Genomic DNA, 55,844 nt, shown 5'->3' with positions numbered 1-55,844 from the left:
CCCGAAATCTGTGACAATCCTAAGCCTTAGACTGAGCTGCGTAGCCGCAGGTGTCTCAGCCCCGAAGACAAGAGGTCAAAATGGCGTACAAATCTCTTCTCACAGTCGTAACCGACTCGGAACAATCACAATCGGCGTTGGCGCAAATGGCCGCGCTGGCAAATGCACTGGATGCGCATGCCGAAGCACTGTGCCTTGGCGTAGATCGAAGCCAGGCGGGCTATTACTATGCAGGCGCCAATGCGCTGGTCCTGCAAGAAACGCTGAGCCGGGCCAACGCAGACGCCGAAGAACTGCTGACGCACACACAGGAATATCTAGGGAAATCCGGTATTCGCTGGTCTGCCGAAAGTGGGGTCGCTCAGATCGCCGATATCGGTCGCCACGTGGCGCATCGTGCCAGGTTCTCGGATCTGGTCGTCCTGCCGCAACCCTATGGCAAAGACCGCAGCGCCGAGGCTGAGCCGATTGTCGAAGCCGCCATGTTCGAGGGTCACGCACCCATTCTGGTCACGCCGGATAACACAACGCCATTTGAGCGACCCGGCACCATCATGATCGGATGGAATGAAAGTGTCGAAGCCATGCGCGCCATCCGATGCGCCCTGCCCTTTCTGACGCAAGCCGATCTGGTTCGGATTGTTGTCATCGACCCGCCGCGCCACGGTCCTGACCGCTCTGATCCCGGCGGGCTGTTGTCTCAGATGCTGGCTCGGCACGGGACCAAGTGTGAGATCGACGTACTCAGCAAAACCATGACCCGTGTGTCAGACATCCTGAACAGGCACGCCGCCGACAGCGAAGCGGACATGATCGTCATGGGCGCTTACGGCCATTCAAGGTTCCGCGAAGCCATCCTGGGCGGGGCAACCCGAAACATGCTGGAACAAGCCTCGGTACCAGTGTTTCTGGCACACTGACTGCAAGTGTTTCCGATTCGGGGGGGCCATCCGTTCGAACGGATGGCCTAAACGCGTTTTATTAAGCCAATCACAAACAACAGAATGACCGCGCCGATGGTTGCGAAGAGTATCGCCGAAAACACACCACCACCGACCGAGAAACCCAGCGCCGGGAAAATCAAGCCTGCAAGAAAGGCGCCCACGATTCCGACTATGATATTTCCGATCAGGCCGAATCCACGACCTTCCATGATTTTGCCCGACAGCCATCCGGCGATCGCGCCGATGACAAGCATTGCCAAAATGCTACTGAATTCCATGCCTTGCTCCTGCGTGGTTCATTCACAGGTTCAGTAAATCACGACTGCACGCAGCAGAACAGACTTAAACCAGAAAACCGCCATCCGAGTCGTCGCCAGCCTCGTCCATCAGGCGCCGCATGTCGGGGATTGTCACGTGGCGTTTGCCTTCCAACTCGATAACCCCCTCTTTCTTCAGGGCCGAAATCTGGCGACTTACGGTTTCCAAGGTCAGCCCCAGGTAATCCGCCATGGCCTCGCGTGTCAGTGGAAGATCGAAAACGATCGGGCCAGGTTTTTGCCTGGGCGCAATTGAAGCGTCCCGCCGGGCAATGATTGACAACAGGCTTGCAATCTTCTCGCGCGCGGTCTTGCGCCCCAGAACCAACATCCATTCACGCGCTGCGTCCAGCTCATCCAGTGTCATCTGCAGAAGACGATGCGCGATATGCGGCGTGCTGCCCATAAGGGTTTCGAACGGTTTCTTGCGAAAACAGCACATGACCAAATCGGTTGTGGCCAACACGTCGTAGGGCGCTGTTTCCCGACCGGGTCGTCCGACAAAATCGCTGGGCAATAGCAGGCCGACCATTTGCGTCCGACCATCTTCCATCGTCTGGGTCAACGAGGCGATGCCCGACACGACAGAGCCCACAAAATTCATCTGATCCCCCGACCAGATAACCGTTTGGCCCGCCTCAAAGGTCCGGTAATACTTGATGCCTTCAAGCGCTTCCAATTCATCGACATCACAATGTGCACAGACGGCGCGATGCCGAATGGGGCAGTCCGAACAGTTGGTATGGTCAAATTGCGCTTTTAACATCGTTCGCGGTTCCACTTGATCTCAGTCAAGGTTTCGTAGACGGCCGTGCCTTAACGGTATCGGTATGATAGTGAAACCGCAATTATCAAAGCTTGGACTATTTGACGCGAAAGTCCCGCGTTACACAAGCTATCCCACCGCCCCACATTTCAGCAACGATGTGGGGCCAAGTCTTTTTGGCGACTGGATTTCCGGGATCAAGCCCGGCAGTTCCGTGTCGCTGTACGTCCACGTCCCGTTCTGCCGCAGACTGTGCTGGTTCTGCGCCTGCCGGACGCAAGGCACCCAGACCGACAACCCGGTGATCGCCTATGTGGATGTCCTCAAGGCCGAGCTGGACCTGCTGGCCGCCCACCTTCCTGCGGGTGTAACCCTTTCGCGCCTGCATTGGGGCGGTGGTACACCCACCCTGCTGAACCCCGATCTGATGCGCGATCTGGCCGCCCGGATTCTTGAGATTATCCCGCTGGGGCCGGATGCAGAGTTCTCGGTCGAAATCGACCCGAACGAGATTGACGAGGGTCGGCTCGATGCATTGGCCGAGGCCGGCATGAACCGTGCGTCTATCGGAGTGCAGGATTTCGACGACGAAATCCAGAAAACCATCGGGCGCATCCAAAGCTACGACACCACCCGCAGGGCCATAGAAATGATCCGCGCGCGCGGCATCGCCAGCCTGAATGCCGATATTCTGTATGGTCTGCCGCACCAGACCAAGGCGCGGATGACTGAAAGCGTGCAGAAATTGCTGTCGCTCAGCCCGGACCGAGTGGCGCTTTACGGATATGCGCATGTGCCGTGGATGGCCAAGCGGCAACAGCTGATCCCGACGGATGCCCTGCCAACGCCCGAAGACCGCCTGGATCTGTTCGAAACGGCCCGGCGCCTGTTTCTGTGGGACAAGTATGCCGAAATCGGCATTGATCACTTTGCCACGCAGGATGACGGGCTGACGCACGCACTGAACGCGGGAAGGCTAAAGCGCAACTTTCAGGGCTACACCGACGATCAGTCCGACGTTTTGATCGGGATTGGTGCAAGCTCGATCTCACGATTCCCGCAAGGATATGCCCAGAACGCACCCGCGACGTCGGCCCATACCAAAGCGATCCGCGAGGGCGGGTTCTCAATATCCCGTGGGCACTTGTTCAAAGGCCAAGACGTCTTGCGCGCCCGATTGATTGAAGCGTTGATGTGCGATTTCCGGATAGATACCGCCGAGATTCTGCGCGGCCACAACATCACCGCCGCGGAATTGCAGGGGATGTACCAGACCGCAAACGCAACCTTCGACGGGTTGCTAAGCGTCTCTGAAGACGGCCTGTTCATCCCGCCCGAGGCGCGCGCGCTGACCCGAATGATCGCCCGCACCTTTGACGCCTATGATCTGAGCAAGGCGGGACACAGCTCGGCGATCTGATACCGACGCAGGACAGGACTTGACGCGGAGGGTGGGTTTTCCCCACACTTGTAGGGCGGGTGGAAGTCCGCCCCGTGCCTGAGGCAGGCAGAGTACCAGACAGTATGTGCCGACGCGTTCGCGCTCGACCGCCTTTTTCGTGCAGCCGTTCTGCAACTTGAAAGAGGGACTGCATTCATGCGCGTTTTTTCTGTCCTCGGCCCCAGCCACTCGGGCAAAACAACACTGGTCGAGGCCATCAGCCGCCTTGATGGCCGGCCAACCACATTCGACGTTTCCGGAACCGTGCATTTGCACGGTTTTTCTTACTTGGACGAACCCTGGTGTGCCATCGACGTGAATGGTGGCAGCGACACCATGGCTTATGTCGGCCCAGCCATGGCGATCTCGGATGCTGCTGTCGTTGTCGTACCGCCCGACCCGGACGCCGCCGTGCTTTGCGCCCCTTATCTGCGGCTGGTCGAAGAGGCGGGTATCCCCTGCTTTCTGTTTATCAATCGCATGGACACCCCAAACGGACGTATCCGCGATATCATCGCCGCTCTGCAAACCTACTGCACGCAACATATTGCCCTGCGGCAGGTTCCAATCCGCGATGGCGAGGCGATCATCGGCGCGGTCGACCTGATCTCGGAACGGGCATGGAAGTATCAGGAAGGGCAACCCTCGGCCCTGATCGAACTTCCGCAGTCCGTCGAAGACCGGGAACAGGAAGCCCGAACCGAATTGTTGGAGACGCTTTCAGATTTCGATGATCATCTGCTGGAACAACTGATCGAAGACAAACAGCCGCCCAGCGCAGAAATCTATGATCTGGCCGCGCAGGTTCTGCAAAGCCACCAGTTGATCCCGGCCTGCCTGGGGTCTGCCAGCCACGGCAACGGGCTGACCCGTTTGATGAAAGCGCTTCGTCACGAAGCCCCTGAATTCAATATCGCCGCCGGGCGGGACGAAGCAGCCGAAGACGCGCGCGCAATTGCCGGGTTCGCGGATGTCAAAAAGCACATCGGAAAAATCATCGTGCTGCGCGGTCTGGGCAAAGGTGTCAAAGCGCATGAAGCTCTGGGCGGCGAAACGGTTGGCAACCTGACGACGCTGGACGCCAAAACCCAGATTTCGGAATTGGAAGCTGGTCAGATCGGGCTGGCCGTGAAATCCGACCACCTCAACCCCGGCAACCTGTACGACAGCACCGGAGCCACACCGTTACCGGAATGGGCCGAGGCCCATCCGGCCGCCCACCGGCAAATCGTGTCGCCGGCACATGAGCGTGACGATGTACGCCTGTCCAACGCGTTATCCCGACTGGTCGAGATCGACCCCGGACTGCACCTGCAGCACGATGAACTGAGCGGCCATGCGGTTCTGGGATCGCAAGGGCCTCAGCATATGCGCCGGGTCAGCGCCAAGCTGGCTGAAGACTTCGGTATCGAGATTGAGACCCAGACGGTTGAGACGGCCTATCGCGAGACCATCCGCACACCCATCGAACATCGTCATCGCCACCGCAAACAATCCGGCGGCGCAGGACAATTTGCCGATGTGGTGATCTCGATCGCACCGACCCCTCGTGGGGCCGGGTTCGAATTCGAAGAGATCGTCAAAGGGGGCGCTGTGCCCAGAAACTATATCCCATCAGTCGAACACGGGGCCAAGGATGCGCTGGTCCAAGGGCCAGAAGGATTCCCGGTTGTGGATGTCAAAGTCACGCTCAGCGACGGCAAGCATCACAACGTCGACAGTTCAGACTACGCGTTCCGCACTGCGGGCAAGAACGCGGTGCGAGAGGCTTTGCCGCAAGCGAAACCGGTGGTCCTGCAACCCATCCTGAACGCCGAAATCCACCTACCCTCGGATTTCGTGGGCGACCTGGTGCCTACAATCAGTTCGCTGCAGGGTCAGGTTCTGGGCTTTGAAGGCAACCCGAACGCGTCTGGATGGGAGATATTCAACGCACAACTTCCGGCCGTGGCCGAGGACGAGTTACACCGCACCCTCGCCAGCGCCACACGTGGAACTGGTTGGGTTAAGTTGAGCTTCGATCACTATGAAGAATTGCGTGGACCGGTCCCAAAATCCGCGGCACGCGAAACAGCGAATGCCTGAAGGCCTTGGGCGGGCTGGTTTCAGCCCGCGGCCGCTATCAGTTCGCGGGTGTAGTCGGTCTGGGCGTTTTCAAAAAGGTCTTCGGCCGCGCCCATTTCGATCACGTCACCGTTTCGCATGACAATCACATTGTGGGACATCGCACGCACGACTTTCAGATCGTGGCTGATAAATAGGTAGGCCAGCCCGTATTTACGCTGCAAATCACGCAACAGGTCGACGATCTGAACCTGCACAGTCATGTCCAGGGCGCTGGTCGGTTCATCCAGAACCAGCAATTTGGGCCTGAGGACCATGGCTCGTGCAATGGCAATACGCTGACGCTGCCCGCCCGAGAATTCGTGCGGATAGCGGTCCATCGCAGCCGGGTCCAAGCCCACTTCGGTCATCACTTCGGTCACCAGCTCCCGTGGCGAGCGGTGCGGGTCGACCTTGTGGATCGCCAGCCCCTCGGCAATGATCTGCTGGCAGGTCATCCGGGGACTGAGGCTTCCGAATGGGTCCTGAAACACAATCTGCATGTCCTTGCGCAAGCGCCGCAACTCTCGCGTCGACCAGCGGCGTACATCCTGATCGCGGAAGGTTATCGCCCCTTCGGACGCAATCAACCGCATGATCGCCAACGCCAGCGTTGTCTTACCTGAGCCGCTTTCGCCAACAATCCCTAAGGTTTCACCGGCGCGCACGCTGAGCGTGGCATCATTCACTGCCTTCACATAGCCAACGGTACGTTTCAGGAATCCACGCTGGATCGGAAACCAGACCTTCAGATGATCGGTGCGCGCCACTTCTTCCGCGTCGGGTGCCACAGGATCGGGGTGACCGGATGGTTCCGCCGCCAGCAGCTTGCGGGTGTAGGGGTGTTGGGGGTTGTCGAATATCTCCTGGGTCGCGCCGGCCTCGACAATCTCGCCGTCCTTCATCACGCAAACTCGGTCGGCGATACGGCGCACGATCCCAAGGTCGTGGGTGATGAAAAGCATCCCCATATTCTCAGATTTCTGAAGCTCGGCCAGCAATTCGAGAATCTGCGCCTGAATGGTCACATCCAGGGCCGTTGTCGGCTCATCCGCGATCAGGATATCGGGCTTGTTGGCAAGTGCCAGGGCAATCATGACGCGCTGGCGTTGGCCACCTGACAACTGATGCGGATAGCTGTCCAGGCGCTCCTCGGGATCGCGGATGCCAACCTTGGTCAGCAGTTCGACAATCCGGGCCCGTGCAGCATCACCTGTCAGACCCTGGTGCAGGGCCAGTGACTCGGCCATTTGTTTCTGGATCGTGTGCAGCGGGTTGAGCGAGGTCATCGGCTCCTGAAAAATGAAGCTGATATCGTTGCCGCGTACATCCATCAGGTGCTGGTCAGACGCGCCGATCATCTCTTGCCCTTCATAGGTGACCGAGCCTTCAACAATTGCACTGTCGCCCAGCAAAGACACTGTCGACAGCGCAGTGACTGATTTGCCTGATCCGGATTCGCCCACCAGCGCAACCGTTTCACCCCGATCCACAGTAAAGGACACGCCCTTGACTGCTGCGCTCACCTGCCCGTCCTGACGGAACGAGACCTTGAGGTTGTTCACATCCAGCAGGCTCATGAAAAGGTCTTTCTGGGATCAAATGCATCGCGCACGCCTTCGAAGATGAAGACCAGTAGCGACAGCATGATGGCAAAGGTAAAAAAGGCGGTGAAGGCCAGCCAGGGTGCCTGGAGGTTCTGCTTAGCCTGCAAGGTCAACTCACCCAAAGACGGGGCGGAAGACGGCAGGCCGAAGCCCAGAAAATCCAGTGAAGCCAGGCCGCCGATGGTGCCCGTCACGATAAAGGGCATGAAGGTCAGCGTAGCGACCATCGCATTGGGCAGCATATGGCGGAACATGATCGTCATGTTGCCCACACCCAGCGCCCGTGCGGCGCGCACATATTCCAGATTTCGCGCCCGCAGGAACTCAGCCCGGACAACACCCACAAGTCCGGTCCAGCTGAACAGGATCATCAGCGCCACAAGCAGCCAGAAACTTCGACCCAGAATGGCGAACATGATGATGATGACGTAAAGCGAAGGCGTCGCTGACCAGATCTCGATGATCCGTTGGAAGATCAGGTCCAGCCAGCCGCCAAAAAAGCCCTGAATGGCCCCGGCGAATATGCCGACCAGGCTGGCCACACCCGTGACCATGAGCGTGAACAGAATCGACAGTCGGAAGCCATAGATCACCCTGGCCAACACGTCGCGTTTGGTGTCATCCGTGCCCAACAGGTTTTGTCCGTTGGGTGGCAGCGGCGCTGCACCAGGGCGATCAACGCTGGTGTTGAAGGAATAGGGGATCAACGGCCAGACGGCCCAGCCACGCTCGTACCCATCTGCCTGGAATGTACCCGCCTTGATTTCGTCGATAATCCCCTCGGGATCGTCAAAACAGTCTTCGATGCCACCGCTGTCGATCAGGCACTGCACCTCGGGGTCGCGATAGATTGCCTCGGTCTGGAAATCACCGCCGAATTCGGTTTCCGCGTAGAAATTGAAGATCGGCGTGTAAAACTCACCGCGGTATTGCACGAGGATCGGTTTGTCATTGGCGATGAACTCGGCGAATAGCGATAGGCCGAAGAGGACGGAAAAGACCATCAGCGACCAGAATGCACGCCCGTTACGACGAAAATTGCGCCAGCGGCGCTGGTTGAGCGGGGAAAGCGCCATTTACCCCTCCCGCTTTTCGAAATCGATGCGCGGGTCGACCAGCACATACATGAGGTCACTGATGATGCCGACAACCAACCCCATCAAGCCAAAGATGAACAGAGTGCCGAAGATCACCGGATAGTCCCGCGCAACGGCTGCCTCGAACCCCAGACGGCCGAGACCGTCGAGCGAGAAGATCGTTTCGATGATGATCGATCCCCCGAAGAAGACGCCGATGAAAACCGCAGGGAATCCGGCGATTACGATCAGCATCGCGTTGCGGAAAACATGGCCGTACAAAACCTGACTTTCACTTAGCCCCTTGGCGCGGGCGGTCATGACATATTGTTTTTTTATCTCGTCCAGAAACGAGTTCTTGGTCAGCAAAGTCAGCGTCGCAAAGGCCGAAATCGTAAGCGCGATAATCGGCAGGGCAATGTGCCAGAAGTAGTCAGCGATCTTTCCAAACAGGCTGAGGCTGTCCCAATTGTCCGAGGTCAGCCCCCGGAGCGGGAATATCTGCCAATAAGATCCACCGGCAAACAGAACCAACATCAGAATGGCAAACAGGAACCCGGGAATGGCGTAGGCCACGATGATCGCGCCGCTGGTCCAGGTGTCGAACTGTGAGCCGTCCTTAATCGCCTTGCGAATGCCCAGCGGGATTGACACCAGATACGCGATCAACGTGGACCACAGACCCAGCGAGATTGACACCGGCATCTTTTCTAACACCAGATCGGTTACGCTGATCGACCGAAAATAGCTCTCACCAAAGTCCAGTGTCAGGTAATTGCCCATCATGTTGAGGAACCGCTCAACCGGAGGTTTGTCGAACCCGAATTCCTTTTCCAGCTCTTCGATAAACTCGGGCGGAAGGCCACGCGCACCAATGTAGCGGTCATTCGTGCCGCCGGTCTGTTGCTCGATGTCACTGCCGCCACCGGCGATTCCTTCGAACACATCACCGCCACCTTCCAATTGGGCGATGATCTGTTCAATCGGTCCGCCAGGAACGAACTGAACCAGCGTGAAGTTGACGATCATGATCCCAAGCAGGGTTGGGATGACCAGCAACAGTCGTCTAAGAATATATGCTCCCATGGGGGCGGATTACCTCAAGGCGCCGGAGGATTTCAACTCGGCTTCTTTCTCTTCGTTGATCCACCAGAGGTCTTCAACACCCAATGCGTAAGGCGGCAGATTTTCCGGGTATTCATACATGTCCCAATAGGCAACCCAGTGCTTGCCCAGATACCACGTGGGAACCATGATCCGCTTGGCGCGCAGGACGCGGTCCAATGCGCGGACATTTGCAAACAGTTCTTCGCTGTCTTCGGCAGAGGCAATGTTATCGATCAGCGGTTCGATATCCGGGCCATGCACACCCGACGGGTTGAAGACCGAGTAAGAGGCCGCTTCGGTTCCGAACTGCTGATACAACCCTGTCGACGGCTGCAACGACCTCGGGTACCCGCCAACAATCATGTCGAAATCACGGTCCCGGCGGCGCAAGGTGAACTGGGCGTTGTCCACGCGGTTGTAGCTCGCATCAATCCCCATTGCCCGCAAATTGGCGACGAAGGGTTGAATAAGCCTGTCCAGCGTTGGCTGGTCGGACAGAAATGCAACAGACAGCACTTCGCCCTTGTCGTTGCGACGAATGCCGTCATCCCCAACAAGCCAGCCAGCTTCGTCCAGCAGTTTCATCGCCTTGCGCAAGTTGCCACGGTCATTTTGGCGGGCGGCCCGGGATTCATGCGCCGAGACGGGTTCCTCGGTCAGGATGGCCGGGTCCAGCTCGTCGCCCAATTCTTGCAACACCTCAAGCTCGCGCCCTTCGGGCAGGCCGGTCGCCTCAAGATGCGTTCCTTCCCAGAACGAACTACGCTGCTGGAATAACCCATATTGCAGGCTCTCATTCGTCCATTCGAAGTTATATGCCAGCTGAATAGCTTCGCGAACACGGGGGTCCTGAAACTTTGGCCGGTCAAGGTTCATGATGAAGCCCGACGCCGACGGCACATTTCCGTCTGCCAGTTCGGCCCGCACGACAGAGCCATTCGCAATTGCCGGGAAATCATAGGCCGTTGCCCAGCTTTTTGAGTTGTTTTCCTGCCGCAGGGTAAATGTACCCGCCTTGAACCCTTCCATCGCAGCAATGGAATCGGCGAAATACTCGACGCGGATGGTGTCAAAGTTGTTGCGGCCCACATTGACGTTGACGTCGTTGCCCCAATAATCGGGGTTGCGCTTGTAGACGATGCGCCGGTTGATATCATAATCATCCAGAACATATGGCCCCGAGCCGATACCCGGATCCAGCCGCGACTTGTCCAACCGGCGGTTTTCAGGGTCTTCCTCGAACCATTTCTTAGAGAAAATCGACGTGGCCCCAACTTGAGAAATCCGACCTCGGCGGGGGAAATCTGGCGAGAAGTAGAACTTTACACGATGGGTATCCAGCGCCTCGGCCTTGGGAATTCGTTGGCGAATTGCGTCGGCATAAGATTTCAGCCCTTGGTCCAGCAGCAGATTGTGGGAAAACACCACATCTTCGGCCGTCACCGGTGTGCCGTCGGAAAACCGCGCCTCGGGGCGGATGTTGAAGATCACCCAATCATAGCTTTCGGGGTACTCCAGGCTTTCTGCTAGCAGGCCATAATAGGCCGCCGGTTCGTCATAGGATGGAACCAGCAGGCTTTCGTAGTGATCTGCCGACCTCGCACCAGCCCGGCCCTGCCTGGTATAGGGATTAAAGCTGTCGAACGTGCCTTGCGCCGCATAGGAGAGTTCTCCACCACGTGGCGCATCCGGGTTCACATAGTCGAAATGCGCAAAGCCGTCCGGATACTTCAAATCACCGAATTCCGAGAACCCGTGTGATTTGATGATCTTTTCCTCAGCAAAAAGCTGAGTTGCAGCGGCTGCACAGAGCACTGCCCCCAAAGCTAGAATGTGAACTAAGCGTCCGAAATCCCTTGTTCGCGCTAAAGCGGTAACTCGATTGGATTTCATGTGGTTCATCCCCTGCTCGTTGACGTCTTTAATATTATTTGCGCCAGCTAAAAGACCAGCACTGCCAGTTTCAAGTTTAGAGTGCGTGAACACTTTGTGAAGATTTACTTAGACAAAAAATAAAGCCGCTGCACGGGGCAGCGGCTTTTGAATGCGTCAAAACTGAGCGAAAGATCAGTTGATGGTCTGCAGGTAGGCAATCAGGTCGGCCCGTTCCTGCGGTTTTTTCAGACCCGCAAAGCTCATGGATGTACCTGAGATATAGGCACTGGGGCGGGTCAGGAAGGCATCCAGCGCTTCGGGTGTCCAATTGCCGCCATGGGCTTGCATCGAAGCTGAGTAGCCAGTGAAACCTTTGGCTGAAGCAACCGGGCGATCCACGATTGCAAACAGGTAGGGGCCAGTGCCGTTGGCGCCGTCTTCCAGCTTGTGGCAGGCAGTACACTTACGGAAAACCCGCGCGCCCTTATCTGGGTCTGCGGCGGCCAACATGTCTTCGAACACCACTTCTTCGCCGTCAGCGCTTTCACCGGAGCTTTCGGTTTCGATAATATACGAGGCCGTCTCACCATGCCCATCCGCATGGTAAAGCACTTCGGCACCCCATTTGGCCAAAAGCAGCACCAGGAAGGTGCCAAACAGGCCTGCTGCGGCCTTGGTAACTGTCATCGTGTCGAACATTGATCGCGAGTCCATTTCAGCTGTCTGCGGGGTGTCTAAGGCTTCCCCTTACAAGAGGCAAGGTATAGACACCGCGACTAAACGCCCAATTATCGAACTTGTTGCACGGAATCGACCAAATGACCAAACGTATTGCATTTCAGGGAGAACCCGGCGCCTACAGCCACGAGGCCTGCCGTAATGCCCGCCCCGATATGGAGGCCCTGCCCTGCCGGACTTTCGAAGATGTGATCGAATCGGTGCGCGCAGGTGAGGCTGAATTGGCAATGCTGCCGGTCGAAAACACCACGTATGGCCGGGTCGCCGATATCCACCGTTTGCTTCCCCACAGCGGGCTGCACATCATCGAAGAAGCGTTCGTGCGCGTTCACATCAACCTTCTTGCCGTTCCAGGGGCCAAAATCGAGGATGTCACCGAGGCACACTCGCACCTGGTCCTGCTACCGCAATGCGCCGGGTTTTTGAAAGAACACAACATCAAGGGACGTGTCAGCCCCGACAACGCGCGTGCGGCCCGCGAGGTCTCGGAACAAGGCGAGGTGCATTCAGCAGCATTGGCCAGCGAGTTGGCCGGCGAAATCTACGGCTTGAACGTTCTTGCCCGGCACATTGAAGACCGCGACAACAACACCACGCGCTTTCTGGTGATGTCACAGCAGGCCGACATGTCACGCCGCGGAGAGCATGGCATGATCACCAGTTTTGTTTTTCAGGTGCGCAACATTCCGGCTGCGCTTTACAAGGCGATGGGTGGGTTTGCGACCAACGGCATCAACATGACCAAGCTGGAAAGCTACATGGTCGATGGGTCGTTCACTGCGACCCAGTTTTATGCCGATATCGTGGGCCACCCGGACGACCGGAACGTACAGTTGGCGATGGAAGAACTGGAACACTTCACCACGAATGTCGAGATTTTGGGCGTCTACCCAGCGGCTCAACCGCGCGGCTGAAGCCACCTCGGCTCAAATCACGGAAAAGCTTTTGCACTGGGCACCCTCGTGCTCCCGATAATCCACAAAGCCCATCGCCGAATAATAGGCCAATCCTTCGGCGTTTGTGGCCGAAATGGTCGCATCAATGGCCGGTAGGCCACTTTCCCGTGCCGCCAAGAGCGTCGCACGAAACAAGGCACGCCCGACACCGCGCCGTGCGGCAAACGGGCGAATATGCGTTCCAATGACGCCCCACCCGACCGGAGCGCCATATGGGTTGTTTTCGACCGCCCATTTCAACGATTGAAATCCCAGGACCTGCTCCTCCTGAAAAGCAACAGAGCATCTGATCCGGTCGGGATCGGCCACATAATGCTCGCGGGCAAAATCAACGTCGCAGCGCTTGTTACGCTTTCCGGCCGCTGCGATGTCCCACAGTACCTCTGAGATACCTTGGGCATCCGTCAACACCGCCTCACGAACACTAAAGCTATCCATCTCGTTCCCACCACAGCTTTGGGCAATCAACCACCATGAATGTGACGTTGTTCCATTTCCCGTGCGAACTCGGTCAGGCGCAACTGAAACTGTCGCCGAAACCGGGATTGCCCAAGCCTTAGTGATTGTAACAGCAGCCGCGCAGGGAGGGATTTGGCTGACAGGGACATATCAACGCTTAGACGCGTGCGGCGCTGCGACAGGGCCAAAAGCTCCACCGTCGTGACCCCGTTCATCCCCTTGCTTGCCGCTTCGAACCGCATCAGCAAAGGTGGGTCGCATTCGGCCATCTGCACAGAAATCTGACGTGGCTTTCCGCGTAACCTGAATTCTGTCTCCCAACTGGTGCCCGGAACAACGCCCAATTCGCCCGAAATCCGCCGGACGTCGATCCCGCGCCGCATCGCGATCCGTTCGAATCGGTCAAAGTCGGCCACCATTTCGAACACCGAGTTGATGGGAGCTTCGATATCTTCGCGCACTGTAAACTGCATTGTGGTTCGGGGTTCTCTCGCTTTTCAGAACAGTATTTTGTCAGTCCAATGTATCCGCAAGCCAGTTTTGCAAAAGAAAATGCGCAATCGCTCCCTTGCGGGCTGGCAGCAAAACGGGGTGTTCGCCGGCAAAGGCCTGCATCATCTCGGATTTGGTAACCCACATCGCATCTTCGATTTCGACCGGGTCGATGGTGATGCCGCTCGACAACGCCTCACCCGCGCAGCCGAACATCAACGAGGCCGGAAACGGCCAGGGTTGGCTAGACAGATAACGGACCTCACCCACTGGCACGCCCGCCTCTTCCATCACTTCCCGACGGACTGCGGCCTCAAGCGTTTCACCTGGTTCAACAAACCCTGCCAACAGCGAATACATCCCTTCCGGCCAACCCGGCGAACGTCCCATCAGCACTGAATCGCCATGGGTAATCAACATGATGACGACCGGATCGGTACGCGGAAAGTGCTGCCCACCACAGGACGGACAACTGCGCTGCCACCCGGCCTGCGCAAGTTCACTGGCTGCGCCGCACCGGGCGCAATACCGATGCGTTTCGTGCCACGCGGTCACCGCCTTGGCCGAGGCCGCCAGCTCAGCGTCACGCGTCGACAAACGGGTCATGATCCGGCGCAGCTCGGCGAAGACATGGCCGTGGGGCAAGTCCGGGTGCTGTTGCTCTGACTTATCGATAAAGCCTCCGACACCGGACACGTCCAACCCATCAGCCGTCCAGCCCGAAATATCCGTGGCAAACACCGGCGCGTCGTCTGACAGCCCCAGGAATACAGGCTGTTCGACGGAACCGCCCGGCCCGTTTTCGACCAGCTTATGCGACATCGCGATCAGCCCCAATCGATCCAGCGCCTCACCCTGAACTAAAACTTTACCGCGCCACAACAGCAGGCATTTTGCATCGGGATGCGATCGCGCCCGCGCGACCGCATCAGCATCCCCACGAATATGCGCCGCACGATCCAGCCCCGAGCTACCAAACGTCACATATTCCGCATTTTTCATAAGTTATCCTTAGGCTTGTCCGCACAGGGCTGCCATGTCGACCAATCAGTTGCAACGGTATTTCACCCCTAAAACCACAGGTCGCCATCGAATGAACACAGCTAAGCCTTGCAATTCACTGTGATTAATCTTTTTGTTGAAAATGACTAAGACAAAACTGCCAAAAGTAGAAATTTGAAACCTTCCCCTTCTCTGCCTTCGCAGACCGTGCAGATCCGAATACTGGCCACCACGGATCTTCATATGAACTTGAGGAGTTTTGATTACTATTCTGACACCCCTGAACCCACAATTGGCCTGACCCGAACCGCCAGCCTGATCCGTGAAGCCCGAACTGAGGCGCAGGGGGAAGACTCGGTCGTGTTACTTTTTGACAATGGCGATTCGCTGCAGGGAACTCCGGTTGGGGATCTGGCCGCCGAGCAAGCTGACAAGCCGCATGCGCTGATGCAGGCCTTTGGCGCGTTAGAGTATGATGCGATCGGGTTAGGCAATCATGATTTCGGGTTCGGTCAAGATATACTGGACCGCATCCTTTCGCAGGCCCCCTGTCCAGTGGTTTGCAGCAATGTTCATCGCCCGGGCGCCAACGAGGTCTGGCAGGATCAGGTAGTTCTAACCCGCCGGGTTGAGGTCGCGGGGCACCAAGCCTCACTAACCGTCGGCGTCTTCTCGGTCGTTCCGCCACAGACCCGGAATTGGGAATCTCATCGGCTGGGTGATGACGTCCGGATAGACGACATCCTGACCTGCGCGCGCACTAAAGTGTCTGAGCTTCGATCCCACGGCTGCGACGTAATCATCGCGCTTGCCCATACGGGGCTGGGCTCCGCTGACCCCGCGCCCAATCTTGAAAACGCGATTATCCCCCTTGCCGCGATTGAGGGTATAGACGCCATCATCGCCGGGCACACACATCTTACCCTGCCGGGGAAATCGCACGCTGGGCTGGAACACGTCGATGCCACTGGCGGTATGGTGCATGGCACACCTGTTGTCATGCCGGGATCTGCCGGATCTCATCTTGGCGTGATTGATCTAACGCTGACTGCCACGACAGAAAAGGGTTGGTCGGTTGCGGCGCATCGCGTTGAACTGCGCCCAGTATCAGGTGCTGACCCGGCACCCGAGGACCCGTCATTGGTGGCGCTATTTTCGGATGTGCATTCCGCAACACGAAAACAGGCCGAGGAACCAATTGGGCATACGGATCAGCACCTGCACAGCTATTTCAGCTTTTGCGCCAAGGATCGCGGGCTTGCGATAGTGGCCGCGGCGCAGGCTTCGGCTGTGCGCCAGAACCTGAAGGGTACAGCCCGTGAAACGACACCTTTACTGTCCGCCGTGGCACCTTCGAAATTCGGTGGTCGTGCCGGGCCTCGTTTTTACTCGGACATTCCTGCGGGCGTGATGCGCATGCGACACGTGGCTGATCTGAACATCTTTCCAAACGAACTTCGTGCGGTCGCGGTGGCAGGAAAGCACGTCAGAGATTGGCTTGAAATGTCTGCGGGCGTTTTCAATCAGGTGAAACCCGGCGCGCAAACTGAATTGGTCAATCCTGATCGAGCCGGACACAATTTCGATGTTTTGTTCGGGCTAAGCTACGTGATCGATCTGAGCGTACCGCCCCGGTTCGATGCGGAAGGGCGACTGGTAAATCCGGCATACCGGCGCATCTCAGATCTTCGTTTCCAAGGCCACGCGGTGACGGCCGAACAACGCTTTGTCGTTGCACTGAACAATTACCGCGCCAGCGGCGGTGGGCATTTTCCGTTCATACGGGACGCCGAAATCATCAACGTTCCGGCTTTGCCGATCCAACACGCGCTGAAGGATTACCTGACCGGTGCATTGCCCACGGAATCGCTGGAACAGGGCCTCTGCCCATTCCGTTTTGCGCCCATGCCGGGGTCCTCTGTCCTGTTGAAGACCGGTCAACAGGCACAACGTCACCTCGCGGACATCACAGAGTTCAGCCCAACGCTGGCTGGCACGAATGCCGAAGGGTTCTTGCGCATTCAACTCTCACTGTGACGGGTTGTCATTTCTGCGTGTCTTCCCTATATCGAATTTCGAGAGGTTGGCGCGGGCGAGCGCCTCGCCAACCTGGTCAGGTCCGGAAGGAAGCAGCCACAACGAGCCCCGCTTGGGTCGATGTCCAACCTCTCACTTACTTGAACCGTTAGCCGCAGGAGGGCTTTTATGATTGTAGCAAAAACCCTTTGGGCAGAGCGTTTCTGAGGCCGACTCTCACACCTGCCTGAACACGTTACCGCTGGATGCGCGACCGCCATCCAGACGGCTTGCTGTACCTGAACACAGGCAGAACAATGTCTTTTACACTTTCGGACCTGGGATGGTCCTCACACTTTGCCGCACAACATGCGGCCAATCCTACATGCGCTCCCTTTCGCATCACAGCCGTTCACCGTGATCGCCTGATCGGCGCAAGCATCAACGGTGAAACACCTCTGCTCACCCTGACCCAACCGACGGGCGACTTTGCCGTCGGAGATTGGGTATTGGCGGATGATCAAAACCGGGTTCAACACCTGCTGGAACGCCGCAGCCTGTTGAAACGCCGCGCTGCCGGAACCGCGGCCGAGGTCCAGTTGATCGCCGCCAATGTGGATGTGCTGTTCATCGTCAGTTCCTGCAATGCCGACTTCAATCTGGCCCGGCTGGAACGATATTTGGCTTTGGCACATCAGGCCGGGTGCTATCCGGTCGTCATACTAACCAAGGCCGATACCTGCACCGATCCTGACAAATACTCCAAAGCGGCCGAGTCGCTGGCGCCTTTTCTGACCGTGCTGGCAATCAATGCTTTGGATGCCATGGACGTTCAGCAAGTTCTGTCCTGGTGCCCCACCGGGCAGACCGCCGCACTGGTCGGCTCATCCGGTGTCGGCAAGACAACATTGGTCAACGCCATGACGGGCCTGGATGAGGCAACCTCCGGCATTCGCGAGGACGACGCGCGCGGGCGGCACACGACAACGGCGCGCGCGTTGCATCCGATGCAGAACGGAGGCTGGTTGGTCGATACACCCGGCATGCGGGCTTTGCGGTTGCTGGATGCACAAGATGGTGTCGACGAGGTCTTTTCCGACATTCTTGAATTGGCTCAGACCTGCCGCTTTTCCGATTGTCAGCATCAGGCTGAACCGGGCTGCGCCGTGCAGGATGCGATTTCCAACGGAACACTGGACGCAGAGCGGTTAGAGCGCTGGCGAAAGCTGCGGCGTGAAGATGAAAGGAACTCGGAAACCGTGGCGCAGTCTCGTGCGCGCGACAAGGCCTTTGGTAAGATGGTACGATCGGTGATGCAGGACAAGAAATCCCGCAAAAAGCTGTAAGTACCGGCTCAGGCGATCAACCGGGGCCATATGGCCGCATTTCGGCGCGCAAATGCGCCGATGTGACCGACCTCGGCCAATCCAAAGTCTTTCGGCGACAACTGATGCCGGCGGGCTTTGGGACCGTAAAGATCGGCCAGGCGCCAAACCGCGTTCGGGGGCACCACCTGATCATCGTCCATTGTGAACAGATCGACGGGTGTTTCCGACGCAGCCCAACGGGCGTCTGGAAGGCTTTTGCCGATTTCCGGCACGTAGCTCAGCGCAGCGGTGCACCATTTGCGCCACTGCCAGTAGACACGCGCCGGGAGGTCCGAGCCGAACCCAAGTGCCTTGCCCGGCAGGTATCCCAATGCCTTAACCAGCAATGGCGGGTGGGCATACCAGAACATTGTCGCCAGTGCGCGATACGGCCAGGGGTGGTCGGATACCGTCACCAAACCTGAACAGACACAGATCATCCGGTCGATCTGCTCAATATCGGGCTGAATTGGCCCCAGCATTCCACCCACCGAATGGCCAATGCTCCACTGCTGGGCGGCGGGAAATCTGCGCCGCATTTCGGCGCGAGCAGCGGGCATGTCGATCAACGCCCAGTCAGCCATCGTGGCCTGCGAATCGCGCAGGCGCCCGCGTAGAGAGTGGCCAAAATCGCGATAGTCATAGGTCAGACAGGCCATACCCTGTTCTTCCACCAACCACCGCGCAAAATGCTGGTAATAGTCGCGCGGTACGCCTGTGGCTGCATGGACTACAACCGCCACATCAGGTGCCGAGGCAGGCATATACAGCCGTGCCGACAGTTCGGCGTCTCCGGCAGAAAACGTGAAATCTTCGGTCAAAACGACCGGAGTGTTGTCCAACATGGTGCCCTCGCAAGCATCTGAACTATTCGGTTCACATATGGCATATCGGCGCTTTTGCGCGACTGGAGTCAACAGATTTTCAAAGTGACCAAGCGTCCACTTGAACGATGGAAAACAGCCCGCTTGACTCAAGCCACCTACAACCGCTAGCGATGAGGTGATGGTTCTCGTCCTTATATTGGGGCGGGATGAAAAGGGAACTCGGTGCGGTCCAGCCCGGCAATGCCGGAACGGACCAAGGCCGCGACTGCCCCCGCAACTGTAAGCGGTAAGCAATGCCGAAATACCACTGGCCGAAAGGCTGGGAAGGTCGGCAAAGCAATGACCCGCAAGTCAGGAGACCTGCCATCAAAGTAAAAACCGAAACTCGGGCGGGGTGTCCGGGCAGGTCTTCAGTACGCTGAGTTCCCTGTTCCACGTCCCCCGCTCACCGCGCGGAGGGCGCATTATGATCTGGAAGACAACGACCCACGAATTCACCGCCACCCTGTGCCAGAAAACGGGGAAAACCTGCCCCGCATTGGCCCAAATGGCTCGGGCCTTGGCCGAGGCGATGGCAACAGCACAACCAATGACGACCAGCGAATTTGAGGTGGACGGCTCCAGCGAACTGACCCATTGCGATGAGGGTTGCACCGCACGGTTTCGCGCCAGCCCGGCCCGGATCAGGGTCTATTGCGGGACAAACACAGGCGACTCAGCCGACACGTTGGACGAATACGCCGATATGATGTTCGGCCCTGACTTTTCCACTCTGCCTGCTGGTGTTTTGGCGGCCTTGCCTTGCGCCATGCTTCAGGCATCGGCCCTTGCACCGCGTCCATCGCATCAGGTTGTTCAACAAGCCACGGCCTGATCCTAGTTCACCGATCGCTCTGGGCCGGTTTCATGGCCCAAGCCTTCTGCTCATCCGTTTCCACCGCGCATGGTCGGGCCAAGCGCAGCCGGTTTAGCGCGTGGTTTGGATCTTCGCCACATTCCACCATGAGCCTCAGCGCGACCATCCCCGACCGCCCACAACCGCCACGGCAATGCACCAGCACGCGTCCACCGTCGGACAGAACCTGCCGGGCGGCTGCGCTGGCTTGGGGCCAAAGAGTTTCGATTGGCTGGGGCGGCGCGCCAAAGTCCTCGACCGGAAGATGCACCCAGGTAGCGGGTCTGCTTTGAACGTCTCTACCAAAACTGCCTGCACCGACCGGCTGCATCTCGGCCTCAGTGGTCATTGAAATCACCAGATCGGGGTTCCAGTCCTGTATCACCCTTAGATCGTCCACATACCCACCGCCGCCGCCAGGCAAAGGGGACAGCGCCAAGGTGCCTGAGCCAACAGGCAGCGCGTAGATTGCAAATTTTGCCAAAGCTTATGCTCCTACTGCCACCAGCCCACCAAATTTTGACAGCCGGTTTATCCCGCTTACAGACGCTGTCCAAACCGAAATTCCACAAAGGCTGCTGTGGACGTGGGCGGCCCGGGTCTCTACGCTACATTTCTGACACGAATCTGACAGAGCAGACATGACCGAAACGCCCAGCCCCGCCTATCAGGTTCTTGCCCGCAAGTACCGCCCTGAAACCTTTGCAGATCTGGTTGGACAGGACGCAATGGTGCGCACGCTAAAAAACGCGTTCGAAGCGGATCGGATCGCGCAGGCCTTTATCATGACTGGTATTCGCGGCACCGGCAAAACCACCACTGCCCGGATTATCGCCAAAGGCATGAACTGCATCGGCCCCGATGGCGAAGGCAAGCCAACAACCGAACCTTGCGGCCAGTGCGAGCATTGTGTGGCCATCATGGAAGGACGCCATGTCGACGTGATGGAGATGGACGCCGCCAGCCGGACCGGTGTGAACGACATCCGCGAGATTATCGACAGTGTCCGATATCGTGCCGCCAGCGCGCGCTACAAGATCTATATCATCGACGAAGTTCACATGCTGTCGACCAGCGCCTTCAATGCGCTGCTCAAAACGCTCGAGGAACCGCCCGAGCATGTGAAGTTCATCTTTGCGACAACAGAAATCCGCAAGGTGCCGGTAACCGTACTGTCCCGCTGTCAGCGGTTCGACCTGCGCCGGATCGAACCTGAGGACATGATCGGTCTGCTCAACAAAATCGCCGCAGCGGAAAACGCACATATCGCAGAAGACGCGCTGGCTTTGATCACACGCGCGGCCGAAGGATCTGCGCGCGATGCGACCTCGCTGTTGGATCAGGCGATCTCACATGGTGCAGGGGAAACAAGCGCCGATCAGGTTCGGGCAATGTTGGGCCTTGCAGATCGCGGGCGCGTTCTGGATCTGATGGATATGATTTTGCGTGGCGATGCGGCTGGGGCATTGACTGAGTTGAGCGGCCAGTATGCCGAAGGGGCCGATCCGCTGGCCGTTCTGCGCGATCTGGCCGAGATCACCCATTGGATTTCCGTGGTCAAAATCACGCCCGATGCCGCCGATGACCCCACCGTCTCACCGGATGAACGCGCACGGGGTCAACAGATGGCCGAGGCGCTGCAGATGCGAGTGTTGACGCGCATGTGGCAGATGTTGCTGAAAGCGCTGGAGGAGGTCTCTGCAGCACCCAACGCGATGATGGCCGCCGAAATGGCAATCATTCGTCTGACCCATGTGGCCGATTTGCCAAGCCCCGAAGAGCTTATCAAACGACTACAGGATGCACCTCCCCCCCCACCAAGCGGGGGACCTGGCGGTGGTGTGGCTGTGCCAACTCATGCACCTGCACAGGCGACGTCCTCTGCGCATCTCTCGGCGCAACGCGGGCCTGCAGGGGCGCCCACTGCAGCGCTTGCCCAGGACGTCCAGACCGCGCTGGCACACTATCCAACCTTCGAATACGTGGTCGAACTGATCCGCACGAACCGGGATGTAAAACTGTTGGTTGAGGTCGAAAACGGCGTGCGTCTCGTCTCGTATTCCCCGGGACGAATCGAGTTCACGCCGACGGACAAAGCGCCGACCGATCTGGCGCAAAGGCTTGGTTCGGCCTTGCAACGCTGGACCGGAAACCGATGGGCCGTCTCAATTGTGGCCGACGGGGACGCAGCAACAATCGCCGAGGTACGAGACGCGGCTGATCTGGCGTTGAAAGCGCAGGCCGAACAACACCCACTGGTTCAAGCCGTTCTGATGCAGTTTCCAAAAGCGCGCATCAAGCGGATCGAAACCCCGGAAGAACGCGCCGCCAAGGTCGAAACCGAAGCCCTGCCGGAGGTCGAAGACGAATGGGATCCGTTCGAGGAGGATTGATCCGAGCGACCAAAGCGGAAACACTCCCGCGCTGCCGGGCCCAACGGGAGGAAAGGTCTTTCCAAAGACCTTGACGACGGGCGGGAGAAGCTCTCCCCTTGTACCCTACCGGCAGCATCCGTATTTAGGCGGCAAACCGATTTGCAGGAGAAAAGCAATGCTCAAAGGACTCGGCGGTCTGGGCGATATGGCCAAGATGATGAAATCCGCACAGGATTTGCAGACCAAGATGACGGACATGCAGGAAGAGCTGAACAACCTGATGGTTGTAGGCGAATCCGGTGCAGGGTTGGTGAAGGCCACCGCCACCGCAAAAGGCGAGCTGAAGGGTCTGGACATCGATCCGTCGATTTTCAATGGCGACGATAAAGAAGTTGTCGAAGATCTGATTCTGGCCGCTATCAAGGACGCGCAAACCAAAGCGGCCGAGCGCTCTCAGGCAGAGATGGCAAGACTGACCGAAAGCATGGGTCTGCCCGCAGACATCAAGCTGCCGTTCTGATAGACACTCCTGACGACCCAAAGGCCGGGCACAACTGCCCGGCCCTTTTGCAGGAGCGCACGCCGTGAGTTCGAACAGCGATATCGACAATCTGATCGACCTGATGGCCAAACTGCCGGGCCTCGGCCCCCGTTCGGCTCGCCGCGCGGTGCTGCACCTGATCCGAAAACGCACCCTGCTGCTGACGCCCCTGTCGGACGTAATGCAGCAGGTGGCCGCCACCGCCCGCGAATGCCTGAATTGCGGCAACGTGGGCACCACCGATATCTGCGACATCTGCGATAGCGAGGATCGCGCGACCGGAGAATTGTGCGTGGTCGAAGACGTCGCCGACCTCTGGGCGATGGAACGCGCTGCAGTTTTCAAGGGTCGCTATCACGTTCTGGGCGGCACGCTGTCCGCCTTGGACGGTGTCGGCCCGGACGAGCTGCGCATTCCGCGCCTCAAGGACCGGGTAATGGCCGAAGGGATTTCTGAGGTCATTCTGGCCCTGAACGCGACCGTCGACGGCCAGACCACAGCCCATTACATCGCGGATCAGTTGGAGGGGCAGGTGCGCCTGACCTCGCTGGCGCAGGGTGTGCCGATAGGGGGCGAGTTGGATTATCTGGATGACGGGACGATTACGGCGGCGCTCAGGGCGCGGAAGGAATTGTAGCCCCAATTTCCCTACGAATGGGAAGCCCGTTTCGCACCGGTCTCCCCCGCAAAATACCAAACCACGAACACCTGCTCAGGTGTAAGCACCAGACGAATAAGTTAATTCGTATGAATGGCTGTAAATCTCGAAAACAATGCCAAAGGGATCCTCGACATAAACCATACGATATGGCTTTTCGCCCGGGTAATAATAGCGGATCGGCATTCGCTGCTTACCGCCAGCTCGAATAATCCTTTCGACAAGGCCTTCTACGTCAGGATCCTGCACACAGAAATGAAACGTCCCGTACCTACGAAAATCGATGTTGTTTTCAGGTTCGTAGTGCCCATCGAACTCAAACAATTCAAATCCAATCCGATCCGCAGTAGCCATATGGGCAATACGTAACTTTTTCCATTCGACCCCAAAGACATCCGTGCACATAACGCCGATATCCGTATCGTCTTCAACAACGTCCGTGGGTGGCATGATTACATAGAAGCCAAGGACCTCAGAATAAAATTCAACGGCCTTATCAACACTGGGAACTGACAGTCCAATATGCGAGAATGTTCGCGGGTGTTGCTGCATCGTCCCCTCCCATCATTTTCTTGATAGATATTCCCGAGGGCCAAAGAACCGTTTCAAGACGCCCCCCCCCTTGCCGCTTGCAAGAAATCTAACATAAGTATCTTAAGCCGTTTCGACGATAATCCAAGGTTATCGTGTGGTGAGAATGAACTTGGCCAAGTTTATGTGATCTGTACTATGCTTCAAAATCAGATAATTGCATTTTGGAAGTTGTCATGACCCGTATTCTCGCCTTTGTCTTCGCCGCCTTCACCGCCACCGCCGCATGGTCACAACAACTCATCGACAAGGGATTTGTCGAAGGTTGGAACATCATGATGGACCCCGCGCTTGGCAACGGGTGCCTGATCCAGACGATCTATCAGGACCTCTCGGTCGTGCGGCTGGGCTATGACGCGCTGGACAATCGCGGGTATTTCGCCGTCTACAACAAGGCGTGGGGCGATATCAAACAGGGCGAGAGTTATCCGATCCGGTTCGATCTGGACGGCAAAAGCTATGACGCCACTGCCATCGGCTTCAATCAGCGCGACGTGCCGGGCGCAACCGTGTTTTTCACCGACCGCAGCTTCGTGAATGCGATTGCCCAGAACAAGACCATGACGGTCTATAACCCAGCGGGTGAGACGGTCATGGCGATTGATCTGAAAGGCACTGCCAAGGCGCTGGAATACGCCCGGGACTGCCAGAACAAGAAACTCTAACGAATCGGATCAAACAGGGCGTCTTTGGCCGTACAATCGCGGATCACGTCGCGACCGCAGGGTACGGGTTCAAGGTCGCGCGACAGGCACAGGCGGACCTCTTCGATATAGCCTTGCTTGCAGGTCACAGTGATCATGTCGCGCTCAAGGTCGGGGTTGGCTTTCAGAAAGGCTTCTTCCACGACCGATGCAGGCAATTTGACCGAGGCGTCCAGCTTGCGGAATACCTGAGGACGCTCAACCGCCTCATACGCCTGTCGGGACAGCGCATAATAGTCGGGCGCGCTGAGGCCCGAGCAGGTGCCGTGCTTTTTCCACTGATGCCACGCCAGACCGGAACTGCCCTGAATATCGGTCATTTTGCGCGACATAGCGCGCGATGGCGGTGCCTCGGGCGTGCGGCAGAAGGCGGGCCAACCCTGATGGTACTGAGGCCACAGACCATGCAGGATCCAGCCATGGTCATGCCGGGTGTCGCATTGATCCGATCCGCGCGCGTCGCCTTCGCGGGCGCACCAGTTTGGCGACCAGCTAAGCGACAAGACGTAGTAGTCAAACTCGCCCGCTTTTTCGCCATCGCCCAGCGCCGCCATTGCACCGAAAATCCACGAAACCAGCCCCAAAATAACCCAGCGCATTCGCCTCTTCCCTTCTTGCCTTGGCGCGACTATATACGGACCAAGTTCCCCGACAACGGAAACCTGTCCCAAAAAAGGGGCCGCCGAATTCCGGCGACGGGAAAGATGTATTTATAGGAGACGGGCTGATGGCAAAACCGCTTATGGCCAAGGCAACAGCCGTATGGCTGGTGGACAACACCACGATCAGCTTCAAGCAGATCGCGGATTTCGTAGGCATGCACGAGCTTGAGGTGCAGGGTATCGCAGACGGCGATGTGGCCGCTGGCGTGAAAGGCTTTGACCCCATCGCCAACAACCAGCTGACCCAGGACGAGATCGACACCGCGCAGAACAACACGCTGCACAAGCTGAAGCTCAAGTTCAACCCTGCCGCAAGCGGTGAGGAAAAGCGTCGCGGTCCGCGCTATACCCCGCTGTCCAAGCGTCAGGACCGTCCGAACTCGATCCTGTGGCTGGTCAAGTTCCACCCGGAACTCAGCGACGGTCAGATCGCCAAGCTGGTGGGCACCACCAAGCCGACGATCCAGTCAATCCGTGAACGGACCCATTGGAACATTTCCAACATGCAGCCGATCGACCCCGTTGCGCTGGGTCTGTGCAAACAGTCCGAGTTGGACGCGATCGTGCAGAAGGCCGCAGCCAAGAAAGCTGCCGAAGGTGGCGTCATGAGCGATGACGAGCGCCGCAAACTGGTCTCGACCGAACAGTCGCTGGAAATGGACGCGGCGCCGAAGATCCCGACCGCCATCGAAGGTCTGGAAACCTTCTCGCTGTCGGACGAGCCTGCGGAAGAGAAAGAAGAAGAACCGATCCTCGACGCGGACAGCTTCTTCAACCTGCCCAAAGGCGGTGCTGACGACGAAGACGAAGACGATCCGCGCCCCTAAAGCACAGACAGCCCCGGCCTGAACGGACCGGGGCTTTTTTTACGAGAAAACCATGCTGAACGTTCTTTCCAAACTATTTGGACCGCATCGCGCCGTTTCGATCTATGCCTTCTTGAAAACCTGGGGTTTACCCGTGGCAGGCGGTGTTGGTCTTGTTGCCGTCGCTGCTGGTTTGCTGATCTTCAACGACAGCGGCGAGCACGAGCATGAGGCATTTATGACTGTCAACGTCTTGTCAGCGACACCCATCAACGGTGACCTCAAGAACGGCGTCATTGCTTCGGTCCGGCTGCCGGACGGGTCTGCGACCTCGGTCACTTCGACCGAAGCTCCGATCTCACAAACCGTTGGCACCACGGCCTGCATCGAAAAACGAGTGTATGTTGACAGTGGTGAAGCCCGGTATCGGTTCAAACTGCCCCGCCACTGCGAAGCAGGATAAGAAAAGCCGCCCGGCAAGTGCACCGGGCGGCTTTGATTTCAGATCATCTGGAACAGAATGCCAGCGGTGATGGCCCCGGTGATCCCCAGCCCCAGATAGGTCGCAAAGACCCGTGGTTTGACCAATGACCAGACGGCGGCCATTGCCGGGATCGAACTGACGGCACCCGCGACCATGAAGGACATCGCGGCCCCTGCGCTCATCCCTTGTTCCATCAGACCAGCCAGCAGCGGTGGCGCGACATAGGAGTTCAGGTAAGCAGGCATCCCGACCAACGCGGCAATGACAATGGGTACAACACCTTCACCGCCGACAACGCGCGCGATCAGGTCAGCGGGCACATAGCTAACCAACAACGCCTCAAGCACATAGGCCAGAGCCAACCATTTAAGCAGGAACAAGCTGTTGTGAATGAACTCGGACCGGAAGCGCTGACGACGCTCGGGTACCTGCCAGAACTTCCAGACAGGTTTGTCCTCCTGTTTAGGTCCGCATCCGCAGCCAGCCGGTTTGTATTCGCGCAGAGGCTGGGCAAACGCGCCGCCTCGCATCAGGGCACGGACGGCAAAGCCTCCAAACAGACCCAATGCGACCGCTGCAATGGCCTTGCCGATTGCAAATGGCCAACCCAATGCGCCTGCCGTGATCAACAAGGTCGGTGGGTCAATCAGTGGCGAGCTGAGCCAGAACGCCATGACAGCCGACAATGGCGCACCAAGCGCCAGCAGACCAGCAATGAACGGAATGACTTCGCAAGAACAGAACGGTGCGAGGCCGCCGAAGACTGCGGCCAAAAAGATCATCCGCGTTTCGCGCCCCTCAAAGGCGCGCGCAACCATCACTTCGGCACCGGTCGCCTTGAGGTAAGACAGCAGCAAGACGGCGAACAGAATATACTGGCCGGTATGTGCAAGGGCTTTGCCCGCAAAGGTTACAACCTCTCCCCAATTGCCGGGGTCAAGGACGGCCACAAGCGCCAAAATGGCCACGATCACCGCCCATGGGGTTTTGATCAGATCAACGGCCACCTTTGCCGGTGCCTTTGGGTTTTGTGTCAGCTCAGCCATCGTTCGCAGCCTTTCCCACTTCGTCCGCGCAGCATTCGCTAAGAATGAACTGCGCGAGGTCTCTCAATTCTTCGTAATTTGCGCGGTTGATGGTGGCGCGCCCGATTTTCTCTTGCTCGACGACCCCGCCGGCCGCGAGGAACCGCAGGTGATGGGCCAATGTCGAAGGGGCAATGCCTGTGCGGTTCTGGATTTCCCCAACGGTCAACCCAACCTCACCAGCCCGAACCAATGTCTTGAGAACCTTCAGTCGCGCTTCAGAGCCCATGGCCGAGAATCCTGCTGCAGCTGTTTCCCACATCTGATTTCTCCATTAAACTAGATTTCTAGTTATTTAGGTGAGTCGTTCTTTTTCGTCAAGCGCCTTGTTCACGAATTCTCGAGACGAGATTAAGTCCAGATTGCCCTCACCTTAAGTCCACCCTATAAGGCGCTATGGGAATATCGGTCGACACATTCTTTCTGGAATTGAACGGACAGGGCACACTGCAGGCGCAGATCCAGCAGATGATTGCCGAAGGCATCTTGTCTGGCCGGTTTCACGTTGGGGAAAAGCTGCCCTCGTCTCGTAAACTGGCGGCGCATCTGGGTGTTAGCCGGATCACGGTGACACTGGCGTATACTGAACTACTGGCCAATGACTATTTGACTGCCAAGGGCCGTTCGGGTTATTTCGTGTCGCAAAACGCGCCCGTGCCACCCAAGTATTCACCTGTTCAAAAACGCGATGAAAATGTCGACTGGGACACGGCCTTGGCACGCAAGTTCTCGGATGGGGACGTGCTGCCCAAGCCCAGTAATTGGCGCGATTACAAATACCCTTTCATCTATGGTCAGGCAGATCGGAAATTGTTCGACCACGCCAACTGGCGTCTCTGCGCGGTCCGTGCACTGGGTCACAAGGATTTTGCGTCCCTGACCGGTGACTACATGGATCAGGATGATCCGCTGCTGATCGAATTCATCGCCCGTCACACGTTGCCGCGCCGTGGAATCGCCGCCCGCCCCGAAGAGATCTTGATCACTATGGGCGCGCAAAACGCCCTGTGGCTGGCCTCACGCATCCTGTTGAACCGCAACCGCACGGCCGTGATCGAAGACCCCTGCTATTATGCGCTGCGGGATTTGCTGAATCATTCCGATTGCAAAGTTTCACCACTGGCCGTTGACCGCGATGGCCTGACCCCGGATGCGTTGCCGGATGAAACGGATGTAATTTTCACCACCCCCAGCCATCAAAGCCCGACGACCGCAACCATGCCCGTCGATCGCCGCCACGAGTTGCTGAAACGCGCCCGCGAACTGGACGCCATGGTCGTCGAGGACGATTACGAGTTTGAAATGGCCTTTCTGGGATCTCCCTCCCCTGCCCTCAAGTCAATGGATCGCGACGGACGGGTGATCTATGTGGGCAGCTTCTCGAAGTCACTGTTTCCCGGATTGCGCCTTGGCTACATTGTTGGGTCCGAGCCCTTTATCCGCGAGGCCCGCGCTTTGCGTTCTTTAGTGCTGCGTCATCCGCCGGGCCATATCCAGCGCACTGCGGCCTATTTCCTGTCGCTGGGCCATTATGATGCTCAGATTCGGCGTATGTCCAAGACCCTTGCCCGGCGCCGCGAAGCGTTGGATGCTGCAGTCGAACAGTACGGGCTTACCGCTGCCGGACGCGGAATCATGGGCGGCTCGTCGCTTTGGATGTCGGCCCCCGAGCGTGTGGACACGACCAAACTTGCCCAAAAGCTGCAGAGCCAGGGCGTCCATATCGAACCAGGCGCCCCGTTCTTCAATGGGTTGCACCGACCGCGCAACTTCTATCGCCTTGGATACTCGTCCATTGGCCGGGACCGCATCGGGCCGGGCGTGAAACTGATCGCGGATGCCATCCGGTCCGCCTAGCACGGCTCTGGACATATCCCGCCTAACGTTCTGGCCCTAACGCCGCTTCGCCCCTTGCGCCAAAACCGTATCAAAGGCGGGTGCTGTGCCCGAACCTTTCTTCAATTGTGCGGAGAACACTCAGATGAAAATGACCACAGAAGAGGCCTTTGTTAAGGTTCTGCAAAAGCACGGGATCGAACATGCGTTCGGAATCATCGGCTCGGCGATGATGCCGATCTCGGATATCTTCCCAGCCGCAGGTATCAATTTCTGGGACTGCGCCCATGAAGGTTCCGGCGGCATGATGGCAGACGGCTACACCCGCGCCACCGGCAAGATGTCGATGATGATCGCGCAGAACGGCCCCGGCATCACCAACTTTGTGACCGCCGTCAAAACCGCATACTGGAACCACACTCCGGTTCTGCTGATCACGCCGCAGGCGGCCAACAAGACCATCGGTCAGGGCGGCTTCCAGGAAATGGAACAGATGCGCATGTTCGCGGACTGCGTTGCCTACCAGGAAGAACTGCGCGACCCCAGCCGTATCGCCGAAGTTCTGAACCGTGTCATCCTGCAAGCCAAGCGTGCTTCGGCACCTGCTCAGATGAACATCCCGCGTGATATGTGGACCCAGGTTGTCGACATCGAACTGCCCAAGATCGTCGAATTTGCCGCAACTGCTGGCGGCGACGAAGCGCTGGACGAAGCGGCAGCCCTGCTGTCCGACGCCAAATTCCCGGTCATCCTGAACGGTGCCGGTGTTGTTCTGTCCGGCGCGATCCCCGCATCCGCCGATCTGGCCGAACGTCTGACCGCACCGGTTTGCGTTGGCTACCAGCACAACGACGCATTCCCTGGCTCGCACCCGCTGTTTGCCGGCCCTCTGGGCTATAACGGCTCGAAAGCCGGTATGGAGTTGATCTCGAAAGCTGACGTTGTTCTGGCTCTGGGCACGCGTCTGAACCCGTTCTCGACCCTGCCCGGTTATGGCATCAACTACTGGCCGACTGACGCCAAGATCATTCAGGTTGACCTGAACCCTGATCGTATCGGCCTGACCAAAGACGTGACCGTTGGCATCGTCGGCGACGCCAAAAAAGTGGCCGAAGGTCTGCTGGCACGTCTGGGCGACAACGCCGGTGAAGCCGGTCGCGAAGACCGCAAGAACCTGATCGCCACCACCAAATCGGCATGGGCGCAAGAACTGAGCTCGCTGACCCACGAGAACGACGACCCGGGCACCACCTGGAACGAGCGTGCGCGTGCCGCTAAGCCCGACTGGATGAGCCCCCGCATGGCATGGCGCGCAATTCAGTCCGCCCTGCCGACCGAGGCAATCATCTCGTCCGACATCGGCAACAACTGCGCCATCGGTAACGCGTACCCGTCCTTCGAAGAAGGCCGTAAGTACCTGGCACCTGGCCTGTTTGGCCCCTGTGGCTACGGTCTGCCCGCTGTTATCGGTGCGAAAATCGGTTGCCCAGACGTTCCGGTTGTCGGTTTCTCGGGTGACGGTGCCTTTGGTATCGCAGTGAACGAACTGACCGCGATTGGCCGCGAAGAATGGCCAGCCGTGACCCAGATCGTTTTCCGCAACTACCAGTGGGGCGCTGAAAAGCGTAACTCGACCCTGTGGTTCGACGACAACTTTGTTGGCACCGAACTGGACCAACAGGTCTCCTATGCCGGTATCGCAACCGCATGTGGTCTGAAAGGCGTCGTTGCACGCACCCAGGACGAGCTGACCGCGGCCCTGAACCAGGCGATCATCGACCAGAAAAATGGCATCACCACTCTGATCGAAGCCATGATCAACCAGGAACTGGGCGATCCCTTCCGTCGCGACGCCATGAAAAAGCCGGTCCGTGTTGCCGGTGTCGACGCGGCTGACATGAATACGTCGGCCGGGGCATAATCGCGTGAAGCCATTGCGCACAATTCTCGGAGCTGCCAGCAGCTCCGACAAAATCATCGCCCTCGCTGAGGGCGATGATCCACGTGTTGTTGAAGGTGCTTTGAAGGCCCGCAAGGAAGGTGTCGCGCGCATCATTCTGGTTGGCGACAAAGCCAAAGTAACTGCCCTGCTGGCCGAACAGGCTGGTCAGGATGTCGACGGCATCGAAATCCACGATCCATCGGACTCTCCCCATGCCGAAGCGTTTGCAGCTGAGCTTTTCGAGCGGCGCAAGCACAAGGGCATGACGCCTGAAAAGGCCGCTGAAGAAATCAAACACCGCCTGAACTATGCCGCGATGCTGGTTCATACCGGTAATGCCGACGGAACCGTCGGCGGAGCTGTTGAGACCACGTCGGCCACAGTGCGCGCCGCTTTGCAGATCATCGGCAAAGCGCCCGACGCGGCCATGGTTTCCAGCTTTTTCCTGATGCTCTACTGCCGCGATCACCACACGGTTCGCGGTGCGCATATCTTTGCTGATTGCGGTCTGGTTGTTGACCCGAACGAACAGGAACTGGCCGAAATCGCCCGGGCATCTGCCGCGTCTTTCAAGGCGCTGACGCACGAGACGCCCCGCGTTGCAATGCTGTCCTTTTCCACCGGCGGCAGCGCAAATCATCCGAAAGTCACGAAGGTCAGCGAGGCCACGCAGATTGCAAAATCGGCTGACCCCGATCTGTTGATCGACGGCGAGCTGCAGTTTGACGCCGCATTCGTCCCCGAGGTGGCTGCAAAGAAAGCCAAAGATTCGCCCCTGCGCGGCGAGGCAAATGTCTTTGTGTTCCCGAACCTCGACGCAGGCAACCTTGGCTACAAGATCGCGCAGCGTATTGGGGGTGCCGAAGCAATCGGCCCGGTCCTTCAGGGACTGGCGAAACCGGCCAACGATCTTTCACGCGGATGCTCCGCCGAGGACGTTCTGCACATGATCGCGGTTACGGCCGTGCAAGCAGAAACATCCAAAACCCGGACAGACGCCTCGTAAATCCGGCTAAAGCGAAATACTGTTCCGATTGATCTCTGCTCATGAGAATAATCGGATCAAAAGCCACAGGGACCAGAAATGAACCAGCCAATCATTAATACCTCTCCCAAGGTCTCTGACGAGGTCAGAAAAACAACATGCTACATGTGCGCCTGCCGCTGCGGCATCAACGTACACATGAAGGACGGCAAGGTTGCCTATATCGAAGGCAACCGCGATCACCCGGTTAACAAGGGTGTTTTGTGCGCCAAGGGCTCGGCAGGGATCATGCAGGTCAATGCACCCTCGCGTCTGCGCGCGCCACTGAAACGCGTCGGTCCACGTGGTTCGGGCAAGTTCGAAGAGATCAGCTGGGACGAGGCGCTGGACATCGCCGTTGGCTGGCTCAAGCCTATCCGCGAGGACAACCCCGAGAAACTGGCCTTCTTCACCGGTCGGGATCAAAGCCAAAGCTTTACCAGCTTTTGGGCGCAGAATTTCGGCACCTGTAACTATGCAGCGCACGGTGGCTTCTGTTCCGTCAACATGGCTGCGGGCGGCATCTATACGATGGGCGGCGCCTTCTGGGAATTCGGCCAACCTGACTGGGATCACACCAAGCTGTTCATGCTGTTTGGTGTTGCCGAAGATCACGACAGCAACCCGATCAAGATGGGCATCGGCAAGATCAAGGCCCGCGGCGCACGGGTGATCGGCGTCAACCCGATCCGCTCGGGCTATAACGCAGTTGCTGACGATTGGGTCGGGATCACTCCTGGCACCGATGGTTTGTTCATCCTTTCGATGATCCACGTGCTGATGAAGGCCGGCAAGATCGATCTGGACTATCTCAGCCGTTACACCAACGCGCCGGTTCTGGTCGACGCATCCGAAGGCCCCACCAAGGGTCTGTTCCTGCGCGATGAGAACGGCAAACCGCTGGTTGTTGATCGCAACACAGGCGAACTGACGGCGTTTGACAAACCGGGCGTCCGCCCCGACTTGTCGGCGACCTTTGAGAAGGATGGCGTCACCCATCGCCCCGTTTTCCACCTGATGGCCGAACGCTACCTTAGCGACGAATACGCGCCCGAGAAGATCGCCGAGCAATGCGGCATCCCCGCCACCCGGATCCGCGCCATCGCGGGCGAGTTGGCCCGCGTTGCCTTTGACGAGGCGTTCGAGCTGGAGCGCGAATGGACCGATTTCCGCGGCGAAAAACACACCAAGATGATCGGTCGTCCGGTTGCGATGCACTCGATGCGCGGTGTCTCGGCCCATGCCAATGGCTTCCAGACTTGCCGCGCACTGCACGTGTTGCAGATTATCCTTGGCACAGTCGAAGTCCCCGGTGGCTTCCGCTTCAAGCCACCCTATCCCAAACCGGTCGAGGCGCACCCGAGACCGCACTGCAAGGTAACCCCGAATACGCCGCTGGACGGCCCGCATCTGGGCTTTGTTCAAGGGCCAGAGGATCTGGCGCTGAAAGCAGACGGCAGCCCGGCGCGGATCGACAAGGCGTTCACATGGGACAACCCGATGTCCAGCCACGGGCTGATGCATATGGTAATCTCGAACGCACATGCGGGTGATCCCTACAAGATCGACACGCTATTCATGTACATGGCCAACATGTCTTGGAACTCATCCATGAACACCAAAGGTGTCATGGAAATGCTGACGGACAAGGATGAAAACGGCGATTACGTAATCCCGCATATCATCTACTCCGACGCCTATTCGTCTGAAATGGTGGCCTATGCCGACCTGATCCTGCCGGATACCACCTATCTGGAACGGCACGACTGTATCTCGCTGCTCGATCGCCCGATCTGCGAAGCAGATGCTGCAGCCGACGCAATCCGCTGGCCGGTGATTGAGCCCGACCGGGATGTCAAAGGCTTCCAATCGGCGCTGGTCGAACTGGCCAACCGCTTGGGCCTGCCGGGCTTCACCAATGAAGACGGCAGCGCCAAATGGACAGATTACGCCGACTATATCGTCAATCACGAACGCAAGCCCGGCATCGGCCCGCTTGCCGGTTTCCGTGGTGAAAACGGCGATAAGGAAGGCCGCGGCGAGGTCAACCCTGACCAGTTGAACCGCTATATCGAAAACGGTGGCTTCTACGTGGCCCACATCCCCGAAGGCGCGGATTACTACAAACCATGGAACACAGCCTATCAGGATTGGGCGGTCGGCATGGGCATCTATGACAGCCCGCAGCCTTACCTGTTCCAGCTCTATTCCGAGCCGATGCGCAAGTTCCAGCTTGCTGCCGAAGGACATGGCGAACGTCAGCCCCCGGAACACCTGCGGGAACGTATCAAAGAGACGTTGGACCCGATGCCCATCTGGTACGAAACAGACCAGACCGGCAACGAAGGCTTCACTGTCAACGCGCTGACTCAGCGCCCCATGGCAATGTATCACAGCTGGGGAACCCAGAACGCATGGCTGCGCCAGTTGCACGGCCGCAACCCTCTGTATGTTCCGACCAAGCTGATGCGCGAGAATAGCCTGAGCGACGGTGATTGGGCCAAGGTGACCTCGCCGCATGGAGAGATCACGGTTCCGGTCATGGAAATGGCGGCCCTGAACGAAAACACCGTCTGGACCTGGAACGCCATTGGCAAACGCAAAGGCGCATGGGCGCTGCAAGAAGACGCGCCCGAGGCTACCAAAGGGTTCCTGTTGAACCACCTGATCCACGAGCTGCTGCCGCCCAAAGGCGATGGTCTGCGGTGGGCCAACTCTGACCCGATCACCGGTCAGGCAGCCTGGTTCGACCTGAAAGTGAAGATCGAAAAAGCTAACCCACCAACGGATGCGGAAAGCCAACCGGAATTCCCACCGATTGAATCTCCGGTCGGAACTGGACCGAAGGATTTGGCATGGAAGGTAGGCAAATGACCCGGTCCCTGTGTCATCTGGCCATAAATATCGCGGGGTCTGGGGCAGCGCCCCAGTCCGCCCTCACCACAAAAGCGGAGGCAAGGTAGTCATGACCCAGCTCCCCACATCCACCGACCGCAAGATGGGTCTGGTCATCGACCTGGACACTTGCGTTGGCTGCCACGCCTGCGTCATCTCATGCAAAGGCTGGAACACGGAAAACTACGGCGCGCCGCTATCCGATCAGGACGCTTATGGTGCCAACCCGTCCGGCACTTTCCTGAACCGGGTGCATTCCTATGAGGTGCAACCGGCGGAAGGTCACGCCCAGCTGATCCACTTCCCCAAATCCTGCTTGCACTGTGAGGACGCGCCTTGCGTCACCGTTTGCCCCACAGGGGCCAGCTACAAGCGGGTCGAGGACGGCATCGTTCTGGTCAATGAAAGCGACTGCATCGGCTGTGGCCTGTGCGCGTGGTCCTGCCCCTACGGCGCACGTGAACTGGATCAGGCCGAAGGGGTGATGAAGAAATGCACCCTCTGCGTTGACCGTATCTACAACGAAAACCTGCCGGAAGTAGACCGTGTTCCGTCTTGCGTACGCACCTGTCCCGCAGGCGCGCGCCACTTCGGTGATCTGGGCGATGCGGACAGCGATGTCAGCAAACTGGTCGCCGAACGCGGTGGCATGGACCTGATGCCGGAAATGGGCACCAAACCCGTCAACAAATACCTGCCGCCAAGGCCCAAGGATAACGTCGAAGATCAGATCGACATCCTGGCCCCGTTGCTGGCCCCGGTCGCTGAAGAGCCCAAAGGGTTCCTTAGCTGGCTGGACAAGACCTTGGAGAAGCTCTGATGCATCCAGCACCTTCCGTCATCATTTTCACCACCCTGTCGGGTCTTGGCTTTGGACTGTTGTTCTTTTTGAGCCTCGGTCTGCCAGACGTCTCTGGCTGGGTCGCTTTTGTCTTTTTCGCCATCGCCTACGCCCTGTCCGTTGGCGGCCTGATGGCGTCCACCTTTCACCTTGGCCACCCCGAGCGGGCTTGGAAAGCGTTTACGCAATGGAAGACCAGTTGGCTCAGCCGCGAAGGCTGGTGCGCGGTCATCGCTCTGATCGTCATGGGGCTTTATGCGATTGGCGTGATCTTTCTGGGCCAGCGCTGGAGCCTTCTTGGCTGGATCGGTGCGCTGTTTTCGCTGCTGACCGTATTTACCACGTCGATGATCTACACGCAGCTCAAAACCATTCCCCGCTGGAATATGAACCTGACTCCGGCCATGTTCCTCAGCTTCAGCCTTGCGGGCGGCGCGCTGTTGGCCGGGCAGGTCCGAGTGGCACTGCCGCTACTGCTGATCGCTGCTTTGGTGCAGATCCTGTACTGGAAAAAGGGCGACAAAGCACTGGAGGAGTCCGGCACAAATCTGGGCACGGCAACCGGATTGGGCGATCGCGGCACAGTGCGTGCATTCGAGCCTCCTCATACCGGCACCAACTATTTGCTGCGTGAATTCGTTCACGTCGTTGGCCGCAAGCATGCCGAAAAACTGCGCATAATCTCGTTTGCGTTGGCGTTTGTTCTGCCGGTTATCCTGCTGCTGTTGCCATTCGGTCATTTCTTCGCGCTGCTGGCTGTGCTGTCCCATCTGGCCGGTGTTGCGACGTCACGCTGGCTGTTCTTCGCACAGGCCGAGCATGTCGTCGGGCTGTATTACGGCAAACGATAGGGGCCTCTGTCCCCGTCGCGGCTAGCCGCGACTCCCCCGGGAAATTTTTTGGCCAGATGAAGTCTGGATCCGGAATAAAAAAAGGCGGCACTCGAGGTTCGAGGCCGCCTATTTCTTTTTTGAATTCGCTTTAGATAAGGCCTGCGTGCTGGAGCGCCGCGTCAATCGCGGATTTGGTGCTGCTTTCCAGCCCGGACAGGGGCGAGCGGACTTCTTCGCTGCACAGACCCAATTTGCTGAGCGCGTATTTGGCACCCACGAGGCCGGGCTCGATAAAGATCGCTTCGTGCAGGGGCATCAGGCGGTCCTGATACTCCAACGCTTTGGCATAGTCGCCGTTCAGCGTCGCCTGCTGGAATTCGGCACACAGTTTGGGTGCGACGTTCGCGGTGACCGAAATACAGCCCACACCGCCATGCGCGTTGAAACCAAGCGCCGTCGCGTCCTCGCCTGACAACTGGCAAAAGTCCGGGCCGCAGGACGCGCGCTGTTGGCTGACGCGGGCCAGATCTCCGGTTGCGTCCTTTACACCGACGATGCGTGGCAGTTTCGCCAACTCACCCATGGTTTCAGGGGTCATGTCGATGATTGACCGACCGGGAATGTTGTAGATGATGATCGGAATATCCGCGCAATCATGCAGCGCACGGAAATGCATCAGCAGACCCTTTTGCGTGGGCTTGTTGTAATATGGCGTCACGACCAGAGCTGCATCGGCGCCTACTTTCTGCGCGAATCGCACAAACCGGATGGCCTCAACAGTGTTGTTTGACCCGGCACCTGCGATCACAGGAACACGACCAGCCGAGGCTTTGACAACCTCGTCGACAACAGTTTCATGCTCTTCGTGGCTCAGAGTGGGGCTTTCGCCGGTGGTGCCAACGGGAACCAGCCCGGTGGAGCCTTCCTGAATCTGCCATTCCACCAAGTGTTTGAGCGTCTTCAGGTCCAACTCGCCGTTGCTAAACGGTGTGACGAGGGCTGGCATAGAGCCTTTGAACATGACACGCTCCTTAGGTGCAGTTTGTAATTTTTACGCCTCGGTTTGCCAGAAATCTGTCTTTCTTGAGTTGAACCCGACGGCGCAAGCTTTATCCTGAATGGCTGTATCCTTGGTTGGTTGGGAAATGCAAGGGATGACACGCTTTCTGGCGTTTTTGACGGTCGTAATTCTGATTTCGGGCACACAAGTGCGGGCGGACGCCGCAGGTGATCTGCGGGCCGGTATGAATGAAATGCGCAAGGGGGACTGGAATGAAGCCCTGCGTGTTTCTGGTGCGCGGGGTTCAGTGTCTCGGGACATCATCGTCTGGCACTGGCTGCGCGAAGGGTTTGGCAGTTCGGGTGACGTTCTGGTGTTTTTGGATCGTCGTCCAGACTGGCCTGGTCTGGCCTGGTTGCGGCGCAAAAGTGAGCCCGCCTTCACTGGCGCCGATCCGGACCGCGTTCTTAGATTCTATGCCGAACAGCCGCCGCAAACCGCAGAGGGTGCGTTGAACTATGCAGTCGCATTGAAGGCAAAGGGTCGTCAGGGAGACGCTGAGGCTGACATCGTCGCAGCCTGGCGGACGATGCCAATGGGCTCGGGTCTGCAAAAAGACTATCTTGAGAATTTTGGCAAGTTGCTGAAACCGCATCACGCCGCACGCCTGGACCGAATGCTATGGGACAACCATCTTGTCAGTGCAAGTCAGATGCTGCCGCTGGTCAGCGCCGATCAGCGCAAACTGGCTGAGGCGCGGATCGGTCTTCAGAAACGGCAACCCGGTGTCGACGGCAAGGTGGCGGCAGTTCCGAAATCGCTGGTCGATTCACCGGGCTTGGCTTTTGACAGGTTCGTCTGGCGTGACAGGAAAGAGTTGGACGACAGCGCGATAGACTTGATGCTGGCGCGCTCTAACGGCCCTGATGCGTTGGGGGAACCTGACAAATGGGCCGAAGGCCGTCGCCGGTTGGCCCGGCTTGAGATGCGAAATGGGGACCAGAACCGCGCCTATCAGATTGCTGCCAATCACCACATGACGCCGGAAATGGGCTATGGTTATGCCGATCTGGAGTGGTTTTCCGGGTTTCTGGCCTTGCGGAAGCTGAATGATCCTGCGACCGCGATCCGGCATTTCCAGAACTTCTCGGACGCGGTGAAATCGCCGATCTCGAAAGGGCGCGCCGGGTATTGGTTGGGTCGTGCTTATGCCGCCCATGGTGACGCCGAAAAAGCCTATGACGCCTATGCGATGGGTGCAGATTATCAATCCTCTTTCTACGGCTTGCTGGCGGCAGAGCAGATCGGGCGTCCTTTCGATAGTGAACTGGCCACCCCCCGCCGGGCGCCACACTGGAAGCAAGCTGAGTTCGCCAATTCAAGTGTGCTGGAGGCGGGGCTACTGCTGCTGAAGGCTGACGAGGACACCCTGTCTGAACGGTTCCTGACCCATCTGGTTGAAGGGTTGGACCCGGTTCAGGCCAATCAGTTGGGCGATTTGGTGATCGAGTTGAAGCAGCCGCATCTGGCCGTGATGATCGCCAAACGCGCCGCAACAGTCGGCCTGGTTTTGCCAGCCGCGTATTACCCGGTACACCCGGTTGCCGACATGGGTCTGCCCATGGCCAAGGAAATGACACTGGCCATTGCCCGTCGGGAAAGCGAGTTTGACCCGGTTGTGATCAGCGGTGCCGGAGCGCGCGGGCTGATGCAGGTCATGCCGGCCACGGCAAAGCTTGTGGCCAAGGAACTGGGTATCCTAAGTGGCCACAAGACGATCAAGCTGACCTCGGATTGGCAATATAACGCGAAGCTGGGTGCCAATTACCTGTCCGGTCTGGCCGCTGATTTCAACGGAAACGTTGTGATGATGGCTGCCGGATATAACGCAGGTCCGCGTCGACCGATGTCGTGGATGGATCGCTATGGCGACCCGCGCGCAGGTGAAATCGACGTGGTCGACTGGATTGAGGCGATCCCGTTCAGCGAAACCCGCAACTACGTGATGCGTGTGTCGGAAAGCCTGCCGGTTTATCGCGCCCGTCTTGGCCAACCTGCCTTACCGATCCCGTTCTCGCAGGAACTAATCGGGTCAACGCTGGCGTCTTTCGCGCCATAGGGTGAACAGCCCGGCGGCGACAACCAGCGCTGCGCCTATGACCACTTCGGGGCGCAGCGTTTCACCAAAGACCGAGATTCCCAGGATCGCGCTCCAGACCAAGTGGAAATAGGCGAAGGGCTGCACCGCGCTGGCCTCGGCCATCTCATAGCATTTGATCAACAACCAGTGGCCCAGAACGCCGCTCACGCATAGCAGCGCCATCCAGGCCCAATCCGTTTGGGCCATCGGTTCCCAGAACCACATTCCCACTAGCGTCATGGCGACGGCACCACTGACGCCTGTCCAGAAAAAGCTGGTGGCGGAATTGTCCCGGCGGGACACGTAACGGGTCAGCAAACCATAGACTGCAAACATGAAAGCCGAGATCAGTGGTACAATGGCCCAAGGGTTAAAGACACCCACGCCGGGCTGGAGGATGATCAGAACACCGATGCACCCAACGCCGATTGCGGCCCAGCGTCGCCAGCCGACCTGTTCGCCCAATACCGGCCCGCTGAGAGCGGCGATCAACAACGGGTAGCAGATGAAAACGGCCATCGCGTCGATCAGGCCCAGAACGGTGAAACTGAACACTGCGACGCAGATCTCGGCCGCCAGCAGCAGGCCACGAAATATCTGCAGCTTCAGCTGGCTTGTCTGGGTGGTGGCCTTCAATCCGCCGGGCGCACGTGCGGCCAAAGCGATGACAAAGGCGGCGAAGAACCAATAGCGGATCATCACGACCATGTATGTGTTGTATGTTCCCGCCAGATGGCGCGAAATACCGTCCTGCAGCGCAAAGACGATGGTCGCCCCGACCATCAACGCTATCCCGGCGCGCGTATTGTTCTGCTGTGTCATGATTTGACCGCACGGGTCATGTGGCGCTTGCGGCCATAGCCGGGTGCGCGCGTAACAGTGAAACCGGCATCCTCAAGCCCCCGTCGCACGAACCCGGCGGCGGTATACGTCGCCGCCGTCCCACCAGTGGCCGTGTGGTCGGCGACCTGCTGCATCAGGTCTGCACCCCATAATTCGGGGTTTTTAGCCGGAGAGAACCCATCCAAAAACCACGCATCGGCGGCACCTTCCCATTCTTGCAGGGTTTGTCGCGCGTCGCCTTCAACAACCTCAAGCCGCAAGGTGCCCAAATCACATGTGCCGCCCTGCCATTGCGCAAGGAACCGGTCAGACCATGGCGCAACCGCAGGGAAGGCCGCAAGGGCGCGGGACATGTCGGCAGGCTCCATCGGATAGGCTTCAAAACTTGTAAAGGTCAGGGGCGTGGTCTGGCCCGATCTCTCCCATTCGGACCAGACGGTCAGCATGTTCAATCCGGTGCCAAAACCCAGCTCTGCTATGTGAAACCCCGGTGTAAACCGTGCGGGCAGGTCATTGCCTGCCAGAAACACATGGCGCGTCTCTTCCAGCCCGTTCTGCAATGAATAATACGGGTCGTCGAAACGATCCGAGACGGGGATCTGATCCTCTGTCCACGTCAGTTCGGCGCGCTGGTCTGCCATCGGGGAATCCTGTAGCTAAGCGGCGCGACACTGAACAAGGTAAAGGGGAATGGCAATGGTCGATGTGACGGTGCGCGGTGCAGGGATTTTCGGCCTGTCAATCGCGTGGACCTGTGCCCGGCGCGGCGCAAAGGTGCAGATCGTCGATCCCTTTGGCCCCGGCGCCGGGTCCAGCGGTGGTCTGGTTGGCGCGCTGGCGCCGCATGTGCCAGAAAACTGGAATTCCAAGAAGGCGTTTCAGTTCGACAGCCTGATCATGGCTGAACCGTTCTGGACTCAGGTCGAAGCCACAGGCGGCGTTTCACCCGGTTATGCGCGGCTGGGGCGGCTGCAACCCATCGCCGACACCCAAACGTTGGATCTTGCCCATGCTCGCGCGGGCACGGCGGCTGAACTGTGGCAGGGTCGCGCTGAATGGCGGGTCGTCGAAACAGCCGCAGTCGGTGCATGGTGCCCGCCCAGCCCGACAGGGTTTGTCATCCATGATACGCTGAGCGCCCGCATGCATCCACGCCGGGCCTGTGCGGCGTTAGTTGCGGCATTGGCTGTGATGGGGGTTGAGGTCGTAGCCGACGCACCGGACCGTGGGCAGGTTGTCCATGCAACCGGGCTTGCCGGACTTCAGGAACTGAGCGAGGCGTTTGGCAAAACAGTCGGCAACGGCGTCAAGGGACAGGCGGCTCTGTTGCGGTTCGATGCGGGTAAGGTTCCGCAGCTGTTTGCAGACGCGATCCACTTCATACCGCATGCGGACGGGACATTGGCAATCGGATCGACCTCTGAGCGTGACTATGACGATCCGACCAGCACGGACGCGGCTCTGGATGACGTTTTGGACCGGGCGATGCGGGCCGTTCCCGTCCTGCATGGCGCAGAAGTCATCGAACGATGGGCAGGTGTACGACCGCGCAGCAAAAGCCGCGCGCCGATGCTGGGCGCGCACCCGCTGCACAAAGGTCAATTCATCGCCAATGGTGGCTTCAAGATCGGCTTTGGCATGGCCCCGAAAGTAGCTGAGGTCATGGCGGATCTGGTTCTTGAGAACCGGGACGCGATCCCGAGTGACTTCAGACCCGAAGCATCACTCTGATCGCGGGACAAACTCGGCGGACATGCATTGCCGCCCATCTGGTCCGCGCACCCACATCCCTTGGCCATTCCGGCACAAGGTCGCCGTCTCAGAGTGCATCAGCGGCGATGACGCGCGAAATGAGAACTGAGCCAAGGGACCTGCCAGATCCTCGACAAACTGCATCAATAGCTGTGCCAGCAAAGGGCCATGAACGACCAGACCGTCATAGCCTTCGACATCCCGCGCGTAGTCCAGATCGTAATGGATACGGTGCCCATTGAAGGTCAGCGCCGAGTATCGGAACAGCAATGTGCTGTCGAAGGTGACGTCTCGCCTGTGGGTTTCATCGGTACGGGCCACGGGTGCCTTGGGCTTGATGTCAGTATCCGAAGGGTCAGGCCGATAGACCAGATCCTGCCATTCGCTCAGACACAATTGACCGTCCTGAGAAATCTCGTGTCGCAGGGTAACAAACCCCAGCGGTCCCGTCCGTCCGGTTTTTGTCGCCGCACTTTCAAGAACAGACCGGCGCACGGCTTTTGAGCCCGCGACCAGCGGCGCGTGAAACTGCAACCGTCCCCCGGCCCACATCCGACGTTGCAAGCCCATATCGGGGATCAGACCGCCCCCAACCTTTGGATGCCCGTCCCGCCCCAAACTGGCAGGCAGCTGAGGGGACCAGAAATACAGCTGGTGAAAGAACGACGGCAGTTGATCGCCGGCTGTGACCCTGTCCTTGGAAGCAAGCGCGGCCAGTAGCGCGGAGGCGCGGGCCGGGTCCATCACATCTGTCTGTATATCCTCAGTCATGGTGGGAGGTTATGTAGACGGACCTGCCCCGGCAAGCGGCGTCTTGATCTCAGAACCCGGCCTCAGCCCGCAGTTTCTGCATCAGTGTTCGCAGAGAGCTTTCATAACGGTCGCTCAGCAATTTGCCCTGCTCGTCAAACTCGTTCGAGCTGCTGGCCAGATGAATTTCCGGACCCTGCAGGATACGAGGCTGGAACGGAACCATATAGCCGCGCAGAACCATCTGCGCCCGTTCGCCACCTGCGCGTCCTGCGGCGGCTGACATCACGGCAACCGGTTTGTCGGCCCAGGGGCGGCCATCTGTTCGGCTAACCCAGTCCAAAGCGTTTTTCAGAACACCCGACGGGCCTTTGTTGTATTCCGGAGTGGAAATGATCACGGCATCAGCCTGCGCGATCTGATCGGACAAGGTTTGCACTGCGGCAGGAATGCCCTCGCCATCCTCAAGATCACCATCATAAAGCGGCAGGTTCAGATCGGCTTCGATATGTGTCCCCGGCTCGAACAGCCGTGCCGCTTCGCGCAGCAATTTGCGGTTGGTCGCGCTTTGGCGCAATGAGCCGGACAGGCTCAGAAGTATGGGGTCAGACATTGGGAAACTCCGGTTCGGGTGTTTCCCAATAGCTAGCGTAACTTTCGCGCGCACCAAAGACCGGATGACGCGCAGTCAATGTGCGAAAAATGGGCACCCGAAAGTGCCCATGTCATTATGTGTTTCCGTTCGGAATGATCTCGATGTCGACCCGGCGGTTCTGGGCCTTCCCCTCGGGCGTCAGGTTAGAGGCAATCGGGCGGTTTTCGCCCTGGCCGATGGTCGAGATGCGAGCACCGCTTACGCCATTTGCCTGAAGAATATCCGCGACAGACCGCGCACGGCGTTCGGACAGGCCCTGATTATACGCGGCGTCGCCGTCACTGTCGGTATTGCCGATGACCTGCACGTTCGAGTTGGGGTAATTCACCAGATTCTGCCCCACCCGGACCAGATCGGCCCGCAGTGCCGGGCGCACGGTCGCGCTGTCGGTGTCAAAGGTGATATCATTCGGGACGGTCACAATCAGCCGGTCGCCTGCGTTGGTAACGATGATGCCCTGATTGGCCAGTTGCTGACGCAGTTCTGCTGCTTGTTTGTCTAGTTGGTTGCCTATCAGGCCGCCTCCTGCTGCACCGATTGCTCCGCCTGCCACGGCCCCCAAAAGTGGATCAGATCCATTGGCAATAGCGCCAACACCTGCGCCGATCAGACCGCCAAGGATCGCACCCTGCTTGGCGTTCTGGTTCGGATCCGAGGGCAGGTTCAGCGTGCCGGGGTCCGTACAGGCCCCCAAAAACATGGCCGAACACAGCCCTGCGGCAAGAACACTCTTGGAAATCGTCATGAAATCACCTTCTGCTCTGGGGCCCGTTCACCGAACCCGCTTTGTTTGGCGCAGTATATCGCGTTACCTTATCTTAGGCTCAAGCAACAATCGGGTGAAGTCGGCAAATTACCGCCGTTCAACAGGATCCAATTGGTTCTGGTCTTGCCAGATAGCCCGCAGAGGCTCCCCCTGCCCGCAGAAATGATCGTCTGTAGCGTCGCAGGCCCAAATGCGATCCGTGCGAAAATGGCGAAACCCATTCCTCATCTCGCACCACGCTGCAAGCATCGTGCATTCGATGTGATAGATCAGGGCAACAGGCCTGACGATCCGTTCAGTCCGTTCGCCTTCGGCACTCACATAGGTGATGCGAATTTTGCGTTCAGAGCGAATGGCCTCGCGATAGTTTACGACAGGCACGCACCCCTTGGCCGGATCATCCATCGGTGCACCCCATGGGGCGACTTGCAGCCAATCCGCAGGCGCGCGCAAAGCGTCGATCTTTCGGCAAACACGGTCCGCAGCTTGTTGCAGGGTGCTATCCCCGGTGCGCGCCAGCATCGACAACCCGACCCACAGCGCCTCGACCTCTTCAGCGTCAAAATTCAACGGCGGCAGGTCGTATCCCCGCCGCATCAAGTATCCCACGCCGGCTTCACCCTCGATCGGGGTTCGCTGTGCCTGCAAAGCGGCGATATCGCGATAGACGGTACGCGCAGACACTTCCAGTTTTTCTGCAAGCGCCTCCGCCGTCACAGGCATTTCGGCCGAACGCAGGATCTGGATGATTTCAAAAAGGCGGGTTGAACGGCGCATAAGGTTCTCCGGGCGGTCTGCTGACATCCTAGCACACCCCACTGACAGGGTGGTGTCAGGAGTGATCTGCGATCTTTGGAAAACAAACCAAAGGAGGTCGACCATGCCATACCTCGACAATCACGTGATGATGACATTGAAACTGGACCGCTGGGCGCAGGATCACACTTTGCGTGCGTTCGAGATCGAACGTGAAATTATGGCTGCCCGTCAGCCCTGCGCACCGCGCAAACGGACCAAGCGGTTCTCGCTGGGCAACCTTAAGATGCTGTGGACAAGCACGGCCTGAGGTCAGAAATCAGCCGGGGCGCGGAATTTCATCGAAACTCCGCCCTCGGGGCTTTTTAGGCGCAGTTCCTCAGAATGCAGCATCAGACGCGGGAATTCGCGCGCTTCGCCCTCGGCGTAGAATGGATCGCCCAGAATCGGGTGGCCCAGCGCCAGCATATGAACGCGCAGCTGATGCGACCTGCCCGTTTTTGGGAACAATCGGACGCGCGTTGTCTCACCTTCGAATTTCACGAACCGCCAGTCAGTGACGGCGGATTTTCCAGTCTCATGACAGACCATCTGGCGCGGACGGTTGGGCCAATCAACGATCAACGGCAGATCAACGGTTCCTGACTTTTGCCCGATGCGCCCCCAAACGCGCGCAACATAGGTTTTGCGGGTCTGACGCTTTTCAAACTGCATGCTCAGATGCCGCTGTGCGTGCGGTGACTGGGCAAACACCATGACACCCGAGGTATCCCGATCCAACCGATGCACTAGTAAAGCCTGCGGAAACGCCGCCTGCACGCGGATCAACAGGCAATCGGCCAGATGCGCGCCACGCCCCGGCACAGACAACAACCCCGAGGGCTTGTTCACCACGATCAGCTGCGCATCCTCATGCAGCACATCCAACGGCGTATTCGGGGGATCATAGGTCTCGCTCATGCGCGCCTGCCTATCGCACGGCGTAGGTTCCCGCAACGTCGGCCTTGCCTGAACGGATCGGTTCAGCAACTCTCAGACTTAAAGCGGAGGAGAGACCATGCACCCCACAATCGAACGCATGCAAGACGTTGTCGCCAAGGGCGATGAAACCCTGATCCACGAATTGCTGGCCGAAGACGTACGGTTTTCCCCGCCAACTTACTACAGCACCTGGACCGGACGCGACCCGGTGGCGGCTGTTCTGGGTCACGTGGGACAGGTGTTTTCCGACTTCCGCTATCGCCGGATTATGGGTGAAGGCAAAGATTGGGCCTTGGAATTTCAATGCAAGGTCGGGGATCTGGACGCGGTCGGCGTCGATCTGATCACATTGAACGATGAGGGTCTGATACAGGAATTCGAGGTCGTCATGCGCCCTTACAAGACCATTGGTGCCCTGCGCGAGGCGATGATGGCTCGGGTTATGACGGACCCCCGATTCCTCGAATACAAAAACGCGCTCAGCTAACCATGACTGCCCCGATTGCCGCCGATCAGATATTGCGTGTCCCGCTACTGCCGGTTCTGGCTGCACAAGCGATTTCCGTGCGTCGTAACGCTCAGCTGCTGCCGGAACCGTCCGGCCCGCGCCAAGGGCGCGAAGGGCGCGGCCCCCGGTTGCGGCTGCTCATCGCTGGCGACAGCTCGGCAGCGGGTGTGGGGGCGGGGCGACAGCAACAGGCGCTTTCGGGGTTTCTGGTGGCGCGGTTGGCCCGCCATTACAGCGTGGAGTGGCGACTGGAGGCCACGACGGGCCACACAACACAGGATACGCTGGAACGATTGAACCGCCTTGAAGGCAACTATGACGCCGCCGTGACAGCCTTGGGAGTCAACGACGTCACGCGTGGAGTATCCCGGCAAAAGTTCACGGCTTTGCAGACCCAACTTCTGGATCATCTGACGAGCAACCTGGGTGTTCGACGTGTCGTGGTTACTGCCGTGCCACAAATGAACCGTTTTCCGGCCCTGCCCCAGCCGCTGGCCTGGGCACTGGGGCGACAGGCGGCCCGGCTGGACCGGGGTTTGCAAAAGGCCGCTGCGACATTCCCGCAAGCCCGGCACCTGTCATTGGAGTTTCCGGATGACCCGGCACTGGCTGCTCCGGACGGATATCACCCAAGCCCCAAAGCCTATCGCTTGTGGGCAGAGGCCGCAGCCGACTTATTGCATCAGCGCTGACCCCGCATCTGACGGATCATCGGGATCGTATAGACCACCAAAGCCGCCCAGATCAGCGGGAAGGCGATCATACGGCCCCGATCGATCTGTTCCCCGAACACGGTAATCGCAGTGATAAAGATCATCGTCGGCGCGATGTACTGCAGGATTCCCATTGTGGACAACCGCACCAATTTGGCCCCGTTGGCATAGACCAATAGCGGAACAGCGGTGACAATGCCGGCACAGGCCAGCAGCATGGTGTCCCCAGCGGCAGCGCCAAAGTGGCCGGTTCCTTTTGCCCCCAACCAGGTGATATAGACCAAGGCTGGGATCAGCAGGATCAGAACCTCTAGCAGAAAGCCCTGATTGGGACCGATGGGCAGCGAGCGTTTGAAGAAAGCATAAAAACCCCAACTGACCGTCAGGGCCAGCGCGGCCCACGGCAGCCGACCCGCTTCGACGATCAATACCAACACACCCAAAGCAGCTAACCCCACCGCCGCCAATTGCGTACGATTCAAAGGCTCACGTAACAGGATTGCCCCTAGCGCAATGCTGAACAGCGGGTTGATGTAATAGCCCAACGCTGCGTCCAATGCGTTACCGCTGGCAATCGCCCAGACATAAATGGCCCAATTCACCGAGATCAAAGCCGCTGTCAGACAGGCCATGCCCAGCATTTTCGGGTTTTGTAAGGCGGCCTTCAAATCCCTGGTCCGCCCCAACGCCACCAGCAACAGCCCGGCCACAGGGACCGACCATACAATCCGGTGCGCCACGATCTCGACCGGCCCGATATGCGCCAGAGCTTTCATGTAAAGCGGCAGGAAACCCCATAGAACGTAGGCGGTCACCGCCAGAGCCAATCCTTTTGGCGTGTCCTCATTCTGGGGTGATGTTGCGGCGTCCGCCATCATGGATCTCCGGGTGATACCGTTTGTCTATACGGCTGTTCCGGAGGGTTTGGAAACTGCGAAAACCGTGAACGGTCGCATCAAGAAAATTGATATGTACCAATAAAACGGGGCGCTAAGGCGCCCCGTGTGTCGAACCTTTGCGTTAAACTTTAACGCGCTCGGATTTTGGGTCGTACATCGGCTTGAGCGACGCCTCGGCTTTGACTTTGACGCCGCACACATCGATCTCGTAGGTCGAAGCCAATACGTCAGCGGCCTTTTCGCCTTCGCAGGGCACATAACCCAGACCGATCGCACCGCCCAGCGTGTGGCCATAGTTGCCCGAGGACAGATAGCCCACATACTCGCCGTCCCGGATGATCGGTTCGTTATGGAACAACAGCGGTTCCGGATCGGTCAACTTGAACTGAACCAGGCGGTTATGTGGTCCGCTTTCCTTGCGCGCGATCACCGCCTCACGCCCGATGAAATCGCTGCCCTTGTCGACCTTGACCGCAAAACCAAGACCGGCATCGACGACGTGGTCCTCGCAGGTGATGTCATGGCCGAAGTGGCGGAAGCCTTTTTCGATCCGGGCGCTGTCCATCATGTGCATCCCGCACAGTTTTAGCCCCATATCGTGCCCTGCTTCGTGCAGGGTTTCGAACACGTGACCTGCCATGTCGGACGAGACGTAGATTTCCCAGCCAAGCTCTCCCACATAGGTCACGCGGTGTGCTCGAGCCAGACCCATGCCGATCTCGATATCCTGCGCGGTGCCAAACGGATTGGTCGCGTTGGTGAAATCGTTGGGCGAGACCTTCTCAAGCAGCGTACGCGCATTTGGACCCATGATCGCCAAAACACCCTCACCCGCCGTGACATCGGTGATGACGACGTTGAAGTTGCCCGCATGGCGCTGCATCCAGGTCTGGTCAGCCAAACGGGTCGCTGCCGGGGTCACCACCAGATAAGCGGTCTCGGTCAGGCGGGTGACGGTCACGTCCGCCTCAATCCCGCCTGCGCGGTTAAGGAACTGAGTATAGACGATCTTGCCATTCGGGACCGAGTAATCGCCCCCGCCGATATAGTTCATGAACGCTTCGGCATCAGGACCGTCGACGCGGATCTTGCCGAACGACGACATGTCGTACATGCCGACATTCTCGCGCACGGCTTTATGCTCGGCAGTCGAGTTCTCGAACCAGTTCTGGCGTTTCCAGCTGTACTGATACTCGCGCTCCTGCCCTTCATTCGCGAACCAGTTGGCTCGTTCCCAGCCTGCCAGTTCGCCCATGACCGCGCCCTGTTCCAGCAGGTGGTGGTGGAACGGGGTCCGACGCACGCCGCGCGCAGTGGCCTTTTGGCGATAGGGATAATGGTCAGCGTAGAGCAGGCCTAGGGTCTCTTTCGAGCGCTCAAACAGGTACTGCTTATTCCCCTGGAACGGCTGCATCCGGCTGATGTCCACGTCTCCCAGATCGAACGGTTTTTCACCGCTGTCCATCCATTCGGCCAGCGCCATGCCAGCGCCACCGGCGGACTGGATGCCAATCGAGTTGAAGCCCGCCGCGACCCAGACATTGTCCATCTCAGGCGCGAGGCCCAGATGATAGGCGTCATCGGGGGTAAACGACTCGGGCCCGTTGAAGAAGGTATGGATACCGGCCTCGGCAAGCATCGGCATACGTTCACACGCGGCTTCGAGAATCGGTTCGAAATGGTCGAAATCCTCGGGCAGCTGGTCGAATTCAAAGGTGTCAGGAATACCGTCCATCGCCCAGGGCTTGGCATTCGGTTCAAATGCACCCAACAGGATTTTACCTGCGTCCTCTTTGTAATACGCGCATTCATCGGGAACGCGCAGAACCGGCAACTGAGTCAAACCGTCGATATTTTCGGTCACGATGTAGAAGTGTTCGCAGGCGTGCAACGGCACGTTCACGCCAGCCATCTGGCCGACCTGATGCCCCCACATACCGGCGCAGTTCACCACCATGTCGCATTCGATATGACCTGAAGCGCTGCCGTCATCCGCGACCCAGTCTACTCCGGTCACCTTGCGGCCCTGCTTGACGATGTCGGTGACTTTCACACGTTCTTTGACGATACCGCCACGCTGACGGGCGCCCTTTGCCAGCGCTAAGGCAATGTTGGCCGGGTCACCCTGACCATCCAGCGGTAAGTAAACAGCACCCTTCACGCCTTCGAGGTTGATGTGGGGATACAGCTCCTGAACACGTTCATTCTCGATTTCTTCGACCTCGACGCCGAAAGCGCGCGCCATGGCCGCCTGACGGTAGATCTCTTCTTTGCGCTCTTCGGTTAGCGCAACAGTGATTGATCCACAGCGTTTAAAGCCTGTGGCCACACCGGTTTCTTCTTCGAGCGAGCCATAGAGTTCCTGGCTGTATTTCGCCAGCTTTGTCATGTTCGCCGTTGCGCGCAGCTGAGCGATCAGACCCGCCGCATGCCAGGTCGTGCCGCTGGTCAGCTGCTTACGCTCCAGCAGGACAACGTCTTTCCAGCCTTTCTTGGTCAGGTGATACGCCACCGAACATCCGATGACACCGCCACCGATAATGACAACACGGGCCTTGTTTGGAAGATCAGCCATTCTCATGATTCCGCTTTATGAGTTTCCACCCAAAATGACACGAAAGAGCGACACAGAATGCACGAAAAACGTCAGCCCATTTGCAAAAATCAACGTTGTTTGACTTGCCGTTTTTCGCGTCTCAGCACAAAGGGGGTTACGCCGAAGAAGCTTTTGTAGACCGACGAGAAACCGTTGGGAAACCCGCAGGCAAGACCAATTTCGCGAACACTCATCGTTGTGTTAAGCAGCAAGTTATTGGCCTTGGCCAGCCGCATTTCGCGGTAAAATCCGTTTGGTGTGGTTCCGAAATAGTTCTTGAACTTCCGTTCCAGCGATCGGTTCGAAAGCTTTAGCGCTTCGACGATTTCGTTAATCGGCAGCGGGTCTTCGATATTGGCCTGCATCACCTTGATGCACTGGTCCAGTTTGGCGTCACCTGTAGCGGTGGTCTTTGATCCGGAAAATGGCTGGAGAGACGAGAAATCCCGGATGTTTTCGTGCAGCATGATGTCGGCCACGGTCATTCTTGTTGGCCCTGAAATATGACGCCCGATCACAGCCAGCGCGACATCGGTAGTGGCCTCCATCCCCGCGCAGGTCACCACGGCGCCCTGTTCTGTTGCAATCGACAGTTTGGCCTCGAACTGGGCGCGGCGCTCACGCAGGAAGGACGCGTTTTCCCAATGGGTCGACATGTCCTCGGTCCCCTGCTCGTCGATATACCGGCTTGCAGCTTCAGACAGCAAAAAGACCTGTGCACCGCGGTACGTGTAGTCGGATACAACACGCCCCAGCGACAGATCAGGATGATCGGGGTCGGAATTTCCGATGACGAACAAATAGTCCGCGTTGGGCTGCGACGGAATGCGGTCGGTCTGGATCGTCGCCTCGCTGCTGCTGGCGACCGGGCCACCCCTGAGAGAGCGATAGGCATAGGTGAATGGCGGGCTCGGGCAAACGCGGTTGGCCAGCCGCAGCACCTCAACCAATGACGCCAGTTCCAGCAGCACATAGCCCGGCGCGACAACGATGTCGAAATGTCGCTGCGCGTTAGAAGCCGGGATGTTCGACGGCGATGGCATCACTTTCCTCTCAGACAATCCGGTGCCCGGCGGACAGCAATCGGCCGGCAAGGACCTCTATGTGATCCGGCCCGACTTCGCAGCATCCGCCAACAATCGTTGCCCCCTGCGCTACCCATTCCATGGCATGATCGGCATAAGCCTCGGGTCCAAGATCGCGGCGTTGTGTCAACACGTCGACAGTCGGCGCGTCTTTCAGGAAATCCTGTGCAATCCCTGTGAACCCGTTTGCATAGGCCCCAAATGGTCGCCTCATCGTGGCTATGACCTTGAGCGCGGCGGGAATAGCCTCGGGGCGCGAACAGTTTATCAGAACAGCGTCAGGGTTAAACCGATCCACAAGAGGCGCAATATCGGCAAGCGGTTCACCAGACCGCAGCCGTGTTCCGTCATCATCCATAACGGATAGCGCAAGCCAGACCGGCTTGGCCGCATCGATCGTACCACGCAGGGCCCCTTCGGCCTCTTGTACCGAGGAAACGGTTTCGATCAGGAATAGGTCGACGTCATCGGACATGAGGGTAACCAACTCGGCAAACTTTTCAGCGGCGTCTTCCACATCAGGGTTCAGATCGGGGCGATAGGACGCCAGCAAAGGACCCAGTGCCCCGGCGATGCGCCCGGAACCGCCCTTGCGTGCGTGGTTCGCCTGGGTAACCGCAGCACGGACTAGGTCGGGCAGTTGATCCTCCATATCCAGACGTTCCAGCCGAGAGCGATGGACCGCGTAGGTGTTAGTCGTTGCAACCGTCGCGCCACGGCGGAAGTACTCGGCATGGACCTTTTCCACCAGTTCCGGGTGGTCGATCATCACGCGCGTCGACCACAGCGGCGTGGGCTTGTCCCCGCTGCGTTTGACCAGTTCTTGCCCAATCGAGCCATCCAAAAGCGTGATATCCGCCATTTGCCAACCTCCCTACGGAATTAGAACGAGTTTTCCCGGCAGCGCCTTGGACTGAAAGTCCTCCTGCGCCTTAGCGATGTCTCTTAGTGGATAGGTCTTGGAAACCAAAGGCTTGATGCGGCCCGTATTCATCATCTCGACAAGGCGGCCAAAGACTTCAAATGCCTGATGTGTGCAGCCGTGAATCGTGATGTCGCGCAGGTAGATCTCACGCAGGTCAGCCGAAACGATTGGTCCTGCGATTGCGCCTGAAACAGCATAGTGCCCGCCGGGTTTCAGGGCCAGGATCAGGCCGGGCCATGCCGGGCCTCCGACCACGTCGATCACGACGTCGAACATGTCCTTGGGCAGCGGCGCGTTGCGGTCAAAGGTGTCCACGGCCCCCTGCGCTTTGACCACCTCGGCCTTGGCTGAACCCGTAACGCCCCAAACCGTCGCCCCGCGCAGCGCAGCCAGTTGCACGGCGGCAAGGCCCACGCCACCCGAGGCACCGGTAACCAGCACCTTATGCCCGGCAGTCACGCCAGCACGGGTCAATAGATTTTCGGCTGTGCCAAATGCACAGGGGATGGCGGCGATTTCGACATCTGACAGAGGTGAGGTCGTCACGTCGTACAGGTCGTCGGCCTGAACCAGACAATATTGCGCAAATGCTCCGTCGATTTCAGAGCCTAATGCGATAAAGCCAGTCGGATTGCCGGGGCGTGGGCGCGGCAAGTTGATCGGGCAGGTCACCCGTTGCCCGGCTTGAAACCCGGTCTCTTGCCCTGCCAATTCGACTATCCCACACAGATCGCCACCCTGAATGCGCGGAAACGCCAACGCACCTCCCCATCCTCCGGCATCAACATCCTGATCAACGGCGTCCGTTGCCCCGGTCACGTCCGAGGAATACCAGCCGACCCGTGTATTGATGTCGGTGTTGTTTACCCCTGCAGCCGCGACCCGAACCAGAACCTGCCCCGGACCAGGCGTTGGGACCGGAATATCCTCGCGCCATTCCAGCGCTTCGGGACCGCCGTGGCGCGTCAGGTAAACGCCGGACATTTTCGTGGGCGTGGTCATCTTTAGACCCTGTCTTCCGGATGGGCTGGAACCGGCCCCATCGGCACAATGTCGTAACGCGCGTTCAGCTCGGCCATTTTCGCCTCATCTGCGAAATCTGCCTCAGTCATTGTCGCCAGTTCGGCCAGAAACCCGTCGAACCCCGAGGGCTGAAAGATCATCAGCATTCTGGCGGGCGCGCCATCGGCGACGCGACACGCATGGGGTACTCCGGGCGGGACATGCATGGTTGTGCCCGGAGTGCAGCGATGCCAGTCGCCATCAACGTAGAAATCCACCGCGCCTTCCAGAAAGTAGAAGGTCTCGGCGTGGGTATCATGGCGATGAAGGCCAAGCGCGAAGCTGGCCTTCAGATTGTCTTCCATGAGCGTGTATGCGCCATCGGTGTCCTGACCAGACACTTTTACAAAGGTGTGGTCATTTTCCCAGTCATAGTTAGGACCCTCACCGGGTCCCAGTTTGGCGTATCGTTTGCTCATGGTGGTCTCCGTGAGAGTTTAAGCGCGCAACCGCTCGTTCTCAGGATCCCAGAGCGGCTGATCCTGCTCTACCACGGCGCGGCACTTTTGGCCGTAGATTTCGACTTCAAGCTCGGTGCCGGGGTTGGCAAGCTCGGCCTTGACCATGCCCAGCGCGATGGACTTGCCGACGCGGTAACCCCATGCGCCCGAAGTGGTCTCGCCCACGATCTCGCCGTTCTGCCAGATGCAGGACATGTAGGGCGCATCGCAGTCGCCGGCGTCCACGGTAATGGTGACAAAGGCCTTTATTACGCCCTGCTGCTTTTCGTTCAGGATCGCGGCCTTGCCGGGGAAGTCCTGCGGCTTGTCGAGTTTGACGAACCGCTCCAGCCCACCTTCCAGCAGAGAGTAGTCGGTCGACAGGTCGCCCTTCCATGCCCGATAGCCTTTTTCGATACGCAGTGAGTTCAGGGCATACATACCGAACGGTTTGGCACCGGCGTCGACGATTGCGTCATAGATCGCAGGCATATGCTCGTTCAGGGCGTGCACTTCCCATCCCAGTTCACCGGCAAAGGAGACGCGGATCAGGTAGGCGGGCTGGCCTGCAACCGTGGCGGACTGGTGGGTCAGCCAACCAGTGGTCAGATCGGCATCTGTCAGGTTCGACAGGATCTCGCGCGAATTCGGGCCCGTGACGATCAGAGTGTCGCGTGTAGTAGTGACATCTTCGATCGACACACTGGC

General features: G+C 58.4%; 55 protein-coding genes, 1 other RNA gene and 1 riboswitch (1 of these 57 running past the window's edge). Of the genes, 25 read left to right on the top strand and 31 right to left on the bottom strand.

Annotation, left to right across the window (positions count from 1 at the left end; all coding sequences use genetic code 11):
• Positions 1–80 precede the first annotated feature (80 nt).
• A complete protein-coding gene (locus tag AC2FIS_RS15215) occupies positions 81–920 on the top strand; it encodes a universal stress protein (protein ID WP_496774177.1) in 840 nt (279 codons plus the stop codon).
• Positions 921–967: 47 nt separating this feature from the next.
• On the opposite strand, the gene AC2FIS_RS15210 is transcribed toward AC2FIS_RS15215, so the two are convergent.
• Both AC2FIS_RS15210 and fnrL read right to left on the bottom strand, forming a co-directional pair.
• A complete protein-coding gene (locus tag AC2FIS_RS15210; protein WP_058272498.1) occupies positions 968–1,222 on the bottom strand; it encodes a GlsB/YeaQ/YmgE family stress response membrane protein in 255 nt (84 codons plus the stop codon).
• A gap of 64 nt (positions 1,223–1,286) precedes the next feature.
• Positions 1,287–2,027: a transcriptional regulator FnrL gene (gene fnrL, locus AC2FIS_RS15205; protein ID WP_496774176.1), complete on the bottom strand. Its 741-nt coding sequence runs from the start codon at positions 2,025–2,027 to the stop codon at positions 1,287–1,289.
• 64 nt (positions 2,028–2,091) lie between these two features.
• Here fnrL and hemN point away from each other — a divergent pair, with 64 nt between their 5' ends.
• Positions 2,092–3,447 carry an oxygen-independent coproporphyrinogen III oxidase gene (gene hemN, locus AC2FIS_RS15200; protein WP_496774175.1) on the top strand — a complete coding sequence of 452 codons (1,356 nt, stop codon included), beginning with the start codon at positions 2,092–2,094 and terminating at the stop codon, positions 3,445–3,447.
• Between the two features lie 177 nt (positions 3,448–3,624).
• The gene (locus AC2FIS_RS15195; protein WP_496774173.1) at positions 3,625–5,553 is read left to right on the top strand and encodes an elongation factor G; all 1,929 of its coding nucleotides are present in this window, start codon (positions 3,625–3,627) and stop codon (positions 5,551–5,553) included.
• A 20-nt stretch (positions 5,554–5,573) separates the two neighbouring features.
• Here AC2FIS_RS15195 and AC2FIS_RS15190 read toward each other — a convergent pair whose 3' ends face one another.
• From AC2FIS_RS15190 to AC2FIS_RS15170, 5 genes are all read right to left on the bottom strand, one after another.
• Positions 5,574–7,151: an ABC transporter ATP-binding protein gene (locus AC2FIS_RS15190; protein WP_496774172.1), complete on the bottom strand. Its 1,578-nt coding sequence runs from the start codon at positions 7,149–7,151 to the stop codon at positions 5,574–5,576.
• Positions 7,148–8,254, bottom strand: coding sequence for an ABC transporter permease (locus tag AC2FIS_RS15185; protein WP_496774170.1), 1,107 nt, complete (start codon positions 8,252–8,254; stop codon positions 7,148–7,150). The genes AC2FIS_RS15190 and AC2FIS_RS15185 overlap by 4 nt, the downstream gene beginning before the upstream one ends.
• On the bottom strand, positions 8,255–9,340 hold the full coding sequence (locus AC2FIS_RS15180) for a microcin C ABC transporter permease YejB (RefSeq protein ID WP_496774169.1): 1,086 nt from the start codon (positions 9,338–9,340) through the stop codon (positions 8,255–8,257). It abuts the gene before it with no gap.
• Positions 9,341–9,349: 9 nt separating this feature from the next.
• Complete coding sequence (locus AC2FIS_RS15175; RefSeq protein WP_496774168.1) at positions 9,350–11,254, bottom strand: extracellular solute-binding protein; 1,905 nt, start codon at positions 11,252–11,254, stop codon at positions 9,350–9,352.
• 174 nt (positions 11,255–11,428) lie between these two features.
• Positions 11,429–11,935, bottom strand: coding sequence for a c-type cytochrome (locus AC2FIS_RS15170; protein ID WP_058272647.1), 507 nt, complete (start codon positions 11,933–11,935; stop codon positions 11,429–11,431).
• Between the two features lie 119 nt (positions 11,936–12,054).
• Here AC2FIS_RS15170 and AC2FIS_RS15165 point away from each other — a divergent pair, with 119 nt between their 5' ends.
• Entirely contained in the window at positions 12,055–12,888 is an 834-nt protein-coding gene (locus AC2FIS_RS15165) for a prephenate dehydratase (protein WP_058279807.1), read from the top strand.
• A gap of 12 nt (positions 12,889–12,900) precedes the next feature.
• Here the strand turns inward: AC2FIS_RS15165 and AC2FIS_RS15160 are convergent, their stop codons facing one another.
• From AC2FIS_RS15160 to nudC, 3 genes are read right to left on the bottom strand one after another with little or no spacing between them, the layout of a single operon-like run.
• Positions 12,901–13,368 carry a GNAT family N-acetyltransferase gene (locus AC2FIS_RS15160; RefSeq protein ID WP_496774167.1) on the bottom strand — a complete coding sequence of 156 codons (468 nt, stop codon included), beginning with the start codon at positions 13,366–13,368 and terminating at the stop codon, positions 12,901–12,903.
• 26 nt (positions 13,369–13,394) lie between these two features.
• Entirely contained in the window at positions 13,395–13,862 is a 468-nt protein-coding gene (locus tag AC2FIS_RS15155) for an SRPBCC family protein (RefSeq protein WP_058272507.1), read from the bottom strand.
• 40 nt (positions 13,863–13,902) lie between these two features.
• Positions 13,903–14,883 carry an NAD(+) diphosphatase gene (gene nudC / locus AC2FIS_RS15150; protein ID WP_496774166.1) on the bottom strand — a complete coding sequence of 327 codons (981 nt, stop codon included), beginning with the start codon at positions 14,881–14,883 and terminating at the stop codon, positions 13,903–13,905.
• Positions 14,884–15,090: 207 nt separating this feature from the next.
• Here nudC and AC2FIS_RS15145 point away from each other — a divergent pair, with 207 nt between their 5' ends.
• The 3 genes from AC2FIS_RS15145 to rsgA all read left to right on the top strand — a co-directional run bounded on the left by AC2FIS_RS15145 (position 15,091) and on the right by rsgA (position 18,245).
• Complete coding sequence (locus AC2FIS_RS15145) at positions 15,091–16,920, top strand: bifunctional 2',3'-cyclic-nucleotide 2'-phosphodiesterase/3'-nucleotidase (RefSeq protein ID WP_496699317.1); 1,830 nt, start codon at positions 15,091–15,093, stop codon at positions 16,918–16,920.
• A 39-nt stretch (positions 16,921–16,959) separates the two neighbouring features.
• An RNA gene (gene ffs / locus AC2FIS_RS15140) (signal recognition particle sRNA small type) lies at positions 16,960–17,058 on the top strand.
• A gap of 158 nt (positions 17,059–17,216) precedes the next feature.
• Positions 17,217–18,245 (top strand): ribosome small subunit-dependent GTPase A, encoded by a 1,029-nt coding sequence (gene rsgA, locus AC2FIS_RS15135; RefSeq protein WP_496774164.1) that lies wholly within the window; start codon positions 17,217–17,219, stop codon positions 18,243–18,245.
• Positions 18,246–18,253: 8 nt separating this feature from the next.
• Here the strand turns inward: rsgA and AC2FIS_RS15130 are convergent, their stop codons facing one another.
• Positions 18,254–19,111: an alpha/beta hydrolase family protein gene (locus tag AC2FIS_RS15130; RefSeq protein WP_496722103.1), complete on the bottom strand. Its 858-nt coding sequence runs from the start codon at positions 19,109–19,111 to the stop codon at positions 18,254–18,256.
• Positions 19,112–19,255: 144 nt separating this feature from the next.
• Positions 19,256–19,475: riboswitch (cobalamin riboswitch) on the top strand.
• A gap of 84 nt (positions 19,476–19,559) precedes the next feature.
• On the opposite strand from AC2FIS_RS15130, the gene AC2FIS_RS15125 reads away from it, so the two are divergent.
• The gene (locus tag AC2FIS_RS15125; RefSeq protein WP_496722101.1) at positions 19,560–19,967 is read left to right on the top strand and encodes a hypothetical protein; all 408 of its coding nucleotides are present in this window, start codon (positions 19,560–19,562) and stop codon (positions 19,965–19,967) included.
• A 7-nt stretch (positions 19,968–19,974) separates the two neighbouring features.
• Here AC2FIS_RS15125 and AC2FIS_RS15120 read toward each other — a convergent pair whose 3' ends face one another.
• A complete protein-coding gene (locus AC2FIS_RS15120) occupies positions 19,975–20,472 on the bottom strand; it encodes a protein-tyrosine phosphatase family protein (RefSeq protein ID WP_496722099.1) in 498 nt (165 codons plus the stop codon).
• A 157-nt stretch (positions 20,473–20,629) separates the two neighbouring features.
• On the opposite strand from AC2FIS_RS15120, the gene AC2FIS_RS15115 reads away from it, so the two are divergent.
• The 3 genes from AC2FIS_RS15115 (at position 20,630) to recR (ending at position 23,541) form a co-directional block, all read left to right on the top strand.
• Positions 20,630–22,381 carry a DNA polymerase III subunit gamma/tau gene (locus tag AC2FIS_RS15115; RefSeq protein ID WP_496774163.1) on the top strand — a complete coding sequence of 584 codons (1,752 nt, stop codon included), beginning with the start codon at positions 20,630–20,632 and terminating at the stop codon, positions 22,379–22,381.
• 157 nt (positions 22,382–22,538) lie between these two features.
• A complete protein-coding gene (locus tag AC2FIS_RS15110; protein WP_108861168.1) occupies positions 22,539–22,883 on the top strand; it encodes a YbaB/EbfC family nucleoid-associated protein in 345 nt (114 codons plus the stop codon).
• A gap of 64 nt (positions 22,884–22,947) precedes the next feature.
• The gene (recR, locus tag AC2FIS_RS15105) at positions 22,948–23,541 is read left to right on the top strand and encodes a recombination mediator RecR (protein WP_472724529.1); all 594 of its coding nucleotides are present in this window, start codon (positions 22,948–22,950) and stop codon (positions 23,539–23,541) included.
• A gap of 75 nt (positions 23,542–23,616) precedes the next feature.
• Here the strand turns inward: recR and AC2FIS_RS15100 are convergent, their stop codons facing one another.
• A complete protein-coding gene (locus AC2FIS_RS15100) occupies positions 23,617–24,114 on the bottom strand; it encodes a lactoylglutathione lyase family protein (RefSeq protein ID WP_496774161.1) in 498 nt (165 codons plus the stop codon).
• Between the two features lie 215 nt (positions 24,115–24,329).
• On the opposite strand from AC2FIS_RS15100, the gene AC2FIS_RS15095 reads away from it, so the two are divergent.
• Positions 24,330–24,818: a hypothetical protein gene (locus AC2FIS_RS15095; protein WP_496774160.1), complete on the top strand. Its 489-nt coding sequence runs from the start codon at positions 24,330–24,332 to the stop codon at positions 24,816–24,818.
• On the opposite strand, the gene AC2FIS_RS15090 is transcribed toward AC2FIS_RS15095, so the two are convergent.
• Positions 24,815–25,456, bottom strand: a complete 642-nt coding sequence (locus AC2FIS_RS15090) for a ribonuclease T2 family protein (protein ID WP_496774158.1) — start codon at positions 25,454–25,456, stop codon at positions 24,815–24,817. The genes AC2FIS_RS15095 and AC2FIS_RS15090 overlap by 4 nt on opposite strands.
• 128 nt (positions 25,457–25,584) lie before the next feature.
• Between AC2FIS_RS15090 and AC2FIS_RS15085 the strand changes: the two genes are divergently transcribed.
• Entirely contained in the window at positions 25,585–26,346 is a 762-nt protein-coding gene (locus AC2FIS_RS15085; protein ID WP_058279793.1) for a DUF1013 domain-containing protein, read from the top strand.
• A 52-nt stretch (positions 26,347–26,398) separates the two neighbouring features.
• Positions 26,399–26,788, top strand: coding sequence for a hypothetical protein (locus AC2FIS_RS15080; RefSeq protein ID WP_058279792.1), 390 nt, complete (start codon positions 26,399–26,401; stop codon positions 26,786–26,788).
• Between the two features lie 38 nt (positions 26,789–26,826).
• On the opposite strand, the gene AC2FIS_RS15075 is transcribed toward AC2FIS_RS15080, so the two are convergent.
• Both AC2FIS_RS15075 and AC2FIS_RS15070 read right to left on the bottom strand, forming a co-directional pair.
• On the bottom strand, positions 26,827–27,855 hold the full coding sequence (locus AC2FIS_RS15075) for a permease (protein WP_496774156.1): 1,029 nt from the start codon (positions 27,853–27,855) through the stop codon (positions 26,827–26,829).
• Positions 27,848–28,156, bottom strand: a complete 309-nt coding sequence (locus AC2FIS_RS15070; RefSeq protein ID WP_496774155.1) for an ArsR/SmtB family transcription factor — start codon at positions 28,154–28,156, stop codon at positions 27,848–27,850. Before AC2FIS_RS15070 ends, AC2FIS_RS15075 begins: the two co-directional genes overlap by 8 nt.
• A 134-nt stretch (positions 28,157–28,290) precedes the next feature.
• Between AC2FIS_RS15070 and pdxR the strand changes: the two genes are divergently transcribed.
• From pdxR to AC2FIS_RS15040, 6 genes are all read left to right on the top strand, one after another.
• A complete protein-coding gene (pdxR, locus tag AC2FIS_RS15065) occupies positions 28,291–29,751 on the top strand; it encodes a MocR-like pyridoxine biosynthesis transcription factor PdxR (protein WP_496774154.1) in 1,461 nt (486 codons plus the stop codon).
• Between the two features lie 124 nt (positions 29,752–29,875).
• The gene (gene xsc / locus AC2FIS_RS15060; protein WP_496774153.1) at positions 29,876–31,651 is read left to right on the top strand and encodes a sulfoacetaldehyde acetyltransferase; all 1,776 of its coding nucleotides are present in this window, start codon (positions 29,876–29,878) and stop codon (positions 31,649–31,651) included.
• Positions 31,652–31,655: 4 nt separating this feature from the next.
• Complete coding sequence (gene pta, locus AC2FIS_RS15055) at positions 31,656–32,678, top strand: phosphate acetyltransferase (RefSeq protein WP_496735682.1); 1,023 nt, start codon at positions 31,656–31,658, stop codon at positions 32,676–32,678.
• Between the two features lie 78 nt (positions 32,679–32,756).
• A complete protein-coding gene (locus tag AC2FIS_RS15050) occupies positions 32,757–35,570 on the top strand; it encodes a molybdopterin oxidoreductase family protein (RefSeq protein WP_496774152.1) in 2,814 nt (937 codons plus the stop codon).
• A 91-nt stretch (positions 35,571–35,661) separates the two neighbouring features.
• The gene (locus tag AC2FIS_RS15045) at positions 35,662–36,411 is read left to right on the top strand and encodes a 4Fe-4S dicluster domain-containing protein (protein ID WP_108861155.1); all 750 of its coding nucleotides are present in this window, start codon (positions 35,662–35,664) and stop codon (positions 36,409–36,411) included.
• A complete protein-coding gene (locus tag AC2FIS_RS15040; RefSeq protein WP_282170465.1) occupies positions 36,411–37,283 on the top strand; it encodes a dimethyl sulfoxide reductase anchor subunit family protein in 873 nt (290 codons plus the stop codon). The genes AC2FIS_RS15045 and AC2FIS_RS15040 overlap by 1 nt, the downstream gene beginning before the upstream one ends.
• A 130-nt stretch (positions 37,284–37,413) precedes the next feature.
• Here AC2FIS_RS15040 and dapA read toward each other — a convergent pair whose 3' ends face one another.
• A complete protein-coding gene (gene dapA, locus AC2FIS_RS15035; RefSeq protein ID WP_496699347.1) occupies positions 37,414–38,286 on the bottom strand; it encodes a 4-hydroxy-tetrahydrodipicolinate synthase in 873 nt (290 codons plus the stop codon).
• 133 nt (positions 38,287–38,419) lie between these two features.
• Between dapA and AC2FIS_RS15030 the strand changes: the two genes are divergently transcribed.
• Entirely contained in the window at positions 38,420–40,384 is a 1,965-nt protein-coding gene (locus tag AC2FIS_RS15030; protein ID WP_496774196.1) for a lytic transglycosylase domain-containing protein, read from the top strand.
• On the opposite strand, the gene AC2FIS_RS15025 is transcribed toward AC2FIS_RS15030, so the two are convergent.
• Positions 40,358–41,227 (bottom strand): DMT family transporter, encoded by an 870-nt coding sequence (locus AC2FIS_RS15025; RefSeq protein WP_113791731.1) that lies wholly within the window; start codon positions 41,225–41,227, stop codon positions 40,358–40,360. The genes AC2FIS_RS15030 and AC2FIS_RS15025 overlap by 27 nt on opposite strands.
• On the bottom strand, positions 41,224–41,889 hold the full coding sequence (gene mnmC2 / locus AC2FIS_RS15020; protein ID WP_496774150.1) for a tRNA (5-methylaminomethyl-2-thiouridine)(34)-methyltransferase MnmC2: 666 nt from the start codon (positions 41,887–41,889) through the stop codon (positions 41,224–41,226). Before mnmC2 ends, AC2FIS_RS15025 begins: the two co-directional genes overlap by 4 nt.
• A gap of 49 nt (positions 41,890–41,938) precedes the next feature.
• On the opposite strand from mnmC2, the gene AC2FIS_RS15015 reads away from it, so the two are divergent.
• Entirely contained in the window at positions 41,939–42,979 is a 1,041-nt protein-coding gene (locus AC2FIS_RS15015; RefSeq protein ID WP_496774149.1) for an NAD(P)/FAD-dependent oxidoreductase, read from the top strand.
• Here AC2FIS_RS15015 and AC2FIS_RS15010 read toward each other — a convergent pair.
• From AC2FIS_RS15010 to AC2FIS_RS14995, 4 genes are all read right to left on the bottom strand, one after another.
• A complete protein-coding gene (locus tag AC2FIS_RS15010) occupies positions 42,971–43,771 on the bottom strand; it encodes an HTD2 family dehydratase (RefSeq protein ID WP_496774148.1) in 801 nt (266 codons plus the stop codon). The two genes, AC2FIS_RS15015 and AC2FIS_RS15010, sit on opposite strands and share 9 nt — an antisense overlap.
• A gap of 49 nt (positions 43,772–43,820) precedes the next feature.
• A complete protein-coding gene (locus AC2FIS_RS15005; RefSeq protein WP_108861149.1) occupies positions 43,821–44,363 on the bottom strand; it encodes an NADPH-dependent FMN reductase in 543 nt (180 codons plus the stop codon).
• 115 nt (positions 44,364–44,478) lie between these two features.
• On the bottom strand, positions 44,479–45,150 hold the full coding sequence (locus AC2FIS_RS15000) for a YiaD family glycine zipper/OmpA-like lipoprotein (RefSeq protein WP_496774146.1): 672 nt from the start codon (positions 45,148–45,150) through the stop codon (positions 44,479–44,481).
• Between the two features lie 108 nt (positions 45,151–45,258).
• On the bottom strand, positions 45,259–45,948 hold the full coding sequence (locus tag AC2FIS_RS14995) for a helix-turn-helix transcriptional regulator (protein WP_496774145.1): 690 nt from the start codon (positions 45,946–45,948) through the stop codon (positions 45,259–45,261).
• Between the two features lie 103 nt (positions 45,949–46,051).
• On the opposite strand from AC2FIS_RS14995, the gene AC2FIS_RS14990 reads away from it, so the two are divergent.
• The gene (locus AC2FIS_RS14990; RefSeq protein ID WP_058272537.1) at positions 46,052–46,237 is read left to right on the top strand and encodes a hypothetical protein; all 186 of its coding nucleotides are present in this window, start codon (positions 46,052–46,054) and stop codon (positions 46,235–46,237) included.
• Between the two features lie 2 nt (positions 46,238–46,239).
• Here AC2FIS_RS14990 and AC2FIS_RS14985 read toward each other — a convergent pair whose 3' ends face one another.
• Complete coding sequence (locus tag AC2FIS_RS14985; RefSeq protein ID WP_496774144.1) at positions 46,240–46,887, bottom strand: RluA family pseudouridine synthase; 648 nt, start codon at positions 46,885–46,887, stop codon at positions 46,240–46,242.
• 97 nt (positions 46,888–46,984) lie between these two features.
• Here AC2FIS_RS14985 and AC2FIS_RS14980 point away from each other — a divergent pair, with 97 nt between their 5' ends.
• Both AC2FIS_RS14980 and AC2FIS_RS14975 read left to right on the top strand, forming a co-directional pair.
• Entirely contained in the window at positions 46,985–47,395 is a 411-nt protein-coding gene (locus AC2FIS_RS14980; protein WP_496774142.1) for a nuclear transport factor 2 family protein, read from the top strand.
• Between the two features lie 2 nt (positions 47,396–47,397).
• Complete coding sequence (locus AC2FIS_RS14975; RefSeq protein WP_496774140.1) at positions 47,398–48,108, top strand: SGNH/GDSL hydrolase family protein; 711 nt, start codon at positions 47,398–47,400, stop codon at positions 48,106–48,108.
• Here AC2FIS_RS14975 and rarD read toward each other — a convergent pair.
• The 7 genes from rarD to AC2FIS_RS14940 all read right to left on the bottom strand — a co-directional run.
• Entirely contained in the window at positions 48,099–49,004 is a 906-nt protein-coding gene (gene rarD, locus AC2FIS_RS14970; protein ID WP_496774139.1) for an EamA family transporter RarD, read from the bottom strand. The genes AC2FIS_RS14975 and rarD overlap by 10 nt on opposite strands.
• Positions 49,005–49,149: 145 nt before the next feature.
• Entirely contained in the window at positions 49,150–51,603 is a 2,454-nt protein-coding gene (locus AC2FIS_RS14965; protein ID WP_496774138.1) for a GcvT family protein, read from the bottom strand.
• A gap of 89 nt (positions 51,604–51,692) precedes the next feature.
• Positions 51,693–52,667: a GlxA family transcriptional regulator gene (locus AC2FIS_RS14960; RefSeq protein WP_496774136.1), complete on the bottom strand. Its 975-nt coding sequence runs from the start codon at positions 52,665–52,667 to the stop codon at positions 51,693–51,695.
• A 10-nt stretch (positions 52,668–52,677) separates the two neighbouring features.
• Complete coding sequence (locus tag AC2FIS_RS14955; protein ID WP_496774134.1) at positions 52,678–53,571, bottom strand: homocysteine S-methyltransferase family protein; 894 nt, start codon at positions 53,569–53,571, stop codon at positions 52,678–52,680.
• Between the two features lie 12 nt (positions 53,572–53,583).
• Positions 53,584–54,636: an alcohol dehydrogenase family protein gene (locus tag AC2FIS_RS14950; RefSeq protein ID WP_496774132.1), complete on the bottom strand. Its 1,053-nt coding sequence runs from the start codon at positions 54,634–54,636 to the stop codon at positions 53,584–53,586.
• 2 nt (positions 54,637–54,638) lie between these two features.
• Positions 54,639–55,115, bottom strand: a complete 477-nt coding sequence (locus AC2FIS_RS14945; RefSeq protein ID WP_113791746.1) for a cupin domain-containing protein — start codon at positions 55,113–55,115, stop codon at positions 54,639–54,641.
• 18 nt (positions 55,116–55,133) lie between these two features.
• A protein-coding gene (locus tag AC2FIS_RS14940) for a GcvT family protein (RefSeq protein ID WP_496774130.1) crosses the window boundary here: on the bottom strand, positions 55,134–55,844 show its 3' portion. The gene runs 1,740 nt beyond the window's last position; the window shows 711 of its 2,451 coding nt (coding positions 1,741–2,451); its start codon lies beyond the right edge, outside the window; the stop codon is at positions 55,134–55,136.

The sequence above is a fragment of the Ruegeria sp. CDSB113 genome (genome assembly GCF_059611045.1).
Note: the sequence above shows the minus strand (reverse complement) of the source record. Positions and strands in the feature narration are given on the sequence as shown.

What these genes read in the sequence shown, in the direction of transcription:
- AC2FIS_RS15215 (WP_496774177.1), top strand. Translation starts at nt 81, where the DNA reads ATGGCGTACAAATCTCTTCTCACAGTCGTAACCGACTCGGAACAATCA.
- AC2FIS_RS15210 (WP_058272498.1), bottom strand. Translation starts at nt 1,222, where the DNA reads ATGGAATTCAGTAGCATTTTGGCAATGCTTGTCATCGGCGCGATCGCC.
- fnrL (WP_496774176.1), bottom strand. Translation starts at nt 2,027, where the DNA reads ATGTTAAAAGCGCAATTTGACCATACCAACTGTTCGGACTGCCCCATT.
- hemN (WP_496774175.1), top strand. Translation starts at nt 2,092, where the DNA reads ATGATAGTGAAACCGCAATTATCAAAGCTTGGACTATTTGACGCGAAA.
- AC2FIS_RS15195 (WP_496774173.1), top strand. Translation starts at nt 3,625, where the DNA reads ATGCGCGTTTTTTCTGTCCTCGGCCCCAGCCACTCGGGCAAAACAACA.
- AC2FIS_RS15190 (WP_496774172.1), bottom strand. Translation starts at nt 7,151, where the DNA reads ATGAGCCTGCTGGATGTGAACAACCTCAAGGTCTCGTTCCGTCAGGAC.
- AC2FIS_RS15185 (WP_496774170.1), bottom strand. Translation starts at nt 8,254, where the DNA reads ATGGCGCTTTCCCCGCTCAACCAGCGCCGCTGGCGCAATTTTCGTCGT.
- AC2FIS_RS15180 (WP_496774169.1), bottom strand. Translation starts at nt 9,340, where the DNA reads ATGGGAGCATATATTCTTAGACGACTGTTGCTGGTCATCCCAACCCTG.
- AC2FIS_RS15175 (WP_496774168.1), bottom strand. Translation starts at nt 11,254, where the DNA reads ATGAAATCCAATCGAGTTACCGCTTTAGCGCGAACAAGGGATTTCGGA.
- AC2FIS_RS15170 (WP_058272647.1), bottom strand. Translation starts at nt 11,935, where the DNA reads ATGTTCGACACGATGACAGTTACCAAGGCCGCAGCAGGCCTGTTTGGC.
- AC2FIS_RS15165 (WP_058279807.1), top strand. Translation starts at nt 12,055, where the DNA reads ATGACCAAACGTATTGCATTTCAGGGAGAACCCGGCGCCTACAGCCAC.
- AC2FIS_RS15160 (WP_496774167.1), bottom strand. Translation starts at nt 13,368, where the DNA reads ATGGATAGCTTTAGTGTTCGTGAGGCGGTGTTGACGGATGCCCAAGGT.
- AC2FIS_RS15155 (WP_058272507.1), bottom strand. Translation starts at nt 13,862, where the DNA reads ATGCAGTTTACAGTGCGCGAAGATATCGAAGCTCCCATCAACTCGGTG.
- nudC (WP_496774166.1), bottom strand. Translation starts at nt 14,883, where the DNA reads ATGAAAAATGCGGAATATGTGACGTTTGGTAGCTCGGGGCTGGATCGT.
- rsgA (WP_496774164.1), top strand. Translation starts at nt 17,217, where the DNA reads ATGTCTTTTACACTTTCGGACCTGGGATGGTCCTCACACTTTGCCGCA.
- AC2FIS_RS15130 (WP_496722103.1), bottom strand. Translation starts at nt 19,111, where the DNA reads ATGTTGGACAACACTCCGGTCGTTTTGACCGAAGATTTCACGTTTTCT.
- AC2FIS_RS15125 (WP_496722101.1), top strand. Translation starts at nt 19,560, where the DNA reads ATGATCTGGAAGACAACGACCCACGAATTCACCGCCACCCTGTGCCAG.
- AC2FIS_RS15115 (WP_496774163.1), top strand. Translation starts at nt 20,630, where the DNA reads ATGACCGAAACGCCCAGCCCCGCCTATCAGGTTCTTGCCCGCAAGTAC.
- AC2FIS_RS15110 (WP_108861168.1), top strand. Translation starts at nt 22,539, where the DNA reads ATGCTCAAAGGACTCGGCGGTCTGGGCGATATGGCCAAGATGATGAAA.
- AC2FIS_RS15100 (WP_496774161.1), bottom strand. Translation starts at nt 24,114, where the DNA reads ATGCAGCAACACCCGCGAACATTCTCGCATATTGGACTGTCAGTTCCC.
- AC2FIS_RS15095 (WP_496774160.1), top strand. Translation starts at nt 24,330, where the DNA reads ATGACCCGTATTCTCGCCTTTGTCTTCGCCGCCTTCACCGCCACCGCC.
- AC2FIS_RS15090 (WP_496774158.1), bottom strand. Translation starts at nt 25,456, where the DNA reads ATGCGCTGGGTTATTTTGGGGCTGGTTTCGTGGATTTTCGGTGCAATG.
- AC2FIS_RS15085 (WP_058279793.1), top strand. Translation starts at nt 25,585, where the DNA reads ATGGCAAAACCGCTTATGGCCAAGGCAACAGCCGTATGGCTGGTGGAC.
- AC2FIS_RS15080 (WP_058279792.1), top strand. Translation starts at nt 26,399, where the DNA reads ATGCTGAACGTTCTTTCCAAACTATTTGGACCGCATCGCGCCGTTTCG.
- AC2FIS_RS15075 (WP_496774156.1), bottom strand. Translation starts at nt 27,855, where the DNA reads ATGGCTGAGCTGACACAAAACCCAAAGGCACCGGCAAAGGTGGCCGTT.
- AC2FIS_RS15070 (WP_496774155.1), bottom strand. Translation starts at nt 28,156, where the DNA reads ATGTGGGAAACAGCTGCAGCAGGATTCTCGGCCATGGGCTCTGAAGCG.
- pdxR (WP_496774154.1), top strand. Translation starts at nt 28,291, where the DNA reads ATGGGAATATCGGTCGACACATTCTTTCTGGAATTGAACGGACAGGGC.
- xsc (WP_496774153.1), top strand. Translation starts at nt 29,876, where the DNA reads ATGAAAATGACCACAGAAGAGGCCTTTGTTAAGGTTCTGCAAAAGCAC.
- AC2FIS_RS15050 (WP_496774152.1), top strand. Translation starts at nt 32,757, where the DNA reads ATGAACCAGCCAATCATTAATACCTCTCCCAAGGTCTCTGACGAGGTC.
- AC2FIS_RS15045 (WP_108861155.1), top strand. Translation starts at nt 35,662, where the DNA reads ATGACCCAGCTCCCCACATCCACCGACCGCAAGATGGGTCTGGTCATC.
- AC2FIS_RS15040 (WP_282170465.1), top strand. Translation starts at nt 36,411, where the DNA reads ATGCATCCAGCACCTTCCGTCATCATTTTCACCACCCTGTCGGGTCTT.
- dapA (WP_496699347.1), bottom strand. Translation starts at nt 38,286, where the DNA reads ATGTTCAAAGGCTCTATGCCAGCCCTCGTCACACCGTTTAGCAACGGC.
- AC2FIS_RS15030 (WP_496774196.1), top strand. Translation starts at nt 38,420, where the DNA reads ATGACACGCTTTCTGGCGTTTTTGACGGTCGTAATTCTGATTTCGGGC.
- AC2FIS_RS15025 (WP_113791731.1), bottom strand. Translation starts at nt 41,227, where the DNA reads ATGACACAGCAGAACAATACGCGCGCCGGGATAGCGTTGATGGTCGGG.
- mnmC2 (WP_496774150.1), bottom strand. Translation starts at nt 41,889, where the DNA reads ATGGCAGACCAGCGCGCCGAACTGACGTGGACAGAGGATCAGATCCCC.
- AC2FIS_RS15015 (WP_496774149.1), top strand. Translation starts at nt 41,939, where the DNA reads ATGGCAATGGTCGATGTGACGGTGCGCGGTGCAGGGATTTTCGGCCTG.
- AC2FIS_RS15010 (WP_496774148.1), bottom strand. Translation starts at nt 43,771, where the DNA reads ATGACTGAGGATATACAGACAGATGTGATGGACCCGGCCCGCGCCTCC.
- AC2FIS_RS15005 (WP_108861149.1), bottom strand. Translation starts at nt 44,363, where the DNA reads ATGTCTGACCCCATACTTCTGAGCCTGTCCGGCTCATTGCGCCAAAGC.
- AC2FIS_RS15000 (WP_496774146.1), bottom strand. Translation starts at nt 45,150, where the DNA reads ATGACGATTTCCAAGAGTGTTCTTGCCGCAGGGCTGTGTTCGGCCATG.
- AC2FIS_RS14995 (WP_496774145.1), bottom strand. Translation starts at nt 45,948, where the DNA reads ATGCGCCGTTCAACCCGCCTTTTTGAAATCATCCAGATCCTGCGTTCG.
- AC2FIS_RS14990 (WP_058272537.1), top strand. Translation starts at nt 46,052, where the DNA reads ATGCCATACCTCGACAATCACGTGATGATGACATTGAAACTGGACCGC.
- AC2FIS_RS14985 (WP_496774144.1), bottom strand. Translation starts at nt 46,887, where the DNA reads ATGAGCGAGACCTATGATCCCCCGAATACGCCGTTGGATGTGCTGCAT.
- AC2FIS_RS14980 (WP_496774142.1), top strand. Translation starts at nt 46,985, where the DNA reads ATGCACCCCACAATCGAACGCATGCAAGACGTTGTCGCCAAGGGCGAT.
- AC2FIS_RS14975 (WP_496774140.1), top strand. Translation starts at nt 47,398, where the DNA reads ATGACTGCCCCGATTGCCGCCGATCAGATATTGCGTGTCCCGCTACTG.
- rarD (WP_496774139.1), bottom strand. Translation starts at nt 49,004, where the DNA reads ATGGCGGACGCCGCAACATCACCCCAGAATGAGGACACGCCAAAAGGA.
- AC2FIS_RS14965 (WP_496774138.1), bottom strand. Translation starts at nt 51,603, where the DNA reads ATGGCTGATCTTCCAAACAAGGCCCGTGTTGTCATTATCGGTGGCGGT.
- AC2FIS_RS14960 (WP_496774136.1), bottom strand. Translation starts at nt 52,667, where the DNA reads ATGCCATCGCCGTCGAACATCCCGGCTTCTAACGCGCAGCGACATTTC.
- AC2FIS_RS14955 (WP_496774134.1), bottom strand. Translation starts at nt 53,571, where the DNA reads ATGGCGGATATCACGCTTTTGGATGGCTCGATTGGGCAAGAACTGGTC.
- AC2FIS_RS14950 (WP_496774132.1), bottom strand. Translation starts at nt 54,636, where the DNA reads ATGACCACGCCCACGAAAATGTCCGGCGTTTACCTGACGCGCCACGGC.
- AC2FIS_RS14945 (WP_113791746.1), bottom strand. Translation starts at nt 55,115, where the DNA reads ATGAGCAAACGATACGCCAAACTGGGACCCGGTGAGGGTCCTAACTAT.